The organism is Noviherbaspirillum suwonense, from assembly GCF_900182955.1.
GTDB lineage: Bacteria > Pseudomonadota > Gammaproteobacteria > Burkholderiales > Burkholderiaceae_D > Noviherbaspirillum_A > Noviherbaspirillum_A suwonense.
Window position 1 is genome coordinate 173015 of record NZ_FXUL01000006.1, and the last position, 54651, is coordinate 227665.

A 54651-nucleotide genomic window follows, 5' to 3' on the forward strand; every position below is an offset into this window, starting at 1 on the left:
TCGTCGGTTATTTCACGCCGGTGCGCACGCTGGCGCATGAAGTCGCGACGCTGGGCCTGGGTCCGTGGGAATGGTTCTGGGTGCTGTTCTATGCATTCGCCACCTATGGCAATGCCGGCTGGATGCGCGAGCAGGTATGCAAGTACATGTGCCCGTATGCCCGCTTCCAGAGCTCGATGTTCGACAAGGACACGCTGATCATCACCTACGACCAGGCCCGCGGCGAGCCGCGCGGCGCCATCGCGAAGAGCGCGGCGGCGGCGGCAAAGCCGAAGCAGGGCGACTGCATCGACTGCACGATGTGCGTGCAGGTCTGCCCGACGGGCATCGACATCCGCCGCGGGCTGCAGTACGAGTGCATAGGCTGCGCCGCCTGCGTCGACGCCTGCAACAGCGTGATGGACAAGGTCGGTTATGAACGCGGCCTGATCCGCTACAGCACCGACCATGCGATGCAGCAGGGCCTGTCCAGCGCCGAGATCCGCCGCCGCGCGCTGCGGCCGCGCGTGCTGGTCTACCTGGGCGTGCTGCTGGCCATCGTCACCGCGTTCGGCCTGTCGCTGGCCATGCGCACGCCGCTCAAGATGGACGTGCTGCGCGACCGCGGGGCGATGGGGCGCGAGCTCGATGGCGGCGTGATCGAGAACGTGTACCGGCTGCAGATCATGAACACTTCCGAGACCGCGCATCGCTACCGCATCCTGGTCGATGGCATGCCGTCGGTCAGGCTGGCCAGCGCCGATGAGGTCACGCTGCAGGGCACGGAGACGCGGTCGGTGCCGATAAGGGTGCAGGTGGACGGCGGGCAGGGCGCGAAGGGATCGAACCGCATCCATATTGCGCTCGAGGCGGCCGACGGTTCGGGTCTGAAGGTCAGGGAAGAAGCGGTATTTTTCGTGCCGCGCTGAAAGAGGAATGCAGATGCAAACGACAAAGTTCAACGAACCGGCGCCCGCACCCTGGTACAGGCACCGCTGGCCCTGGCTGATCATGCTGGGTCCCTTCCTGGTCGTGCTGGCCGGCAGCTATACGATGTGGCTTGCCTATTCCGGCCAGGATGCGCTGGTGGTTGGCGACTATTACCGCCAGGGCAAGGCGATCAACCGCGATCTGACCCGGGAGCGCGCCGCCGTCAGCCTCGGGCTGCAGTTCGCGCTGCGCTACGATGCCGCCTCCGGCCGACTGCTCGGCAGCATCTCCGGCGCCGGCAAGCCGGTGCAGGGCGCGATGATGCTGAAGCTGGTGCATTCGACCCGGCCCGAGAAGGACATCGTGCTGCCGATGCTCGCCGATGCGGACGGCAATGTCTCGGCCAGGCTGCCGATGCTGGACATGGCGCGCTGGCAGGTCATCCTGGAAGACCAGGAGCGCAGCTGGCGCGTCAGCGGCGTATGGCCCTGGCCGCAGCAGCCGGCCGTGGCCCTGTCGGCCAGCCAGCCCTGATGGAGACGGGCATGCGACGAATTGCAATGGTGATACTTTGGCCGTCGTTTCTGGTGGCGGCGCTGGCGGAGGGATTCTTCTTTTCGCTGCTGGACCCGAATGACATCCAGCTGGGCGGCATGCACCTGCCGCTGCAGCCGCTGGCAGCGTACACGCTGGGCTTCCTGATGTTCTGGCTGTTCTGCGCGCTGGCCTGCATGCTGAGCTATTACCTGGCCAATGTGCCTGCCGACCGGGAGCCGCCGCTGTAGCGTGGCAGCCGCCTGGCAAGCGCGCGATGGCCAACGCTGCACCACCCGGGAATGCGGCAGGGGCCTGCGGCCTTACCGCTGCCGCGTGGCTAGTCGCATTTCTCGGTGCCGGCCGCGATGGCCTTCAGGCGCGGCGCGTCGAGGATCACGATCTCGCGGTTATTGACCTGCAGCAGTTCCATTTTCTTGAAGCGGGACAGCAGCCGGCTGATGCTTTCGATGGTCAGGCCAAGGTAGTTGCCGATTTCCTCGCGCGACATCCGCAGGTGGAAGGATGTCGACGAATAGCCGCGGGCGGCATAGCGCGAGCCGAGATTGACCAGGAAGGCGGCAAAGCGCTGGCCGGCGCGCATATTGCCCAGCAATAGCATCACGCTTTGCTCGCGCGTGATCTCCTGGCTCATCATCCGATGGAAATGATGCAGCAGGTTGGGGATGTGGCCGAACAGGTCCTGCAGGCGGTTGAACGGGATCTCGCAGACTTCGCTGTCCTCCAGCGCAATGGCCGAGCAATGGTGGCGGTCGGTGCCGATCGCGTCCATGCCCAGCAGTTCGCCGGCCATCTGGAAGCCGGTGATCTGCTGGTCGCCGGCAACATTGATCTGGAAGGTCTTGAAATGCCCGAGCCGGATCGCGTACAGGTTGGTGAAATGCTCGCCCATCCGGTAGAGGTGGGCATCCCGCGGGATCTTGCGCCGCCGCCCTATGATGGCGTCGAGGCGCGACATGTCGTCGTCGTCCAGCCCCATGGGCAGGCAGAGCTGGTGCATGCTGCAGGCCGAGCAACTGGCTTTCAATGCATGGACGTTCAGTTCCGGGTCGGGTTGTGGCACGCTGTTGAGCTGGATGGAGTGGATCATGATTGTGTGCTGTCGCAGGCTGAGTGATAGGTGGCAGGCACGCTATGCCAGGCGGATGGATCGTGCGATTGGAGCAGTCACGCGTCCCAGTTTAGCAAAGCTCCGGGAACTTAAATAGGAAGTGCTGGACTAAAATTTGCGAAAACACCAACTATGTACGGCAGCGTACAGTTAGTTTCATTAAAGCGCCGTATTGTTTGCCTCATGACATCGTTATGTCATTTGCTTCTCCCCCTCACAACGATTGGATGCCCAAAATGAAAAAAATGCTTACGCTGTTGGCTATTCCCCTCGCACAGGCCGCAATGGTATCGGCTTTCGCGCAGACCCCTGCTGCAACCGATCCATCCGCCAGCCCGTCCCGCGCCGAAGTCCGGGCAGGCGCCAGCGCCGCCAACGCGGACAAGGTCAACCAGTTCCAGGACAAGCCGGGTGCTGCAACTTCCGGTAGCGGCACCAGCCGTGCAGAAGTGAAGTCCGGCGCCAGCGCCGCCAACGCGGACAAGGTCAACCAGTTCCAGGACAAGCCAAACGCCGGCATGTCGGGCAGCAGCAAGAGCCGCGCCGAAGTCAAGGCAGAGCGCAATGCCAGCGGCAATATGTCGCGCGGCAATATCGAAGTGCCGACCCCAGGCACCTCGTCGCAGCCTAACCTGAAAAACCCGAATCCGATGACCGCAGAGCAGCGCGCGGCCCGTCGCGAGGCTCGCCGTCAACGCGCAGCCGAGCGCAAGGCAGCACGCGCCAACGCATCGACCCAGGGCACCAGCGCTGCAATGCCGGCCAACGGCGGCGCAGGCGCCGGCAGCCCGGCACCAGGCAAGTAATCGTCCCGCTCCGGCGCTTCCCTGAAGCGCCGGGCCGAACGACTCTTACCCGACAACAAGGCGCGTATTGCACGCGCCTTGTTGCATTGGGCCGCCGCTTTCACACCGCTTGCCAGCCATTCCCGACACCATGAAACTTTCCGTCCTGGACCAGTCCACCGCCGTGAGCGGGCATGCGCAGACCGATGCGATTGCCGACTCGCTGGCGCTTGCGCGCCATTGCGATGCGCTGGGCTATCACCGTTACTGGGTATCCGAGCACCATCACAGCGGCAGCATCGTCGGCAGCGCGCCCGAGGTGCTGATGGCCGCCATCGCGGCCACCACCTCGCGCATCCGCGTCGGCAGCGCCGGCGTGATGCTGCCGCACTATTCCGCGCTGAAGGTGGCCGAACAGTTCCGTGTGCTCGAAGGCATCGCGCCCGGGCGCATCGACCTCGGCGTCGGCCGCGCCCCCGGTTCCGACCGGCTGACCGCGTATGCGCTCAACCCGGATGCCGGCCAGGCCGCGGAGCGCTTCCCGCAGCAGGTGCAGGACCTCGAAGCCTGGGTCAGCGGCATGCCGCTGGCGCCGGGACACCCGTTCGCCGCCATCCGTGCACATCCGCAGGGGCCGACGCGGCCGGACATCTGGATCCTGGGCAGCTCCAACTACGGCGCGCAGCTGGCCGCGCATTTCGGGCTGCCTTATGCGTATGCCTATTTTTTCAGCGACGGTCAGGGCGTCGAGGAGGCGCTCGAGCTGTACCGCTCGCTTTACCGTCCCAGCGAGCGGCATCCGCTTCCGCAGGCGACCATCTGCGTCTGGGCGCTGGCCGCCGACACGACGGAAGAAGCGCGCCGCCTGCTGACGACGCGCGAGCACTGGCGCATCGGCTTCGAGCGCGGCCTGCGGCTGCCGCTGGTGTCTCCCGAGGAAGCGGCCGCGGCCGTGTACGACGAGGCTGACCGGGCCCGCATCGCCGCACTGCGGCGCAGCGCGATGGTGGGCACCGCCGACGAGGTCGCGAGCCGGCTGCGGCAACTGGGCGCACAGCTCGGCCTGGACGAAATCGTTGTCAATACATGGACTTACGATCCTGCGGCGCGCCGCCATTCGTATGCGCTGCTGGCGAAGGCATTCCAGCTTTCCTGAAACTTGCCATCAAGCATCACTCCGGTTAAAGTTCCCTTGTTTCCTGCCGTAAATTAATTCGAAGGCCTGACCAGAAAACAGGCCTTCGGTACCGCGCTTTCGCCCGCTGGCAGGGGCGCATCCGTGGAAATGAGCCAACAACAATGACCGATCATGTTTTCGATGCCAAATGATGTCTTGATTCAAAACCTGCGCAGCCAGCTGACCCGGCTGACGGAGTCGGCTGGCGACCTGGTCTTCAGGCTCGGAGACAAGGGAGAGATCCGCCACAGCAGCCAGCGCGCGATCGGCATCATCGGTTCCGGCGCCAGCCTGGTCGGCATGCCGGTCTACGACCTGGTCGACGATTCAGACCGCAGCGGCCTTGCGGCGACGGTCGCGCAGGTCATCAGCACCGGGCTCTACCACCGGTTCAACGTGCGCATCCATACCAGCACCGGGCTGCACTGGTTCGAGCTGGAAATCTCGGCGCATGCCGGCGCGGACGGCCAGCTGGAGCTGCTGGCGGTGGGCCGCAACATCTCCGGCCAGCAGGAAACCAAGGAACGGCTGTTGCACCTGGCCACCCATGACGCGCTGACCGGCCTGCCCAATCGCACCCTGCTGTCGGACCGCCTGCGCATGGCGATCGCCAATGCGCGCCGGACCAATGCCGGCTTCACCGTGCTGGCGCTGGACCTGGACGGGTTCAAGAAGGTCAACGACGCGCTCGGCTATGGCGCCGGCGACATGCTGCTGCGCGAGGCGGCCGCGCGCCTGCAGAAGGCGCTGCGCGACCATGACACGCTGGCCCGCGTCAGCGGCGACGAATTCAAGGCGGTGCTGCCCGGCGTCGCCACCCATGCGGAGATCAACCCGATCGCGCGGCGGATGATCAATGCGATCCAGCTTCCGTTCGAGGTGGAAGGGCAGACGCTGTACCTGAGCGCCTCGGTCGGCGCGGCGATCTACCCGGACCATGGCGACAATGAAGTGCGCCTGCTGGCGCATGCCGACACCGCGATGTCGCGCGCCAAGGAAACCGGCCGCGCCCGCTGCGTCGTCTACAGCCGCGTCACCTTCAACGCTCCCGACCATGACGTGTCGATGGAAGCGGCGATGTTCGAGGCGGTGCGCAATGGCGAGTTCTTCCTCCATTACCAGCCCATCGTCCATTCGGGCACCCGCGAGATCGTCGGCTTCGAGGCGCTGATGCGCTGGATGCATCCTGAGCTCGGGCTGGTCGCGCCGAGCCAGTTCATCCAGATGGCGGAAAGCAACGGGCTGATCAACCTGCTCGGCGCCTGGGTGCTCAAGGCCGCCTGCGTGCAGTTGAAGCGCCTGCAGGAAGTGGCGGGCCGCGAGCTGTACGTGTCGGTCAACGTCAGCCCGCGCCAGTTCCGCAATGACCAATTCCTGGCGCTGATGGACGATGCGCTGAAGCTGTCCGGCATGGAAGGCCGCCAGCTCCTGCTCGAGATCACCGAAGGCATCCTGATGTCCGACCCGGTGCATGCGGAAGCCTTGCTGCTGCAGATCGCCGCGCGCGGCGTGCGCATCGCCATCGACGACTTCGGCACCGGCTATTCATCGCTCGCCTATCTGAAGCGCTTCCCCATCAACACGCTGAAGATAGACCGCGCGTTCATCAAGGACCTGCCGGGTTCCGTGAAGGACGCGGCCATCTGCAACGTGGTGCTGAGCCTGGCGCAGCACCTGAACCTGGCGACGGTGGCGGAGGGCGTCGAGAACGAGGAGCAGCTCCAGTTCCTCGTCAGGCAGGGCTGCACCCTGGTCCAGGGCTACCACACCGGACGCCCGATGATGTTCGCCGATGCGATGGACGTGCTCAGGGCCGGCGCCGCCGAACTGGCGCTGCCATGATGATGAAGAAAGGCAGACCATGACCGCCATGCCGCCAGAACTGGGCGATTCCCGCAAGACCCAGGAAATGCTGTGGAAGCAGATCAAGGAACAGGGGCACCTGCCCGGCTTCTCCAACGTGGTCGACCAGATCGTCGGCGCGATGCAGAGCGAGGACGAGCGCGAGTTCAGCATGACCCGCACCGTGCTGTCGGACCCGGCGCTGACGCATCGGGTGCTGCGCCTGGCCAACAGCGCGATGTATGCGATGTTTGGCGAGATCAATACCGTTTCACGCGCGGTCATGGTGCTGGGCACCGAGTCCATCGGCCATCTTGCGCTGGGCCTGAAGCTGGTGGACAGCCTGGCCACGGTGTCGTCCACGTCCTCCGGCGTGCGCACCGAGATGGAGAAGGCGGTGCTGGCCGGCCACATCGCGCGCCAGGTCACGGCGCAGGCCAGCACCCGCGACGCCGAGGAGGCCGTGGTCTGCTCGCTGCTGCATGGACTGGGCCGCATGGTCGTGGTGTTCTACCTGCCGCAGTATTTCGATGCGATCACGAAGATGGTCGAGGAGGGCGTCGACGAGGCGGTGGCGGCGGTGAAGGTGCTCGGCATGACCATGGTCGATGTCGGCCGCCTGATCGCGCGCCGCTGGGGCCTGCCGCGCGACCTGATCGAAAGCCTGCATGACGTGATGCCGCAGGCTGGCGAGCCGCTCGACCACGCCGGCTGGCTGGCGGCGCTGTCGACCATGTCGTCCTCCTGCGCCCGCGCCATCTGCGAGGACGGCGCCGGCGACGAGGCGCTGGCCGTCATCGTCGAAGGCTATTCGGACATGCTGGGGATGGAGTGCGCCACCGTGCTCGAGGCGGTGGGCGCGGCCCGCGAGGCGGCCCGCGACGACCCGGCGCTGACGCGCACGGCCGCCGCCGCGGCAAGCGTCGTGCCGGAAGACATCGGGCGGGTCGACGCGACCCCGGCGCTGGTGCGCGGCGTCGCCGACATGCGCAAGGTCGCCGCCAGCATCACGACCAGCCAGCTGATGACGATGGCGCTGGAAACCATCTTCCAGAATCTCAAGCTGACCCGCGCGGTGGCCTTCCTGCGCAATCGCAAGGAAGGCAAGTACGTGGCCGGCATGTGCTTCGGCGCCGATGTCCAGGTGCTGGCGCCGCGGCTGATGTTCAGCGACGCCTACCAGCCGGACGTGTTCCATGCCGCGCTGGCCAATGACAAGATGGTCTGCGTCAAGGATGCGTCCGACCCGGCGTTCCGCGCCAAGCTGCCGCGCTGGTGGAAGGATGCGTTCCCCGCGGTGCGCAGCTTCATCGTGCTGCCGCTGACCGTGAACCGCCACCCGGTCGGTTTCATCTACGGCGACTGGGATGACACGGTGCCGGCGGCGCTGGAGCAGAGCGAGATCGTCGCGCTCAACGAGCTGCGCGCGCTGACGATGGCCAGGCAATCGAACTGAGGCGGCGGGGAGACGGTTTATGTTGCAGCGCATTTTGTCTGTTTGAAAAGACATCATAGGAAGATCTGAATAAAATCTTCGAAAAATGCATTTTCCTATTGCACCGCACCATGCGCTGTACTATAGTTAAACCGTCTCCTCCACCCTCCCAAGGATGGATTAACCCGCTACCGCAAGGTCAGCGGGTTTTTTTTGGTCGTCATTTTGGTGCCGACCCGCGACGATGCCGGCGCTTTCCCCGAAACGGTGCGGGAAATGGCCCGGATGCCTGGCACGGCGATTGCATGCAAGAACTGTCTCCAGTGGTTGCCCAAAGCGACGACCTTACCCGGCCCCGCGCCGGGTTTTTTTTCGCCGTTACAATGTGCTTCCCTCAGCCATCCGTACATGCCATGCAAGTTGTGCACTGCACCCGCGAACGCCACGGCGACGCCATCCTGGACATCTTCAACGACGCCATTCTCCATTCCACGGCGCTATACGAATACCAGCCCCGCACGTCCCAGCGTATCGATGAATGGTTCGCGGCCAAGGCGCAGGGAGGCTTCCCGGTCATCGGCATCGAAAATGACGACGGCACGCTGGCCGGCTTCGGCAGCTATGGCCCGTTCCGCGCCTTCCCGGCCTACAAGTACACGGTCGAGCATTCGGTCTATGTGCACCAGGCGCATCGCGGCCGCGGCATCGGCAGGGCGCTGATGTCGGCCTTGCTGGCCGCCGCGCGCGCGCAGGACTATCACGTGCTGGTCGGCGCCATCGACATGGATAACCAGGCCAGCATCGCGCTGCATGCCGCCCTGGGCTTCACCCATGCCGGCACGGTGCGGCAGGCGGGCTTCAAGTTCGGCCGCTGGCTGGACGTCGGTTTCTACCAGATCACGCTCGCGACGCCGCTGCAACCGGTCGACGGCTGAGCAGGGGCGACCCGCGGCAACCCGGCCCGGCCGTCGGCCGGCTACGGCGCCGGCCTCCTGCATGCCGGCTGCGGCTGCGACCCGGTCGGCGTCAGCAGCACTGCCCGCGTTTCCGCATTGCCGTTCAGGGCGAATCCGGCGATCTGGCCGCGCTCGTTGACGGCGTTGGCCTGCACCAGCGTCAGGCCGGTGCCGCCGAGGTCGGTAATGTCGTTGAGGTCGTGGATGCAACCGTTGGCCCACATGGTTGCGCGGGAAACCCGCGCAGACTGCGCCAGGTTGTAGCCGACGACCACGCCGGCATTGTTGATGCCGTAAGCGCCGCTGCTGTCCTGCGGCCGCAGCGCCCCGAGGCTGCTGGCCGACCGGCCGCGCCACAGCGTCGCCCGGCTTTGCCGGTCATCCTTCAGCTCGCTGGTCCCGGCAATCAGCCCGGCGTCGTTGATCGCCTGCGCGCTGCTGCCAGTGCCGCCCAGCGTGCCGAGATCGATCGCGCCGCGCCCGTTCCACAGCGTCGCGTGGGCGGCGGTATCGCCGCCGACATAGCTGTAGCCCACCGCCCAGCCCCGGCTGTTGATCGCCAGCGCATTGCTTGCGCTGCCGCCCAGAGTGCCGAGGTCGGTCTTGCGGCCGCCGCTCCAGTAGGCCGCATGCATGCGGCCGTCGGCAAGATGGCTCATCCCGGCAACCTGGCCGCCATCGTTGATCGCATTGGCCGAACTGAAGGCGCCGCCCAGCGTGCCGAGGTCGACGATGGCGCCGCCGCGCCACAGCACCGCATGGCTTGCCGCGTCGCCGCTCGCATAGGCATAGCCTGCCATCACGCCTTGCGTATTGACGCCGGCCACGCCGCTATGGCTGCCGCCCAGCGTGCCGAGGTCGCGCGCCGCGCCGCCGCGCCATGCGACCGCATGCGTGCGTCCGCCGCCGGTCTGGCTGTAGCCGCCCACCGTGCCGCCATCGTTCAGCGCGGTGGCCGCGCTCAGCGGGCCGCCGGCCGTGCCGAGGTCGGTGACGGCATAGGCATAGGCTGCGGCGCCGGCCGCTTGCGCGGCCAGCCCGAGCAGGGCGGCGATGATGCAGGTGCAGAGCGGGTGTTGCGAGGTTTGACGCATGACTCCTCCATGAGCGGCTGATCGTCCGGGCGCTGCTTGCGCGGCGCATGGATGACTATTTCAGGCTTGGGACGAGCGCGTATGACCTGCGTCAGAAGTTCGGGCAAGGCGGCGTTTTTTTGCCGAGGGCAGCAACAGCATCGCCGTCTACACGGCGACGCTGCCGCCGCGGCGGCGCGGTGCGGGATGGAGGTATGAAGGCGCACGCGCGAGCGGGGAGAAGGCGCGCAGGCTGCAGGATGGCAGCGGAAAAAGAAAAAGGACTTCCGGAGAAGTCCTTTGAAAAACACCGAGGTGTTTGGTAGGCCGTGCGGGATTCGAACCTGCGACCAACGGATTAAAAGTCCGCTGCTCTACCAGCTGAGCTAACGACCCAAAAAGCGTAAAAACTTATAAAACAAAAGCTCGCAGCCGGTGCATTAAAAAAGGACTTCCTCTCGGAAGTCCTTTGAATACAACATGCTGCGGTATTCGTGGTAGGCCGTGCGGGATTCGAACCTGCGACCAACGGATTAAAAGTCCGCTGCTCTACCAGCTGAGCTAACGACCCGAAAGACGGCCATTATAGGGAGCCGACCATGGGCTGTCAAATCGTTGGGCTGAATTGACAGCAGGCCGGTCCATACGATGCGCCGGCTATTTCAAAGCGACCAAACGCTGCCTTGCCGTCTGCGCCGCATTCGAGTCCGGATACTGCGCAATCAGCGCTTCCAGCGCCTTCTTGGCCGCGGCCTTGTCCTTCAGCTCGGTATAGCAGCTGGCGATGTTGAGCATCGCGTCGGGGGCCTTCGGATTGTCCGCATAACGGGTCACGACGACCTGCTGCGCCGCGATCGCGCCGCGGTAATCGCGGTCCGCATACAGCGCATTGCCCAGCCAGTACTGCGCCGACGCCGCATAGCCCGACTGCGGGTAGGTGCGCAGGAAGGTGGAGAAGGACTGGGCGGCGCCCTTGTAGTCGCCGCCCTTGAACTGCGCGAGCGCCGCGTCATACGACTGCTGCTCGGACTGCTGCACGTCGACCTCGCGGCCATCGACCGTCATGCGCTGCGGCTCCACCTTGCGCAGGCGGCCGTCGAGGTCGGCGTAGAAGTCCTTCTGCCGCCGCTGCTCGTTGGCCAGCTCATTGGTCAGCACCTCGATCTGCCCGCGCAGCCGCGCGATCTCGCCGCGCAGCTGCTCGTTCTGGCTGGCCAGATCCAGGCTGGTGGTCTTGTCGGCCTTGCCGTCGACGCGGGCATTGACCGCGTCGATGCGGGCGCGGATGTCGAGTATCGCGCGGCGCGCTTCATCATCGTCAAACAAGCCGGCCTGCGCCTGCAGCGGCGCGGCTAGCGCCACTGCCGCAAGCGCTGCGGCCAGCGCGGATCTGGTCAAGGTGCGCATGGCGATCAGTAAGCGATGTCTGCGCGGCGGTTTTCAGCCCATGCCGATTCGTCGCTGCCCAGCGCCTTCGGCTTTTCCTTGCCGAACGAGACCGCCTCCATCTGGCTTTCCTGCACGCCCAGCAGCGCCATTGCGCGGCGCACGGCTTCGGCGCGCTTCTGGCCCAGCGCCAGGTTGTATTCGCGGCCACCGCGCTCGTCGGTGTTGCCCTGGATGACGATCTGGCGGGACTTGTTGGCGTTGAGGTAGCGGGCATGGGCTTCCAGCACCGGCTTGAATTCGTCCTTGACGGTGTAGCTGTCGAGGTCGAAATAGATGCTGCGCTTGGCCAGCACGCCTTGCGGGTCATTCAGCGGGTCCATGCCGGAACGGGTGGCGTTGACGGTGCCGACGCTGCGCGGGTCGGCAGCCTGGCCGGTGGTGCCGCTGCCGGAGCGGTCTTCGACGCCGGCCTTGTCGTCGAGCTTGACTGGCGACGAGCAGGCGGTGACCAGCAGCGCGCCGGTCAGCATGATTGCAAGGGTTTGTGGAATACGCATGGGTAATTCTCCTGTTTGGGTGATCGGATTATTTCATGAAGGGACCCCAGTTGGGCTCCCGGATGTCGCCTGCCTGGGTTGTAACGCGTTGCTTGATACGGCCATCGACCGAGACCACTGCCAGTGTGCCGCGGCGTCCGCCCGACTCGGTCGCGTACATGATGTACTTGCCGTTCGGCGAGAAGCTGGGCGATTCGTCCTTTGTGGTGTCCGACAGACGAAGTTCCTGATTATTGGTAAGGTCCAGCACATAAAGCTGGAAGCGGCCGTCGCGGCGCGAGATGTACGCAAGCGACTTGCCGTCCGGCGAGATGCGCGGGCTGATGTTGTAGGTGCCGTTGAAAGTGACGCGCTGGGCATTGCCGCCGCTGGCGGGCATCCGGTAGATCTGCGGGCCGCCGCTGCGGTCGCTCGTGAAATAGATCGACTGGCCGTCGGCGGAGAACTGCGGCTCGGTGTCGATGCCGTCGGTATTGGTCAGGCGCTGCAGGTTGCTGCCGTCGGCATTGACGGTGTAGACCTGGGTCAGACCGTTGCGGGCCAGCGCAATGGCGATCTTGCTGCCGTCGGGCGACCAGGAAGGCGCCGAGTTGCTGCCCTTGAAGTTGGCGACCACGGTGCGCTGGCGGGTCACCAGGTTCTGCACATAGACCACCGGCTTCTTGTTCTCGAACGATACGTAGGCGACGCGGGTGCCGTCCGGCGACCAGGCCGGCGAGATGATGGGCTCGTTGGAGCGCAGCGCGACGTTCACGCCTTCGCCGTCGGCATCGGCCACTTCCAGCCGGTACTCGCTGCCCACCTTGGTCACGTAGGCGACGCGGGTGGCGAACGCGCCGCGCGCGCCGACCAGCTTTTCATAGATGTCGTCGGCGATCTTGTGGCCGGTCACGCGGGTAAACTGCGGCGCCGCGGCCAGCGCCAGCGCGGAGAGCTGGCTGGCCTTGACCGTGTCGAGCAGGCGGTAGCGCACGTCGAAGCGGCCGTCGGCCAGGCGCTGCACGCTGCCCACCACCAGCGCCTCGGCGCCGCGCGACTTCCATTCGCCGTAGTTGACCTGCGCGGCGTCCGAGATCACGCCGGCGTCCATCACCTTGAACATGCCGCTGCGTTCGAGGTCGGCGCGGATGATGCTGCTGACCTGCTGCGGCGCAATCGACTCATCGGCGAAACCGGCCACGGCGATCGGGATCTGCTGCGCGCCGACGCCGGCGATCTCGACCCGCAGCTGCGCATGCGAGACGGGCGCGGTCAGCAGGGTCGATACGGTGAGGGTGGCCACGGCGACCGCGCGTGCGAGTAATCTTTTTGTCATGGCTTACTGGTCCTTCGGTTTGTGGGATACGGTGAAGCCGGACGGCGCGCGTCCGGAATTATCGGGCGGGAAGGGCTGCGACTTCTCGATCGCGCGCTTCACCGCTTCGTCGAAGCCGGGAACGCCGGAACCCTTGAGCTTGCGGATGCCGCGCACCGAGCCGTCGGGCAGCAGGTCGACCGCATATTCCACCGCCGGGTTGTTGGCCAGCTCATCCGGCACGTTGAACACGGTGTTGGAGCGGATCTTGCCGCCGACCTTGGCCGCGTAGCCCGCATCGGCCCGCGACGGCCCCTGCGAGCGGGCCGCCTGGCCGTTGCCGCCGGAGCCAGTGGCCTGCGCGGTCATGCGCGACAGGTCCTCGAGTCGGCGCTGCTCCGCCGCCTCGGCTTCCGCCTTGGCCTGGGCCTGGGCGCGTTTCTTGTCGGCTTCGGCCTTGGCCAGTTCCTTCTTGCGGGCCTCGGCCTGCTCGCGTTTCTTCTCTTCCTCGGCTTCGCGTTTCTGCGCCGCCTGCTGTTCCAGCTTGCGCTCGCGCTCGGCTTCCTGCCGGCGTTCCTTGTCAGCCTCGGCCTTGGCCAGTTCCTTCTTGCGCGCCTCGGCCTGTTCCTGCTTCTGCTGCGCCAGCTTCTTCTGCTGCTGGCGCTCCTCGCGTTCCTCGCGTTCTTCTTCCTCGCGCTCGCGCCGCTCCTTCTCTTCCTTCAGGCGGCGCTTCTTTTCCTGCTCCAGCGCGATGTCGGGATTGGGCACCGGCTTATCGACCGGGCGCTCCACCGGCGGCGGCGCCGGCTGCGGCTTCGGCGCTTCGACCACGCGCTGCGGCGGAGGCTGCTGCGGCGGCGGCTGCACGGCTTCCGGCTCCGGTTGCGGCTTGGGCGCGGCCTGCTGCGCCTGCGGGCTCCAGATCTCGGCTTCCACCGCTACCGGCGTCTCGTTCTGCCAGCGCACGCCTATCCACAGCAGCGCCACGAGCGCCAGGTGCACCAGCACGGCCAGCGTGAACGAACGCCAGCCGCCGGGCTCCTTGGGTATGGTGTACGGTGTCGCGTCTTTCATGGATTGTTTAACGGGTAGCCAGGCCGACGCGCGCGAAGCCTATCTTCTTGGCCTCGGACACCATCTGTATCACTTCGTCGTATTTGATGTTCTTGTCGGCCGCGATCATGATCGCCAGCTCGCCATCCTGCGCATGCAGGTCGCGCAGCCGGCGCACCAGTTCGGCGCGGCTCGACACGGTCTGCTGCTTCGCCGCGTTCTTGCCGCCGGTGATGCCGATGGTGGCGGCTTCGTCCGGCTTCAGCGAGATCTGGATATAGGACGGCGGCGGCAGCGCCGACTTGCCGGCGGTGGGCAGGTTGATCACGCTCGGGTTGACCATCGGGGCGGCGGCCATGAAGATCACCAGCAGCACCAGCATCACGTCGATATACGGCACGACGTTGATCTCGGCCTTGAACTTGCGCGACCGTCCGCCGCGCATCGTGGAATTGGCCATCAGCGCGCCTGCCTCTGCAGAATGTTGGAAAACTCTTCGATGAAGGTCTCGAAGCGGATTGCCAGCCGGTCGATGTCATGCGAGTAGCGGTTGTAGGCCACCACTGCCGGGATCGCCGCGAACAGGCCGATGGCGGTGGCGATCAGCGCCTCGGCAATGCCGGGCGCAACCGTCGCCAGCGTCGCCTGTTGCACATTGCCCAGGCCGCGGAATGCATTCATGATGCCCCAGACCGTGCCGAACAAGCCGACATAGGGCGACACCGAACCGACCGAGGCCAGGAAGGCCAGGTGCGACTCCAGCGCATCCATTTCGCGCTGGTAGGCTGCGCGCATCGCGCGGCGGGCGCCTTCCAGCGGGCCGGCGCCCTGGGCGTCGCCGCGCGGCGTGCTGGCGCGGGCCTTCATGAATTCGCTCATGCCGGACTCGAAGATGCGTTCCAGCGCGCCGCTGTCGTTCTTGTGCTGCCGGCGCGACGACGTGGCGTCCTGGTACAGCGTGTCCAGGCTGCCGCCCGACCAGAACAGCCGTTCGAATTCCTCGGTCTGGGCGCGCGCGCTGCGGATCGCGAACATCTTGCGGAAAATATACGTCCAGCTCATGGCCGAGACGGCCAGCAACAGCGCCATGACCAGTTGCACCAGTATCGACGCATTGGTTATCAGGGATAGGAATGAAAGATCTGCAGTGGGGGTCATGGAGTAAGCTGGTTGGTCAGTACTTGTTCGGTTGATGTGAGCAGTGACGCATGCATCCGTGCAAAAAGGGATGCGACGCGGTTGTCAGGGCGGGATGCATGCGGCGCTGGTCTTGATCCGGTCGAGGACCCGGGACGGGATGGCGCCCGGCCGCAGGGTGTTGGTATCCACGCAAGCAACCTTGATCCGGCCGCTGCACAGCCGCTGCCGGCCAGTCGGCGTTATGCGCCATGCTTCCTGGGAAAATTGCACCGAGGCAGCGCCAAGGCGTTCGACTACGACGCTGATCTCGAGTTCATCGTCCAGCCGCGCCGGCGCATGGTAGTCCAGCGCGGTGCTTCGCACAACAAACATCATGCCCGACTCCTGCGCCAGCGCTTGCTGGCCCACCCCCGCCGCCCGCAGCCATTCGGTGCGGGCGCGCTCGAAGAACTTCAGGTAATTGGCATAGAAGACGATGCCACCGGTGTCGGTATCTTCGTAATAGACGCGGATCGTCCATGTGAACTCTGCTGCTGCGGGCATCGAGCGATCTTTCGAACTTTCCTCTACGAAACAAGCTTATGTTGCGGCGCACACATTTTACTACTGTGCGCGTTTCACGGTAAATGCGGAGAAACCCTGGCAGGTCGGCATCATCTCGATGACGTTGATGTTCACGTGCGGCGGCAGCGTGGCGATCCAGTAGGCGGCTTCGGCGATGTCGGCGGCGGTCAGCGGCGTCGTTCCCTCGTAGACCTTGGCGGCGGCGGCGTCGTCGCCGCGGAAACGGACATTGGAAAACTCGGTGCCGCCGCACAGGCCCGGCGCGATATTGGTCGCGCGCACGCCGGTTCCGACCAGGTCGGCGCGCAGGTTCAGCGTGAACTGGTCGACGAACGCCTTGGTCGCGCCGTACACGTTGCCGCCCGGGTAAGGGTAGGCGCCGGCGACCGAGCCGAGGTTGATCACCAGGCCGCTGCCGCGGGCCACCATCTGCGGCAGCACCTGCCGGGTCATGGTCACCAGGCCCTTGCAATTGGTGTCTATCATGGTCTCCCACTCGTCCAGCGACGCGTTGTGCGCGGGTTCCACGCCCAGCGCCAGGCCGGCGTTGTTGACCAGCACGTCGATGTCCTTCCACTCCGCCGGCAGCGCGGCCAGCGCCGCATTGATCGAGTCCTTGCTGGTGACGTCGAGTTCGACCGGCAGCAGCCCCGCGCCGAGCTCCGCGGCAAGCGCGTCGAGGCGTTCGCGGCGGCGTCCGGCGGCAATCACCTTGTGGCCATGCTGGACAAACTTGCGCGCCATTTCAGCGCCGAAGCCTGCGGTTGCGCCGGTAATCAGGACGATCATTGAATTCCTCGAATCAGTTTGTAAGTCGGACAGGCGCGCGGGAAAGGGCGCGTAAAAGTCCGAGATTGTAGCCCAAAGGACATTCGCCCGCAGGTGCGCCGCCGCACCAATCTTGCCCAAATCGGCTCCCGTAATCTACAATGCGCAAACCATTTCGTCTCACGTGACTGGCGAAACGCCGGGTTCCTCGCCCGGCAGAAGGTGGGCATCCACCGGGAAGCGTGAGATTTCAATAGCCGTGCGCCTGGGCAGCCAAGATGGTAAGCAGGTTGAGGCTGCCCGTCATTCCCCGCGTCTTTCGGCCGGCTCTCATCCAATTGCACCGTTGCTGTCCGTTATCCTCGATTGGAGTACTCCATGTTTGCCAAAGACCATACCATCGCCAAAGTCGACCCCGAACTCTGGTCCGCCATCCAGCTTGAGAACACCCGCCAGCAGGAACACATCGAACTGATCGCGTCGGAAAACTACACGTCGCCGGCCGTGATGGAAGCGCAGGGCAGCCAGCTGACCAACAAGTACGCGGAAGGCTATCCGGGCAAGCGCTACTACGGCGGCTGCGAATACGTGGACGTGGCCGAAACCCTGGCGATCAACCGGCTGAAGGAACTGTTCGGCGCCGAGGCGGCGAACGTGCAGCCGAATTCCGGCTCGCAGGCCAACCAGGGCGTGTTCTTCGCGATGCTCAAGCCGGGCGACACCATCATGGGCATGTCGCTGGCCGAAGGCGGCCACCTGACGCACGGCATGGCGCTCAACATGTCGGGCAAGTGGTTCAACGTCGTTTCCTACGGCCTCGACCAGAATGAAGAGATCGACTACGAGGCGATGGAGCGCCTGGCGCGCGAGCACAAGCCGAAGCTGATCATCGCCGGCGCCTCGGCCTACTCGCTGCGCATCGACTTCGAGCGCTTCGCCAGGGTCGCGAAGGAAATCGGCGCCTATTTCATGGTCGACATGGCGCATTATGCGGGCCTGATCGCCGCCGGCGTCTACCCGAACCCGGTGCCGCATGCCGACTTCGTCACGTCGACCACGCACAAGTCGCTGCGCGGCCCGCGCGGCGGCATCATCCTGATGAAGGCCGAGTTCGAGAAAGCGATCAATTCCGCGATCTTCCCCGGCATCCAGGGCGGCCCGCTGATGCACGTGATCGCCGGCAAGGCGGTGGCATTCAAGGAAGCGCAGGCGCCGGAGTTCAAGGCCTACCAGCAGCAGGTGGTAAAGAACGCGGCAGCGCTGGCCAACACGCTGATCGAGCGCGGCCTGCGCATCGTGTCCGGCCGCACCGAATCGCACGTGATGCTGGTCGACCTGCGCGCCAAGAAGATCACCGGCAAGGAAGCCGAAGCCATCCTCGGTTCGGCCCATATCACCTGCAACAAGAACGCGATCCCGAACGACCCGGAAAAGCCGTTCGTCACGTCCGGCATCCGCCTCGGCAGCCCGGCCATGACCACCCGCGGTTTCGGCGAGGCCGAAGCGGTCAAGGTCGGCCACCTGATCGCCGACGTGCTCGACAATCCGCATGACGCTGCGACCATCGACCGGGTCAAGGCCGAAGTGAAGAAGCTGACCGACGCTTTCCCGGTCTACGCTGCCTAAACAGCCGCATCGGGGGCCGCCCGCGGTTGCAGTTGCCGGCGGGCGGCCCTTATACTCGGTATCAATCCTACAACGCCTGTCGCTTCCGGTGCCCGCGCCATGAAATGTCCTTTCTGCCAGCACGAAGACACGCAAGTCCTCGACACCCGTGTGTCCGAGGAAGGCGACAGCATCCGCCGCCGGCGCCGCTGCAATTTTTGCGAAAAGCGATTCACGACCTATGAACGGGTCGAACTGGCGATGCCGGTCATCGTCAAGAAGAACGGCAGCCGCACCGATTTCGAACCGGCCAAGCTGCGCGCCAGCATGATGCTGGCCTTGCGCAAGCGTCCGGTGCCGGCCGACCAGGTCGACGCCGCGATCCAGCGGATCGAGGAAAAGCTGCTGTCCAGCGGCCAGCGCGAAGTGCCGTCCGGCCAGGTCGGCGAACTGGTAATGAGCGAATTGCAGCGTTTGGACAAAATTGCCTACATACGATTCGCTTCGGTGTACCGCAGCTTCAAGGACGTGGCCGAATTCCACCACGTGATCGCCGAAATCGACCACGAACGCAAGAAGTAGCCGGTAGCAGGGCATCAACGCTGTAAATCTCCAACGCAGCAAGCCATCAAGGCAGCGATCCTCAACGCTGCAAGTCTCAAAGGCAGCAAGTCTTCAACGCCACAAATCTTCAAGGCAGCAAGTCTCCAGGCAACAAGTCTTCAACGCCGCTCCAGAAATCGTCTTCTGTCGTATGCCTCGCTGCGCGTGCCCGCCGGGCCGCAGTCAACATCGTGTCGTTTTGCCTGACCCGTCCAGCGCCCCTGCGCCGGGACGGGATTGCCGGAGTGTCTGGCCATGCTCAACCTCGGACGCCTGTCCCTGCGCGGTTTTACGCTGATCGAAGTCATGCTGGCGCTCTGCCTGCTGTCGATGGCCGCCATCAGCCTCGCCGGCCTGCAATGGCGCTCGCTTCATGCGGCCCACCAGTCGTCGCTGCATCGGGCCGCGATGCAGCTTGCCGCCGACATCGCCGATGAAGTGCGCGCCGGCGCGGTCCCGGACGCGGCGGCGCAGGCGGCCTGGATGGGCCGTGCCGCCGCCATGCTGCCCGGCGGCTGGGCGGTCGTATGCCGGGACCCGTCGCCCTGGAATGACGCCGCCGGCGCGTTTCGCTGGGCCTGCGAAGGCGCCGCCGGGCCGCTGCTGGTGAAAGTGGCATGGCGGCAGGGAGGCGGCGCGCCGGCAGCGCCGCTGCTGGTGGCCCCGGTGGCCCCGGCAATGCCATGACCCGGCGCAGCCCGACCGGGATGGCGCTGCCGGAACTGATGGTCGCACTGGCCGTCGGGGCGATGCTGGTGCTGGCCGCGAGCGCGCTTGTGATGCAGGCCCGGAACAGCTACCTGCTGACCGGCGACCTGGCGCGCATCGAGGAAAACGGTCGCTTCGCGGTCGCCATCCTGGGCCAGGCGGTACGCCAGGCCGGTTACCGGGACTGGGGCGCGGCCGGCGCCGTCGAGGCGGACTGGCCTGCGGTCAGCGGACTGGATGCGCGGTCCCTGCGCGATAGGTCGGATGGCATCGGCGGGCCATACGGCGCGGCGGTCAACGGCAGCGACGTGCTGGCGCTGCGCTTCGACGGCAACCGCGCCGGCTCAGGCGATACGGCGATGAGGAACTGCGCCGGCGCCAGCGTGGCCGCGGACGCGCCGGGGGCGGGCTGGAGCATCTTCTACATCGCCAACGACAGCCTGGGCGAACCCGAACTGCGCTGCAAATACCGGACGGCCAGCGGCTGGAACTCCGATGCGCTGGTGCGCGGCGTCGACGGTTTCCAGGTGCTGTACGGGTTGGCCGACGCTGCAGACGGCGCTGCGCCGCTACGCTATGCCAGCGCCAGCGTCGTCGCGCAGGAAGCTACCGGCTGGCAGCGGGTCGTGTCGCTCAAGGTGGCGTTGCTGCTGCGCGGAAACCAGCCCGGGCCGGCCCGTTCGCGGCGCTACGACCTGTTCGGCGCCGACTATGCCGGCTATGCCGATCGGTTCGACCCGGCGGACAGCGGCGTGCGGGTCGAGGAAGCCCGGTTGCCGCCGGCAAGCCGGGGCCTGCAGCGCCGCATCCATGCCGCCACCATCTTCCTGCGCAACCGGGGCGAGGCCGGCGCATGAGGCGCTGCGGCGGCACGGCCCTGTTCATGTGCCTGCTGATGACTGCGGTGGTCGCGCTGCTGGGCATGTCCGGCGCGCTGGTCGCGCTGCAGGACGAGCGCGCCGGCCGCAACGACCGCGACCGCACGCTGGCGTTCCAGGCGGCGGAAGCCGCGCTGCTGGATGCGCAGCTCGACATCGAGCAGCCGCCCGACACCGTGCGCGGGGCGCTGTTCGGCATTGCCACGCCGCGTTTTCCGGCCGAATGCGGCAGCGGCGACGTGCTGCTCGGGCTGTGCGACGGCGCGGCGGACGCTGCCTGGCAGCGGACCGACTTCAGCGACGCAACCGCGGCCGGCGCGCGCACCGTCGCCTATGGCCAGTTCACCGGCCAGCGCATGCAGGCGGGCATCGGCGCACTGCAGCAGCGCCTGCCGCGCTACCTGATCGAAGCCCACGCCGACCGGCGCGCGGGCGCGGCGGCGGACCTGTCGGCCGGCCCGCGCCTCTATCGCATCAGCGCGATGGGTTTCGGCGCGCAGGACGGCACCCGGGTGCTGCTGCAGGCCTGGTATCGACGCACGGGGGCAAACTAGCATGCGGCGCCGGCTGCCTGCGATGCCTGCGATGCCTGCGGTGTTGCATACGCTGCGTGCGGCGCTGCCGGCGACACTGTTCGCGGCGCTGCTCGCGGCCGCGCACGGTGCGGCCACGATGCCGTCGCTGAAGCTCGCCGATGCGGCCGAGCTCGCCCGCTTCGGCGCCTGCACGGCGGTGGTCACCGACCCGGGCGGCGGCATGCTGTACCAGGCCACCGCGGCCGCGTCGGGGCTGGACGGCGAACTTGCCGCCTATCCGCTGCTGCGCGATGCGGCGGGCCGGCCGGTGATTGTCGCTCGGCCCGCGTGGAGCGCGGCGGCGCTGCTGGACGCCCGCGACCCGGACACGCGCCAGCTGTACACCGGCCAGCCGGATGGCATCGCGTTGCGCACGGTCGCACTCCAATGGCAGGAACTCGACGCCGCGCAGCGCCTCTTGCTGTCGAATGGCGGCGACGATACGCCGGGGCCGCAACGGCTGGCTTACCTGCGCGGCGATCGCACGCGGGAAACAGGCCGGCCCGGCGGCAGGCTGCGCCAGCGCCGCAGCCTGCTGGGCGCCACGGTGACCGGCGCGCCGCTGTTCGTCGCTCCGGCGGTCGCAGTGGGCGCAGCGGCCACGTCGGCCACGTCGGCCGCATCCGGCGACGCCGGCCGCCGCGCCGCTTTTGCCGATGCGGCGAGCCGGCGGCCGGCGGCGGTCTACCTGCAAGCCAACGACGGCATGCTGCATGCGTTCGACGCAGCCAGCGGCGCCGAATTGTTCGCCTACCTGCCGCAGGCGCTGCAGCCGTACTGGCCGCGGCTGCCCACCGCCGCGCATGCCGCCGGCCCCTATGCCGACGGCGGCATCGCGGCGGGCGATGCGCTGGTCGGCGGCGTCCGGAAGACCGTGCTGGCGGGCGCGCTGGGCAGCGCGGCGCAGGGATTGTTCGTGCTGGACATCAGCGACCCGTCGCGGTTCGGGCAGGGCGCGGGCGTCCTGTTCGAGTTCACCGACCGGGACGACCCGGATATCGGCAATGTCTTCAACGCCCCGGCCATTGCCCGCTTTCGCACCGGTACGGACACCTATGGTGACTTCGTGGTCGTGGCCTCGGGCTACAACACCAGCCGGGCCGATGGCGAGGGGCGCTTCAATCCGGCGGGCCCCGGCGCGCTGTTCCTGCTGTCGCTGGACCGTGCAGCATCCAGCCCGTGGCAGCTGAACGGCAACTATTTCAAATTCCTGCTGCCGGCGGCAAGCCATGCAAAGGCGAACGGGCTGTCGCAGCCGGCGCTGGTGCCCGGCGCCGACGGCGTCGTGCAATCCGCCTTTGCCGGCGACCTGCAGGGCCAGGTCTGGCCACTCGATTTCGGGTCGGACCCTCCGCGGACCGTGCAGGCCGCGACGCCGCTGTTTGCCGCACGTGACGCCGGCGGCAAACGGCAGCCGATCACCGCGCCGTTGCGGGCCGTGCATGCGGAACAGGGCTTGCTGCTGCTGTTCGGCACCGGACGGCTGCTGGAGGCGGCCGATGCCGCTGACCAATCCGTCCAGTCGTTTTATGCGGTGTCCGATCAGCTGGCGGTTCCGCTGCCGGCCGGCCGCGCAAGGCTCGCCGGCCGGAAACTGCTTGCCGGCGGCGACGGCCTGGTGCGGCTGGAAGGCGGCGCCTTGCCGGCGCAGGGCTGGCTGCTCGATTTCCCGGCCGCCGGCGAGCGCATCGTCGCCAGCCCGACGCTGGCCGACGGCAAGCTTTACTTCGCCACGATGCGCCCCGGCGAAAGCGCATGCGCGGCCCCTGGCGGCCTGTATCAGCTCGACGCGCTGACGGGCCGCCCGCCGGCGTCCGTGCTGGCGCCGTGGCTGGGGCTGGCGGCGCCGGCCGGCCGCACGCTGGCGCTGACGCCGGAGCGCAGGCCCGGCCCGGCCGGCGGCGCGCCTGCGCCAGGTGCGCCGGCTAGCGATTCGGTGCTTGGCGCCGGGGCTGGCAAGCCAGTTCCGTCCATCGCCGGAAAGCGCCGTGCCGGCCGGCTGGGCTGGCGTGAAGTCATCGAATGGGAGGCAAGCCACAATGCGGACCCGCAGCAATAAGGCCCTGGAGGAGGGCGGCCATACGCTTATTGAACTGCTGGCCGTGCTTGGCATCCTGGCGGTGCTGGCCGCGGCGGCCATGCACGGCTGGCAGGCGTTGGTGCGCCGGCAGCAGCGCGCGGAAGGCAAGGCGGCGCTGCTGCAGATGATGCAGCAGCAGGAACGCCATTTCTCCCTGCATGGCCGCTACCAGGCGTTCGATGCGATCGCGCCGGCGCCGTTCAAGTGGCATTCGGGACCGACGCCGGCCGACAGTGCTTACGCCATCAGCGCCGTCGGCTGCGCCGGCATGTCGCTGGCAAGCTGCGTGACGGCGGTTGCGCATCCGGGCGGCGCCGGCGTGCGGCCCGGCGAGGGCGACCCGGCCTGCGGGGTGCTTCGGCTGGACAGCCGCGGCGTGCGGCAGGCCGACGGCGGCGCCGCGTGCTGGTGAAACCTTCGCGCGGCGGCCATACGCTGGTCGAAATGCTGTCGGTGCTGGCCATCGCCGCCATCCTTGCCGGCCTGGCCATGCCGTCCCTGCAACGTATGCTGCAGCAGCATCGGCTCAACGCGACGGTAAACGAGTTCCTCGCCGCCGTGACGCTGGCCCGCTCCGAAGCCGTGCGCCGCGGCGCGCAGGTGATGCTGCTGCCGGCCGGCGACGGCTGGGGCAGCGGCTGGGTCGTCGCGGTCGACCGCAATGCCAACAGGCGCTACGACGCCGGCGACGAACTGCTGTACAGCCACGGGCCGGCGGCCGCCGGCGTCGCCATCGACGGCAGCTTCACCGACGACAGCCAGCCCTACATGGCCTATGGCGCGGGCGGGCTGGGCCGCAGCAGGACGGGCGCCGCGCAGGCGGGGTCCTGGCAGTTCAGCTGCGGCGGCCAGCGGCGCAGCATCATCGTCAACCTGCTTGGCCGCCCGCGCAGCTGCAACCCGGATACCGGCAGGCCGCCTTGCTAGAATGGCTTTTTTTCTGGGCATTCGAATCCGTGGATATTCAAGACGATCTGCAAGCCATGCAGCTGGCGCTGGACTGGGCAGCGAAAGGCATGTTCATCACCGCACCGAACCCGCGGGTCGGCTGCGTGATCGTGCGCGACGGCCGCGTGATCGGCGCCGGCCACACGCTGGCGGCCGGCCAGGCGCATGCGGAAGTCCAGGCGCTGCGCGACGCCGCCGCCCGCGGCAACCCGGTGCGCGGCGCCACCGCTTATGTGACGCTGGAGCCATGCAGTCACCACGGGCGCACGCCGCCCTGCGCCGACGCGCTGGTCGAGGCCGGGCTGGCGCGGGTGGTGGCGGCGATGGAAGACCCGAATCCGCTGGTGGCCGGGCAGGGCATGGCCAGGCTGCGCGCCGCCGGCATCGTCGCGGAAAGCGGCCTGATGGCAGCCGAGGCACGGGAAATGAACATCGGGTTTTTCAGCCGGATGGAACGCGGTCTCCCGTGGGTGCGGATGAAGGCCGCGGCCAGCCTCGACGGCCATACCGCGCTCCACAACGGCCGCAGCCAGTGGATCACCTCGCAGCCGGCGCGGGACGACGGCCACTGGTGGCGGGCGCGGGCCTGCGCGATCCTGACCGGCATCGGCACGGTGCTGGAGGACGATCCGCAGATGACGGTGCGGGCGGTCGACACGCCGCGCCAGCCGCAGCGCATCGTGATCGACAGCCGGCTGCAGATCAGCCCCGACGCCCGCATCCTGCAGGGCGGCGGCACGCTGGTCGTGGCGGCGCAGGCGGATGCGGCCAGGGAAGCGCTGCTGCGCGAGCGGGGCGCCGAGGTGCTGATGCTGCCGAATGCCAGCGGCAAGGTCGACCTGCCGGCGCTGCTGCGCGAACTGGGGCGGCGCCAGGTCAACGAACTGCACGTGGAAGCCGGCTTCAAGCTCAACGGCTCGCTGCTGCGCGAAGGCTGCGTCGATGAACTGTTGCTGTATCTCGCGCCGACGCTGCTGGGCGACGCGCAGGGCCTGTTCGATTTGCCCAGGCTGGACGACCTGGCGGGTCAGCGCAGGCTGGCCTTCCACCAGGTCAAGCAGATCGGCCCGGATTTGCGTATCCTTGCCCGCTTCCCCGGGGCGCCTGCCTCTCTTTCCTAATTCAATCCCTTACCCTACTTATTCGCATGTTTACTGGAATCGTCGCTGCGGTCGGCAGCATACAAACCCTGACGCCGCTGGGCGGCAACGCGGACGCTGGCGTGCGCCTGGCGATCGACGCCGGCGGCCTGCCGCTGGCCGATGTCGCGCTCGGCGACTCGATCGCCATCAACGGCGCCTGCATGACCGTGGTCGCCAAGTCCGGCACCCGCTTCGAAGTCGACGTGTCCCGCGAAAGCCTGAACCGCACCGCCGGCCTCGACGCACCCGGCGAAGTCAACCTGGAAAAGGCATTGACGCTGGCCGACCGCCTCGGCGGCCACCTGGTGTCGGGCCATGTCGACGGCCTGGGCACGGTGCGCCGCTTCGAGCCGGTCGGCGAGTCATGGGAACTGGTGGTGGAAGCGCCGCGCGAACTCGGCAAGTACCTGGCGTACAAGGGTTCGATCGTCGTCAACGGCGTTTCGCTGACGGTGAACCGGGTCGAGGACACAGCCGAGGGCTGCGAATTTTCGATCAACCTGATCCCCCACACGATACAGGTCACCACGCTGAAGCATTTGAAGGCCGGCAGCCGGGTGAACCTGGAGATCGACCTGATTGCGCGTTATGTCGAGCGGATGCTGAGCGCAGGCAAGCTGGCGGGCCCGGGCCACGCCGGCATCGGATGACGGCCCAGCCATCGCGCCTTAAATCGACTGCAGCAGCAGGTTCACCTGCGCCAGGTCTTCCTCGCGCAGCACACCGGCGGCCGCCTTCAGCCGCAAGCCATTGACCAGCGTGTCGTAGCGGGCGCGCGCCAGGTCGCGCCGGGTCACGTAGAGCTGCTGCTGCGCATTGAGCACGTCGATGTTGATGCGCACGCCGACCTGGTAGCCGAGGCGGTTCGATTCCAGCGCCGACTGGCTGGAGATCTCGGCTGCCTGCAGCGCCCGCACCTGGGCCAGGCCGCTGTTGATGCCCATGAAGGCCTGGCGCGCGCCCTGCGCCGCGGTGCGGCGGGCGTTTTCGAGGTCGGCGCGGGAACGCTGTTCCAGCGCGATTGCTTCCCGCACCCGGCTGGTCACCGCGAAGCCGGAAAACAGCGGGATGTTCCATTGCACGCCGATGCTGTTATTGGTGCCGACGTTGCTGGGGGTCTGCGACGCGGCGAGCGTGCCGTTCTGGTCGCTGTGGCTGCGGCTGGCCACCAGGTCCAGCGTCGGATAATGGCCGGCGCGGTTGCGGCTGATCTCGCGGCGCGCCACTTCCAGCGACAGTTGCTGGGCCAGCACGCCGAAATTGCGGGTTTCCGCGCTGTCTATCCACGGTTCCATGCGCTCCGGTTCCGGCTTGGGCAGCAGCAGGCCGGGCTTCAGCGTGGCCAGGTCGCCGGCCGGGCGGCCGATGATCTGCTGGAGCGCGCTGCGGCGGATTTCCAGGTCGTTCTGCGCGGCGAATTCCTGGGCCTCGGCCAGGTCGTAGCGCGCCTGCGCTTCCTGGCTGTCGGTGATAGTGGCGGTGCCGACTTCGAAATTGCGCTTGGCCGACGCCAGTTGTTCGGTAATCGCGACCTTCTGCGCCTGCACCGAGGCCAGCGCGTCCTGCGCGGTCAGCACGTCGAAATAAGCCTGCGCGACCCGGACGATCAGGTCCTGCTGGGCCTGGCCGAACTGCGCCTCGCTGACCGCGGTCAGCAGCTTGCCCTGCTGGTAGGTTTCCCAGTTGGCCCAGCGCACCAGCGGCTGCGCCAGCGACACCGTGTAGCTGTTGACCGTGGCGGCGCTGCTGCGGTTTACGCCCGCGCTGGGCACATCGATGCTCGAATCGGTGCGGACATAGCTGCCGTTGACGCCCAGGTTGGGCAGCAGGCCGGCCAGCCCCTGCGGCGCCCGTTCGGCGCCGGCTGACAGCGCGGCCCGCGCGCTGGCGAACACCGCATCATTCGCCAGCGCCTCCTTGTAGACCTGGAGCAGGTCGGCTGCCTGCGCATGGCAGGCGAAGAGGGTCGCGGCGAACAGCGAGGCAAGGCGGGTCAGGCGCATAAGGTCTCCGGGCATTTCGGTGTCAGTAAGTCGGCATCTTGTTGTCGACCTGCAGCGCCCATGCATGGACGCCGCCGGTCAGGTTCGTTACGTCGGCAAAGCCGTTCTGCTCCAGGAAATGGGCGACCTGCATGCTGCGCGCGCCATGATGGCATATGCAGACCACCGCCTGTTCCGGGTCCAGCTCGGCCAGCCGCGCCGGCACGGTGCGCATCGGCATCGGGCTGGCGCCGTCGATATGGCAGGTTTCATACTCCCACGGCTCGCGCACATCGAGCAGCACGGGCTGCGGCCGTGCATCGTCGGCCAGCCATTGCGCCAGTTCGGGCGCGCTCAGGTGTTGCATGGCTGTCCTCAGAAGGTGAAGTGGGACGGATGCACGGCCTGCCGCAGCGGCGTGACGCTGGTCTCGAACAGGGTGCGGGTGTTGTAGCCGGTCTCGGACGTGCGGGTAACCAGCTGCGCTTCCATTACCGGCCGCTCGCCGATCACGCACAGCAGCCGTCCGCCCACCTTCAACTGGCGCAGGAAGGCTTCCGGCAGCACCGGCAGCGAGCCCGAAATGATGATCACGTCGTAGGGCGCGGCGAACTGGCCGCCGCCTTCCCAGCCCGAGGCGCCGTTGCCCAGCGCCACGTCGACATTGTCGACGCCGTAGCTGGCCAGGTTGCGCTCGGCCATCGCCTTGAGTTCGGGGCTGATCTCGACCGTCGTCACGTGCAGCGCCCGGTGCGCGAGCAGCGCGGCCATGTAGCCGGAGCCGGCGCCGATTTCAAGCACCGTCTCGTGCTTGCGGGGCGCGGCTTCCTGCAGGATGCGCGCCTCGAACTTCGGCGGCAGCATGTTCTCGCCGCCGGGCAGCGGGATCTCAGTGTCGACGAAGGCCAGGCTGCGGTAGGCCTCGGGCACGAAGGCTTCGCGGCGGACGACCTGCAGCAGGTCGAGTATTTCAGTGTCCAGCACATCCCAGGTACGGATCTGCTGTTCGATCATGTTGAAACGGGCTTGCTCGATGTTCATGGGTGGCTGGTTTCAGGTAAGGAAGATTGACGCAATTTTATCAAAGGACATCGTCATGACCGGCCTGCGGTGCGGCTAGCGGCGCAGCGCCATGCCCGCCTTCGGCCGCCGGACGCCGCCGGCGGCGTACCCAGGCGGCAAAATCGTCGAGATAGGTATAGATGACAGGCACCACCACCAGCGTCAGGATCGACGAGGTGATGATGCCGCCGATGACGGCCTGGCCCATCGGCGCGCGCTGCTCGGAGCCTTCGGACATGCCGAACGCCAGCGGCACCATGCCGAACACCATTGCCAGCGTGGTCATCAGGATGGGGCGCAGCCGCACGTGCGCCGCTTCGAGCAGCGCCGCCGCGCGTTCGGCGCCCGCCGCCCGCGCCTGGTTGGCGAAGTCCACCAGCAGGATCGCGTTCTTGGTCACCAGGCCCATCAGCATGATGAAGCCGATGATGGAGAACATGTTGAGCGTCGAGCGGAAGGTCATCAGCGCCAGGAACACGCCGATCAGCGTCAGCGGCAGCGCCGACATGATGGCGACCGGCTGCAGGAAGCTCGCGAACTGCGACGCCAGGATCATGTAGATGAAGACGATGGCCAGCGCCAGCGCCGACAGCGCGTAGCCGAACGATTCCTTCATGTTCTTGGCCGCGCCGCTGATTTCGTAGCGGTAGCCGGGCGGGAAGCGCATTTCTTCCAGCACCTTCACGACCTCGGCATTGACCTGGCCGGACGAGCGGCCGACCGCGTTGCCGGTGATCTCGACCTCGCGGTTCAGGTTGCGCCGGTTGATCTGGTTGGCGCCGACCGACGGCGTGATGCTGGCGACCTGGCGCAGCGGCACCATGCGCGGCGAGCCGTCGGCATTGGTCTGGCTGCTGGTGAGCATCAGCCGCGACAGGTCGTCGATATTGCCGCGGTCGCCGGGCGCCAGGCGCACGGTGACATCGTAGTTTTCATCGTCGGGGCCGCGCCAGGTGCTGGCGGCTTCGCCGGCCAGCAGCGGCCGCAGCGCATTGCCGATCTGCGCCACGCCGACGCCGAGGTCGGCGCCGATGTCGCGCCGCGGCTGCACCGAGATGGTCGGCTTCTGCGCCTTCAGGCTGGTGTCGAGGTCGACCACGCCGGGAATGTTCCGCAGCCGCTGCTGCACGTCGTTCGACAGCTGCGCCAGCTCGTTGAGGTCGCTGCCCAGCAGGCTGAAGCGGATCTGCTTGTTGTCGCCGCCGACGTCGTCGAGGCCGCCGACCAGCGTGACCGTGATGCCGGCGATGCTGGCCAGCCGGTCGCGCAGCGCCGGCGTCAGCTGCGCCGCGCTGCGGCTGCGCTCGGCCCGCGGCGTCAGGCGCACGAAGGTCGTCGCGAAATTCTTGCCGGCCGAGGTACCGGTATTGATGGTGGTGTACAGGTCCTGCACCTCCGGGAATTCGCGCAGCACCGCCTCGACCTGGCGCGCCTTGGCCTCGGTCAGTTCCAGCGACGAGCCGACCGGCGTGTAGAAGGCCACGCCGGTTTCCGAATAGTCGGCCTGCGGCACGAATTCGCTGCCGATCAGGCCGGCCGCCGGCAGCGCCAGGCCGGCGCCGAACGAGGCGAGGGCAAGCACCAGCGTGGCGATGCGGTGCCGCAGCGACCACTTCAGCAGCACCTGGTAGCCGCGCGACAGCCATTGCACGAAATCCTCGAAGCGGCCGGTGACCCGGCCTATGGTGCGGTCGTACAGGTTCCGCTTGCCGGCGCGGCCGTGGGCGTCGGGGTCGGGCCAGACCGAGGACAGCATCGGGTCCAGCGTGAACGAGACGAACATCGAGATCAGCACCGCCGCCACCACGGTGATGCCGAACTGGTGGAAGAATCGGCCGATGATGCCGCCCATGAAGCCGACCGGCAGGAACACCGCGACGATGGAGAAGGTCGTCGCCAGCACCGCCAGGCCGATCTCGGCCGTGCCTTCGAGCGCCGCGTCGCGGTGGCTCTTGAAGCGGCCGTTCACCCGCATGCCTGCATGGCGCACGATGTTTTCCCGGACCACGATCGCGTCGTCGATCAGCAGGCCCACGCACAGCGACAGGGCCATCAGCGTGATCATGTTGATGGTGAAGCCGAACAGGTACATGAACAGGAAGGTGCCGATCAGCGCCACCGGCAGCGTGAGGCCGGTGATGACGGTGGAGCGCCACGAATTCAGGAACAGGAACACGATCAGGATGGTCAGCACCGCGCCCTCGATCAGCGTGCGCCGGACGTTCTGGACGCCGACCCGGATCTGGCGCGAGCCGTCCTTGATCACCTCGATCCGGATGCCCGGGTAGAGCGCGCGCATGGTCGGCTCGAGGTCGGCGATCGCCTGGCGCAGGCCGTCGGCTACCTCGATGGTGTTCTGTCCCTGCGCTTTCAGGATGTCGAGCGCCAGCGTGCGGCGGCCGTTGTAGAGCGCCAGCGTCTCCTGCTCCTGCTGGCTGTCGACCACGTTGGCCACCTGCGACAGCAGCACCGTCTGGCCGCCGCGGCGGGCGACGACGATGCGGCGGAAGTCGGCCGGGTCGAGCACGCGGCCCTGCACCTGGACGATCTTTTCATTGTCGATCGCACGGATCGCGCCGGTCGGCAGTTCCTGGTTTTCATTGCGCACGGCGGCGATCACCTGGTCCACGCCGACGCCCAGCGCTTCCATGTCATTCGGCCGCACGTAGATCTGGATCTCGCGCTTGACGCCGCCTACCAGCGTCACCGAGCCGACGCCGCGCACGTTCTCCAGCCGCTTGCGCACGACCTGGTCGGCCACCGTGGTTAGTTCCCGCAGGCTGCGCTGGCTACCGTTTTCGCCCGACACCGAGATCGAGAAAATAGGGCGGTCGGCCGGGTCGAAGCGGGTGATGCGCGGCTCCTTGACTTCCTTGCGGAACACCGCCTTCACCAGCGACACCTTCTCGCGCACGTCCTGCGCCGCCTGCGACGGGTCCACCGTCAGCAGGAAGCGGATGATGACGACCGAATTGCCCTCATACGAACGCGAGGTCAGGCTGTCGATGCCGTTGATGGTGTTGACCACTTCCTCGATCTTGCGCGTGACGTCGGATTCGACCGACTCCGGCGACGCGCCCGGGTACTCGGTCTGCACCACGACCACCGGGAAGGTGATGTCGGGAAACTGGTCGACCTGCAGCCGCTGGTAGGAAAACAGGCCGAGCACGACGAAGGCCACCATCATCATGGTGGCCAGGACCGGGTTGCCGATGCTGATGCGGGTAAACCACATGGCCGGCTCCTGTCAGCGCGCCGAAGCGTCGAGGGCGCTGGCGCCGGACGGCTGCAGCACCTTGACGGCGGCGCCGACCGGCAGGTTGCCGAGATTGCTGCGCACGATGCGCGCGCCGGGTTCGAGGCCGGCCGTGATCTCGACGAGGGTGGCGTCGCCGTCGCTGCCGGTGATGCCGGTTTGCACCTGGCGCCGGACCAGCTTGTCCTGCTCGATCGCATAGACATAGGCGCTGTCGCCGTTCCGCTGCAGCGACGACGGCGGCACGGCCAGCACGCCGGGCTTCTTCGCCAGCGTCAGCCGGGCTTCGCCGAACATGCCGGCGCGCAGCCGGTTCTGCGGATTATCCAGCTGCAGGTAGGTCATGATGGAACGCGAGCCGGCCTGGGTCGCCGGGTTGATCCGCACCACGGTGGCCGGCATCTGCTGCGGCAGGCCCTCGACCTTCACCGAGACTTCCTGGCCCGGCGAGATGCCGATGATCTCGCTGGTGGGCACCGCCACTTCCATTTCCATCCGCGCCAGGTCGACCACGTCGAGCAGCTTGTTGTCGGCGGAAACCTTCTCGCCCGGCTGCACGCTGCGGCTGGCCACGATGCCGGAAATCGGCGCGCGGATCACGGTGTCGCCGAGCGCCTTGCGGCTGACGTCCAGGCCGCCCTGGGCCGCGTTCACATTGGCCTGCGCAATGTCGTACTGGCTCGACGCGGTGTCATAGGCATTTTTCGAAATGAAGCCGCGGTCCAGCAGCGCCCGGTTGTTCTCACGCGCCTTGGCGGCAATGTCGAGCTGGCCGCGGGCCGCGACCAGCGCGCCTTCGGCCTGCGCGGCCCGCGCCCGGTAATCCGCCTCGTCCATCCGCACCAGCACCTGGCCGGCCTTCACGGCCTCGCCCTCGCGCACCAGCACCTCGCGCACCTCGCCGGCGACCCGGGCCTTCACCGCGGCCTGGTTGTAGGCGCGCAGCGAGCCGGACGCCGCCAGCGTCTGGCGCAGGTCGCGGGGCGTCACCGTCACCAGGTCGGATGGCAGGAATTCGAGCACGGGGACAGCGTTTGCGGCCTTGACCGACGCGGCGCTGGCGGCGCTGGCAGCCTGGCGAGACTTGACGACGGCGCGCGCGCCGACGGCGGCAAGCGCCAGCAGCAGGACTGCGATGATCCAGAACGAGCGGCGCTTCAGCATGGCTTTTCCGTAGGAATGGGTGGCGTGTCGGGAGCGACCAGGCCGTGCAGCATCATGTCGACGACGGTAGCCAGGTATTCTGTCACCGGAATCGGTTCAGCGCGGCATTGATCGAATGAATGCTTCCAGAGCGTCAGCATCAGCACCGGCGCAACGATCACCATGTGGGCGCGGGCGGCGTCGACCTGGCGGAATTCGCCGCGGGCCATGCCGCGTTCCAGCATCCGGATGGTCAGCGCATTGCTGCGGGAAATGATTTCGTCATGATAGAACTTCGCCACTTCCGGGAAATTGCCGGACTCGGCCATCATCAACTTGGTCAGCCCGGACAGCGGCGTATTGCCGATGCGCTGCCACCAGCCGAGGACGAAGTCGCGCATCAGGTCGGCGCTATGGCCTTCGTAGTTGTCGATGATCTGCTCGGCCTCGTCCAGCACCGGCAGCAGGTTGTCCCGCACCACCGCGCGGAACAGGTCTTCCTTGCTGGGGAAATACAGGTAGAGCGTGCCTTTGGACACGCCGGCCAGCGTTGCCACGTCGTCCAGCCGGGTCGCCGCATAGCCGCGTTCGACGAACACCGTCAGCGCTGCCGCCAGAAGTTCCTGTGGACGCGCGTCCTTGCGCCGCGTCCAGCGCGGCTTGGTCTGAAACGGACAATGCATTTTGGCAATTTAAATAACTTACTGGCGAGTCAGTAATGTAATTGCCGCGACTCAAGGGCGTCAAGATAATCCTTGGGCGATTATCGATTGTTTCCTTTGTGCATTCGATTATGGCTGCAGACTGCCGGATTTACGGTGTTTTGCACAGGTGGAAATTCTGCCCGGCGACCCGGATCGCACCGGCTTCGAACTCCTCGTTCTCGTAAAAATGCATCTCGCCATGGAATTCGAGGCTGGCCGGAAATAACGGGTGCGCTTCGAATTGCAGTTCGTCCCGCCCGGGTTCGACCAGCATCACCGTGCCGACCGCCGGATCGGTGCAGGAAAACCCGACCGTGATCTTTCCGTCGTTGTCTTCATCGCGGCGCAGCACGAATTCCGCCCGCAGCGAGGGCACCGGGTCCACCCGGCGTCCCTGCGCATCGATAAAAATCGGCTTCCTCCGCCCGTAAAGATAGGTCTCGCAAAGGAAATTCGCGATGCGTACGCCTGCGACATGCAGCACGACTTCCGGCAGCGTCCCTTTCGCGCCGGCGCCGACGAATGCCTTGAACGCATCGTAGGAAGCGCACCGGGTCTGGACGCCGTCGCCGTCGACCAGGAAATAATTTCCCTGCTTCACTATTTCAGCGTAATCATCGTTCCTGTGCGGCCAGGTTGCTGTCAGATGGATGTCAATATTGGTTTCGCGCAGGCTGTTCAGCGCATGGTCGTGCTGATCGTCCTGCAGGGTGGCTGTCCTCAGCGCGGCAACGCGGTCGACTTCCCGTGTCAATGCCGCCTGGAACCGTGTGCACCTTGCCAGCTGCCTTCCCTGCACCAGCGACGCCACGCCGGTGCTGATGCCGCCCTGGCTCTGGGCCTGCATGCCCCAGGCAGCCTTCAGATAGGCGCCAAAGCCATGGGCGATGCGCTGGTGGCTGGCATCGACCGACCGCGTCAGGGCATTGACGATGCCGTTCCAGATCAGCAGGTTGAACAGCGCATCCGCCACGATCTTGTCGCGCGCAGGCTGTTCCAGTTCGCGGAAGGCAGGCAGCCGGGCCAGCTCCGCATGAAATTCAGCAAGCAGTCCGACCGTCCGCGTCGGCAGTTTTTTCAGGGACAGGACGTTTGCGGAAAGGGCCTGCCAGAGAGCGCCGCAGAGATCGCCGAAAGGTTTCCAGTCGTGCCTGCCGTCCTCGCCCGCTCCCGGGTAAAGTGCGTCGACCGCCTCTTTCGACATTGGGGCCAGGTGCGCGTACATGGCCTGGCGCAGTTTTTCGACGGGCGCCCGCACCGATTCCTGAATCTCGGCGACCCAGGTGGTCGGAAATGCCGCCGTGTTTGCGACGGTCTGGTCCCGGAAGATGCTTCTGGCGAGATTGTCGGGCTTGAGGCCCTCGAGGTAGGCGCGCGGCGAGGGCGGTGCTTCGGGCCTGGTGGACAGGGGCTTGTAGGGGCTGAGGGGCTCAGCCTGCCTGGTCCTGGGCGATGCGGGCGAAATGCTGCCAATTTGCTTGGACGATGGCGAAAACAGCGCAATTTTCGTGCTGCCCGCTTGTTGCCGCATCTTGGGCGTGCTCCCGGTTTTCGCGTTTTTCGATGCGCCGGCGAATTTTTCCGCCGATCCCGGGGAGGTGAATGCCGTTTTGTCGGCGATGCGGGCGGCCGTGTTTGCCGAACGGCGCGTCTTGTTTTGTATGTCGGACATGATGTGCATTCACTAAGCGGTCACCCGAAGGCCGGATGGGTACCGCCGGGGCACACCCGGTTCCCGCCGATATTTGTCCGGTTTGCGTAAAATTCAGCCATGACCAATTTCCCATCCTGCCGCCCGGGCTGCGGCGCCTGCTGCATCGCGCCGTCGATCTCTTCCGCCATCCCCGGCATGGAAGGCGGCAAGCCCGCCGGCGTGCGCTGCAGCCAGCTGGACGACGACAATGCCTGCCGCATCTTCGGCAGCCCGGAGCGGCCGGCGGTATGCGCCAACCTGCAGCCGGCCGTCGACATGTGCGGCGCCAGCCGCAGCCATGCGCTCACCTGGCTGACCCGGCTTGAACGGGAGACCGCGTGAAGCAGCTCTGGGCGGTCCTGCCGGCGGCCCTGCTGCTGGCGTCCTGCGCCGCGCTGATCGGCCCGCGCGACGTCGAGGTGCCGCAGGCGCGGCTGCAGGAAAGCCTGGAGCACCGCTTTCCCTTCAACCAGCGCTATCTCGGGCTGCTCGACGTCAGCGCCGTCAACCCGCGGGTGGCGCTGCTGCCGGAACAGAACCGCATCAGCGCGGCGATGGACCTGTCGGTGCGGCCCGCGTTCGGCGCGGGAAGCGGCATGCGCGGCAGCCTGACGGTGTCGGGCGTGCCGCGGGTCGATGCGGCGCGCGGCGTGCTGCTGCTGGGCGAGCCGCGGGTGGACGACCTGAATATCGACGGGCTGGAGCGCGGCGTGGGTTCGCAGCTTGCCGGCGTCGCCAGCTTTCTCGCGCAAACCCTGATCGGCGAACTGCCGGTCTACCACTTCGCGCCCGAGACCCTGCGCTACGCCGGCGTCAGCTTTTCGCCGGTCAAAATCGTCACTCGGCCAGACAGGGTCGTGGTAACCTTTGCGCCGGTTAAATGAACCCGGCTGACTTTTAGGCTCCTAAGCAACCCGCCTGTATCATCACCGGCGGGTTTTTCATTAAGCCGCCAGCAGCGCGGCCCGCTTTCCACTCCAGATAAAAACACGCATGGATCTCGTACTACTTCTCAAGGCATTCATCATGGGCATCGTCGAAGGACTGACGGAGTTCCTGCCCATTTCCTCGACCGGCCACCTTATTCTCGCCGGCAGCCTGCTCGACTTCACCGGCGACAAGGTGAAGGTCTTCGAAATCGTGATCCAGGCCGGCGCGATGCTGGCGGTGATCTGGGAATACCGGGTGCGCATCGCGTCGGTGCTGACCGGACTGTTCACCGACCGGCGCGCGCAGCGCTTCGTGCTGAACCTGGTGGTGGGTTTCCTGCCGGCGGCGGCGCTCGGCTTCCTGTTCAACACGCGCATCAAGGCCGTGCTGTTCGCGCCGGTGCCGGTGGCGCTGGCCTTCATCGTCGGCGGCCTGGTCATCCTGTGGGTGGAACGTCGACAGCGCGCCGCGCCGGCGCGGGCGCGCATCGAGTCGGTGGACGACATGACCGTGATGGACGCGTTCAAGGTCGGCTGCGCGCAGGCGTTCGCGCTGGTGCCGGGCACCAGCCGTTCGGGCGCCACCATCATCGGCGGCATGCTGTTCGGCCTGTCGCGCAAGGCCGCCACCGAATTTTCCTTCTTCCTCGCCATTCCAACGCTGCTGGCGGCGACCGTGTACTCGCTCTACAAGGAACGGGCGCTGCTGTCGGCGGCCGACGTGCCGATGTTCACCGTCGGCACCGTCGCCGCCTTCGTCTCCGCCTTCCTGTGCGTGCGCTGGCTGCTGCGCTATATCAGCACCCATGACTTCACCGTGTTTGCCTGGTACCGGATCGTTTTCGGCCTGCTGGTGCTGGCCAGCGCCTGGGGCGGCTGGGTGGTCTGGGCCGACTGAGGCGACTGAGACAAGAAAGAGCTGGCCATGTCCGACCTACGCGAACGCGCGCTCCACCTGCTGCAGACGATCTTCGGCTATCCGGCCTTCCGCGGCCAGCAGGCCGAGATCGTCGACACGCTGGCCTCGGGTGGCGATGCGCTGGTGCTGATGCCCACCGGCGGCGGCAAGTCGCTGTGCTACCAGATTCCCTCGCTGCTGCGCGACGGCGTCGGCGTGGTGGTTTCGCCGCTGATCGCCTTGATGCAGGACCAGGTCGACGCGCTGGCCGAAGTCGGCGTGCGCGCGGCCTTCCTCAACTCGACCCAGAACTACGAACAGTCGTCGCGCATCGAGAAGCAGGTGCGCGACGGCGATCTCGACCTGCTGTACGTGGCGCCGGAACGCCTGCTCACGCCGCGCTGCATGGCGCTGCTGGAAGCGTCGAAGATCGCGCTGTTCGCAATCGACGAGGCGCACTGCGTGTCGCAGTGGGGGCATGACTTCCGGCCCGAGTACATCCGGCTGTCGGTCCTGCACGAGCGCTTTCCCGACGTGCCGCGCATCGCGCTGACCGCCACCGCCGACCAGCAGACCCGGGAAGAGATCGCGCGCCGCCTGCAGCTGGAAGGCGGACGGCAGTTCGTCTCCTCGTTCGACCGCCCCAACATCCGCTACCAGATCGTCGAGAAGGGCAACGGCCGCAAGCAGCTGCTCGACTTCATCGAGACCGAGCATCCGGGCGACGCCGGCGTGGTCTACTGCCTGTCGCGCAAGAAGGTGGAGGAGGTCGCCGATTTCCTGAACCAGAACGGCATCACCGCGCTGGCCTACCATGCCGGCATGCCGCAGGACACCCGCAGCGCCAACCAGTCGCGCTTCCTGCGGGAAGAGGGCATCGTGATGGTGGCGACGATCGCGTTCGGCATGGGCATCGACAAGCCGGACGTGCGCTTCGTCGGCCACCTCGACCTGCCCAAGAGCATCGAGGGCTATTACCAGGAAACCGGCCGCGCCGGCCGCGACGGCGCGCCGGCGAACGCGTGGATGGCATACGGTCTGCAGGACGTGGTGCAGCAGCGCCGGATGATCGACGAGTCCGAAGCCGACGAAGCCTACAAGCGCATCCAGGGCCAGAAGCTGGACGCGATGCTGGGCCTGTGCGAAACCATAGGCTGCCGCCGGGTGCGGCTGCTGAGCTATTTCGGCCAGGATTCCGGCCCCTGCGGCAACTGCGACACCTGCCTGCATCCGCCGGTGTCGTATGACGCGACCGTGCCGGTGCAGAAGCTGCTGTCGGCCATCTACCGTGTCGACCAGCGCTTCGGCGCCGGCCACGTGATGGACGTGCTGCGCGGGATCGATTCCGAGAAGGTCAAGCAGTGGAAGCATGACCAGCTGTCGACGTTCGGCATCGGCTCCGATATCGGCGAGCAGGAGTGGCGCGCCATCCTGCGCCAGGTGATTGCGCTGGGGCTGGTGGATGTCGACCATGATGCCTATAACGCGCTGAAGCTCACCGACGAGGCGCGTCCCGTGCTGAAGGGCGCGCGGCAGGTGCAGCTGCGGCGCTACGAGAAGCCGGCCCGGCCGAGCCGGCAGAAGCGCGCGGGCTCCGCGAAGCCGCGCGGGTACGTGGAAGCGGATCTGTCGCGTACCGAGCAGGAGATCTTCGAGAAGCTGCGCTGGTGGCGGGTGGAGACGGCGCGGGTGCATAACGTGCCGGCCTATATCATCTTCCATGATGCGACGATGCGGGAGATTGCCAAGGCGAAGCCGGATACGCTGGATGCGTTGCGGGGCGTGTCTGGGGTAGGGGAGAAGAAGTTGCAGACGTACGGGGAAGAGATTGTGGCGCTGGTGAGAGAGTTGTTGTAGGGGTGCCGGGCGCGGCGAGCGAGGCGGATTGCGATGGCAATGGTCATAGGTTGCTGTTGCCCGCGCAGCGACCGTTGCGGTTGCAGTTAGCGCCGCGCAGCGACAGTTGCAGTTGACGTTCCGCGCAGCGACAGTTGCAGTTGACGTTCCGCGCAGCGACAGTTGCAGTTGACGTTCCGTGCAGCGACAGTTGCAGTTGACGTTCCGCGCAGCGACAGTTGCAGTTGACGTTCCGCGCAGCGACAGTTGCAGTTGTTTGTGAACTGGCTGTTGCAGTAGCCGTTGCAGTAGCTGTTGCAGTAGCTGTTGCAGTAGCCGTTGCCGTTGTCGTTGCCGTTGTCGTTGCAGTGAATCCCCGTTAGATGGCGACGCGTCGCCAGTGCCTGAAACGGATAAAGAAGCGTCCGCTGTCTGAGCGAAGCGAGTTTCGGACGCTTCCCGTTTCAGGTGCTGGCGGCGCGTGCAGTCCGCGCAGCGGACCGCCATCGTAGGGGTCGCCTTTTTTGCCCCACTTTTTTGGCGAAGCAAAAAAGCGGGTCGGCTGCCGGGCCGAACACCCGGCTACTCCCCACGGCAGTGAAGCCTCAACGTTTCACCCGTCAGCAGACGCGGCATCGGCGCCTTGCGTATTGGCGCCGTGCGAACGTGCAGCCGTCGCAAACTGCAGAAGCGGCTTCGCGACGGTGCGCCGGCGGGCGGGTGAAGCGATACGTGTGTCCTGCCGGACGACCTAGCCGGGAGTCCGTCCCGGCGGCCGGGTCACTTCTTTTGCTTCGCCAAAAGAAGTAACCAAGAAAAGGCGACCCCGGAGATGCCGCCCCGCTGCGCGGGGTGCCCACGCCGCTGGCACCGAAATCGGGAAGCGTCCGAAACTCGCTTCGCTCAGACAGCGGACGCTTCTTTATCCGATTTCGGCACCAGCGACGTGGCGTCATCAACGGGGATTCACTGCAACAGCCACTGCCAGGGCAACGGCAACGGCCACTTCAAAGGCAACGGCCAGTTCACAAGCAACGGCAACGGTCGCTGCGCGGGGCTCATGCCCATCCCGCGTCATGGCGTACCGAACGAGATCGATGGTTCCTATTCGTCCGCGTGGCTCGCAGGTTCGTAGGTGTAATGCGCTTGCGCTTATTAAAACCTACGAAGTTTCATCGCACCTCGGGAACCGGCACCGGTATAGCCGCAACCGCAACGGTCGCTACGCGCAACGTTCGCTACGCGCAACGTCAACCGCAACGGATACTGCCCGGGCAGATGCAATCGCGCTGCGCAGAGGCGACGCGCTCAGCGCAGGACCAGCCGCAGCGGCGGCGTTGCGCCTTGCTCCGTATGACGGAGGTTCACTTCATCGACCGTGTCTTCCAGCGCCGCCAGCACCGCCGGCGCCTCGTGGCTAACAATGGAAGCATCATGCAATTCGATGTCGAGCACCTCGTCGGGGGACAGGGCGAAGCGGCTCATGCCGTCGTTGTCGCGGACGCCGGATAGACAGTCAATCAGCGCGCTGATGTTGCGGCCGTAGAAGTCGGGAAGACCGAAGGCCAGCGCGCATTCGCGGTGGAATGCCTGCATGTCGGTCAGCTTGCGGCCGTCGAGGATCACGTTGGCCATGGGTCAGCGGCCGGCGGGCGTGGAGGTTGGCTCGGTCACGAAGCCGAGCTTGGTCAGGCCGTTGGACTGGGCGGCGGCCATGACCTGGGCGATGACTTCGTAGCGGGTTGCCTTGTCGGCGCGCAGCTGCAGTTCGGGTTGCGGCTGCTTTTGCGCGGCGGCGGCCATGCGTGCCGGCAGGTCGGCCTGGCTTACCGGGGCGTCGTTCCAGAATATGGCGCCGGCCGGGTCGATGGACAGCGTCACGGTTTCCGGTTTCTCCGGGGCCGGCGCGGACTGCGCGGCGGGAAGGTCCAGCTTGACTGCGTGTGTGAACAGGGGTGCGGTGATGATGAAGATCACCAGCAGCACCAGCATCACGTCGACCATGGGCGTGACGTTGATGTCCGCCATGGGTGCGCCCTGCCGGTTATTGTCGAATCCGCCAAATGCCATGTTTAGCTCCTTGTTTGACTTATTTGCCGACGCGGCTGCCGGTGGTCAGGTAGGCATGCAGGTCGTGCGCGAAGGCATCGAGCTCGGCCAGCGTGACCCGGTTGACGCGGGTGAAGGCGTTGTAGGCGAGCACGGCGGGGATTGCCACCACCAGGCCCAGCGCGGTCATGATCAGCGCTTCGCCGACCGGGCCGGCGACCTTGTCGATCTGCACCGTGCCGGTCGACGATACCGCGATCAGCGCATGGTAGATGCCCCAGACCGTGCCGAACAGGCCGACGAAGGGCGCGGTCGAGCCGACCGAGGCCAGCAGCGTCAGGCCGTTCTCCAGCCGGGACGACACCCGGTTGATTTCCTGGCGCAGCGTGCGGGTGATCAGTTCGCTCGGGTCGACCGACGCATTCAGCGAGTTTTCCTGGGACTGCAGGTTGGCCGCGCCCAGGCTCTGCGCGGCCAGCGGCGTATAGACCCGCTCGCTGTCGGCCGCCTGCATCACCGCGATCGCGTCGGTCAGCGTCGGCGCCTTCCAGAAGCCTTCCAGCGCGCCTGCGCTGCGCCGTATCCGCCATGAGCTCCAGGCCTTGGCCAGGATGTAGTACCAGCTCATGACGGACATCAGCAGCAGCACATAGGCCACCGCGTGCGACACGGCGTCCCCTTGCGCCCAGTAATGGGCCAGTCCCATGCTTTGATTCGCGATTGTCGGATTCATGTTGTGCTTTGTCGGTCTAGTTGGAAAGTTTGAAAATGATGGGCACCAGGTACCACTCGGCGACCGGCTTGCCGTCGCTGGTGGCGGGGTTGAAGCGCCAGGTCTGCACCGCGCTGCGGGCCGCCTCGTCCAGCAGCGGAAAGCCGCTGGAGCTGCGGATCTGCACTTCGCCGGCCGTGCCGTCGGCCTGCACCATCACCCGCAACACCACCTTGCCTTCCTCGTTGTTGCGCAGCGAGCGCGCCGGCTGCACCGGCGGCCGGTTGCTGGCGGCATAGCTGGCGGAAATGGTGACGCCGGTGCGCACCGGCGCCGGTGGTGCCGGTGGTGCAGCCGGTGCTGCTGGTGCAGGTGGTGCAACTGGTGCAGGTGGTGCAACCGGCGCTGACGGCGCTTCCACGGGCGGCGGCGCCGATGCGACTGTCGTTTCCCTCGGCTGCACCGGCGCTGGCCGGGGAGCCGGCGCGACGGGCTTCGGCCTGGGCGCGGGCCGGGGTTTGGGCGGCGGCCGCGGCGCAGGCGGCGGCTCGGGGGCTGCGGCCGGCGCCGGTGCGGGCGTCGGCGCTGGCGTGATTTCAGCCACAGGCGCTGGCGCCGGCGGCGTCGGCGGCAGCAGCGCCACCGTGATCGGCACGGGCTCCGGGCGCTGGTGCACGTGCGTCGCCACCGCCGACAGCACCAGCATCAGGCCGCCGGCATGGATCAGCAGGGAAACGGCAACCGCTGGCAGCCAGGGTCGGACGGGCACGCGCATCGCGGGATCGGGACTATGCGCTTAACGCAAGCCGAGCACGTCCTGCATGTCGTACAGGCCGACGTCGCGGCCGGCCAGGAAGCGCGCGGCGCGCAGGCTGCCGTTCGCATAGGTGACCCGGCTCGACGACTTGTGGCTGATCTCGATGCGCTCGCCGATGCCGGCGAACAGCACCGTGTGGTCGCCGACGATGTCGCCGCCGCGGATGGTCGCGAAGCCGATCGACGACGGGTCGCGCTCGCCGGTCACGCCTTCGCGGGCGAAGACGCCGACTTCCTTCAGGTCGCGGCCGAGCGCGCGGGCCACGACTTCGCCCATCTGCAGCGCGGTGCCGGACGGCGCGTCGACCTTGTGCCGGTGATGCGCCTCGATGATCTCGATGTCATAGCCTTCCGCGAAACTCTTCGCGGCCAGCTCCAGCAGCTTCATCGTCACGTTGACGCCCACGCTCATGTTGGGCGCGAAGACGACCGCGGTGTGGCGGGCAGCGGCCGCAATGGCGGCCTTGCCGGCGTCGTCGAAGCCGGTGGTGCCGATGATGGCCTTGATGCCGTGTTCGGCGCAGTATTCCAGGTGCTTGAGCGTGCCCTCGGGGCGGGTGAAGTCGATCAGGAAATCGGCTTCACCGAGCGCTTCGTCGAGGCTGTCGGTGATCGGGACGCCGGCGTCCTCGCCGAGGAAAGCGGCGGCGTCGGCGCCGAGGCCGGGCGCGCCGGCAATGTCGAGCGCGCCGGCCAGCGAAGCGTCAGGCGCATTGCGGATGGCTTCAATCAGCATGCGGCCCATGCGGCCCGATGCGCCGGCAACGGCTATCTTCATTTGAGTCATGGCGTGGTGGTGGCGGGAGATTGCGGGTCGGCGGCGGAAGACGGGATCGGCTGCGGGCCGGGCGATTCGGTTTTCGACTTGCGCGGCGGCTGGCCGGAAATGCGCGACAGGTAATCGGCCTCGGTCGGCAGGTCGCCGCCCTCGATGCGGGCCAGCTTGTCGTCGACAAAGGTCAGGGTCACGCGGCTGGTGGTCATTTCGCCGTTGCCCTTGGCCATGCGGAACGGGTAGTCCCAGCGCGCGTTGTGGAACACGTCGGTCAGCAGCGGCGTGCCGAGGACGAAGCGCACCTGGTCCCGCGTCATCCCTTCCTTCAGCTGGGCGACCATCTCGCGCGAGATGAAGTTGCCCTGCTGGATATCCGGCCGGTATGGCCGCAGGAAACCGAGGAAAGGCCTGGCCTTGGTGACCTCCAGGTCGCCGTCGGCGTCCGCGCCCTGGGCCGTCTTCGCCGGGGCCGCCTTCGCTGGGGCCGCAGGCTCGCTGCGCCGCACGCTGGCCGGTTCGTCGATCAGGGGATTCTTCGATGCGCAGCCTGCGAGGCAGGCGGCGAACAGCACGCACAGCGCACCGGAGTGGAGCGCCGGCCTGGGGCCGGAGCGGGGGAACAGCATACGCATAGGCGGGATCTCAGTCGATTGAGCTAGTAGGTCAAACGCTATATGATAAAGCAGTTCATCTCCCTCCGACCGAATCCATGCCCAACAACCCCACCGACCTGAAGGCCAGCGGCCTCAAGGCCACCCTGCCTCGGCTCAAGATCCTCGAAATATTCCAGGGCAGCGCGGTGCGCCACCTGAGCGCCGAAGACGTCTACAAGATCCTGCTTGCGGAAAATATGGATGTCGGCCTGGCAACCGTCTACCGGGTGCTGACCCAGTTCGAGCAGGCCGGCCTGTTGAGCCGCAATCATTTCGAATCCGGCAAGGCCGTGTTCGAACTCAACGAGGGCTCGCACCACGACCACCTGGTCTGCCTCGACTGCAGCCGCGTCGAGGAATTCTACGATGAGGAAATCGAGCGCCGCCAGCAGGAGGTCGCGCAGGCCCGCGGCTTCGCCATTGCCGAGCATGCGCTGGCGCTGTATGCGCATTGCACGAAGAAGGATTGCCCGCACCGCGGGCGCTGAGCAGCGCGCCTCGCCCGCCGCCGGGGTTGCCGGCGCCGGCGGGCGCTAGACCGCCAGCTCCCGTATTGCCGCCGTCGCCCGCCCGTCCACGATCTCCAGCAAGCCTACCGTCACCGGCAACTTGAAGCGGCGCGGCCCGGCGCTGCCGGGGTTGACGCGCAGCACGCCGTCCTTTTCCAGCGCCAGCGGCCTGTGGCTGTGGCCGGCGACGACGACCTGCACCGGCGGCATCCTGCCTTTCAGCTCGTTGATGTCATGCAGCAGGTGGATGCGCACGCCGCCATACTCCAGCGTCTGGCTGTGGGGGATGGCCGCGGCCCAGCCGGCCATGTCATTGTTGCCACGCACCACATCCAGCGGCGCGATCGCCGCCAGCGCCTCCAGCACCGCCGCATTGCCGATGTCGCCGGCATGGATGATGCGGTCCATCCCGGCCAGCGCTTTCAGCGCCTGCGGGCGCAGCAGCCCGTGGGTGTCGGAAATGAGCCCGATGCGCATCGGCGCCGCCGCCATCAGTTGTGGCTCAGCGCGTTCGACAGCAGCTTGGCGGTGATGTCGACGATCGGTATCACCCGCTCGTAGGCCATGCGGGTCGGGCCGATCACGCCCAGCGTGCCGACCACCTTGCCGTTGACCTCGTAGGGCGCGGTGACGACGCTCATCTCGTCGACCGGCATCAGCTGCGAGTCGCCGCCGATGAAGATCTGCACGCCGGTGGCCTTGCTGGAGACGTCCAGCAGCTGCATCAGGCTGGTCTTCTGCTCGAACATGTCGAACAGCTTCCTCAGCGACGACATGTTGGACGACAGGTCGCTGACGGACAGCAGGTTGCGCTCGCCGGAGATGACGACCTCGTCATTGTTTTCCGTCATCGCGTCGCTGCCGGCTTCCACCGCCGCCTGCATCAGCCGCGTCATGTCGTCGCGCAACTGGCGCAGTTCGGCCTGCAGCCGGGTGCGCACGTCGTCGAAGCTCAGGCCGCCGTAATGCCGGTTGATGTAATTGGCCGCCTCCACCAGCTGCGAGCGGGTGTAGTCGACATCGGTCAGCAGCAGCCGGTTCTGGACGTCGCCACCGGGGCCGACGATCACCAGCAGGATGCGCTTTTCCGACAGGCGCAGGAATTCGACCTGCTGGAACACCGATTCGCGGCGCGGCGTCAGCACCACGCCGGCGAACTGCGACAGCGAGGAAAGGACCTGGGCGGCGCTGGAAATGATGCGCTGGGGCGAGCCGCTCTGGTGGCGCGGCTGCAGACGGAACTCGACCGCGTTCTCGTCGAGCGTCTGCACGGTCAGCAGGGTGTCGACGAACATCCGGTAGCCGCGCGGCGTCGGGACGCGGCCGGCCGAGGTGTGCGGGCTGGCAACCAGTCCCATTTCCTCCAGGTCGGCCATGATGTTGCGGATGGTGGCCGGCGACAGGTCGAGTCCGGAGATTTTGGAGAGCGCGCGTGAACCGACCGGCTGGCCGTCGGCGATATACCGTTCCACCAGGGCTTTAAGCAGCGTTTGTGCGCGATGATCGAGTTGCATGGCCGTAGTCTAATGTCGTCAAGCGTCAGGCGCTACCATTATGTGTCCGCCAAGCCATTCATCAAGGTCATGCAGCGAGCCGCAGACCGCATCCGGCTGCAAATGGCCCGGCATGCTGCGCAGCGGCAGGTCCGCGCGCCGCAGCCAGACGCCGCGCAGGCCCGCCTTTTGCGCGCCCTCGACGTCGAGCAGCGGGTCGTCGCCGACATAGACCGCTTCGGCCGGATCGACCCGCAGCGCGTCGCAGGCGGCGCGGAAGATGGCCGGGTCCGGCTTGGCGCTGCCGAACTGGTGGGCGGCGATCGATGCGCTGAAGTAATGCGACATGCCGATCGCGCCGAGGTCGGCGACGCCGTTGGAGACCGAGCCCAGCGCGACGCGCCGGCACAGCGAGGACAGCACCGGGTGGACGTCGGGGTAGGGCTTGACCTGGTTGCGGGCGGTGTTGAAGATGTCCATCGCCGTGTCCACCGACGCCGCGTTCTCGCCGCAGGCGACGAAGACTTCCGACAGCACCGCGTGCCGCAGCGCGGCCAGGTTGATCGCATAGCGCGGCTCGGCCTTCATCAGCGCCACCCGGCGCGCGCGCATTTCCTCGATGCTGTAGCTGGCCGCGACCGCCGGCGCATGTTCGCGCAGCCAGTCGAACAGCAGCCGCTCGGCGCGCATGATGACAGGCACGATGGGCCACAGCGTATCGTCGAGGTCGAACAGCACGGCTTTGATCGGGGGCATGTTTACAGGGTTCCAGTTGTTTTGACGATTTGCCGGCGCGCGAAACCGGCCGGACGGCAAATTATGGTCTAATCTGCCGCATGCCGCCGCCCACGTCCCCGACCACACAGATGACCTTCCAGAAAATCGCCATTATCGGCAAGCCCGGCGCCATCGGCATCGGCGAGTCGCTGAACCAGCTCGCCGCCTTCCTGCACGACGCCGGCATCGATGTGCTGTTCGAGGCCGAGACGGCGCGCAATATCGGCCACCGGGGCCTGCCCGGCCTTACCGTCGAGCAGATAGGCCGGCAGGCCGACGCCGCCATCGTGGTCGGTGGCGACGGCACGATGTTGGGCATCGCCCGGCAGCTTGCGCCGCATAACGTGCCGCTGATCGGCATCAACCAGGGCCGGCTGGGCTTCATGACCGACATCCCGGCCGAAGGCATGTTGCCGCTGCTGGCGGAAATGCTGGCCGGCCAGGTCGACTCGGAACAGCGCAGCCTGCTCGAAGGCGCGGTGCTGCGCAACGGCGAAATCATCTTCCGCGGGCTGGCCTTCAACGACGTGGTGGTGGCGCGCGGCTCCGGTTCCGGCATGGTCGAGCTGCGGGTCACGGTGGACAGCCATTTCATGTACAACCAGCGCTCGGACGGGCTGATCGTGTCGACGCCGACCGGCTCCACCGCCTATGCGCTGTCGGCCGGCGGGCCGCTGCTGCATCCGAGCCTGGGCGGCATCGTGCTGGTGCCGATCGCGCCGCATGCGCTGTCGAACCGGCCCATCGTGCTGCCGGAATCGAGCGAGATCCGGATCGAGGTGATGGCCGGGCGCGACTGCAGCGTCAACTTCGACATGCAGTCGCTGGCCAGCCTGGAGCATCACGACTGCATCCTGATCCGGCGCTCGGCGCATTCGGCCACCTTCCTGCATCCGCGCGGCTGGAGCTACTACGATACCTTGCGCGAGAAGTTGCACTGGAATGAATATCCTTCGGTCGAAGGTCAGTTAAAATAATTTCCCGCCGCAATGCGTTTGCGCGGCGGTCGTTTCCAACCTTTCGCCTGCCTCCGGGCAACACCCGAACTTTCCCTCTCCAGATGCTGCGCACACTTTCCATACACGACTTTGTCATTGTTGATGCGATCGAACTAGAGCTGGGCTCCGGCTTCACCGTCTTTACCGGCGAGACCGGCGCCGGCAAGTCCATCCTGATCGACGCGCTGGCGCTGGCGCTCGGCGGCCGCGGCGACGCCAGCGTGGTGCGCGAAGGCGCCAGCAAGGCCGACATCAGCGCCGAGTTCGCGACCAGCAGCGAGGCCGACGCCTGGCTGGAAGTCAATGAATTCGGCGCGGAAGACCACAGCGTGCTGCTGCGCCGGGTCATCGACAATGCCGGCCGCTCCAAGGCCTACATCAACGGGGTGGCCGCCACCGCGACCCAGCTGCGCGACCTCGGCGAACTGCTGGTCGACATCCATGGCCAGCATGCGCACCAGTCACTGCTGAAGGCCGACGCGCAGCGTGCGCTGCTCGACAGCCAGGCCGGCCTGGCGGACGACACCAAGGCGGTCGGCGCTGCGTTTCGCGCCTGGCGCACGCTGGCGCGCCAGCGCGAGGAATTCGAGACCAACGCCCGCAACGTGCTGCTGGAACGCGAGCGGCTCGAATGGCAGGTGGCCGAGCTGGAAAAGCTGGCGGTCAAGCCCGGCGAATGGGACGAGATCACCAACGAACACAGCCGGCTGTCGAACGCGGCCAGCCTGATCGAGGGCGCGCAGGATGCGCTGAGCGCGATATCCGAGTCGGACGAGCATCCGATCCTGTCGCAGTTGTCGTCGCTGAACCAGAAGATCGGCAAGCTGGTCGGCGTCGACGACGGCCTGAAGCCGGTGATGGAAGCGCTGGAGCCGGCCCAGATCCAGCTGCAGGAAGCGGTCTATGCGCTGAACGACTACCTGAGCCGGGTCGAGCTCGACCCTGGCCGCCTGCGCAAGATCGAGGAGCGGATGGAAGCCATCCACAACACGGCCCGCAAGTTCCGGGTCACGCCCGACGAGCTGCCGCGCGAGCTGGAAACGCTGTCGGCCCAGTTGCAGCAGCTGGCCGACGCGTCCGACCTCGACGCGCTGCGGGCGCAGGAGGAAAAGCTGGAAGCGGCCTACATGGCGCTGGCCCAGAAACTGTCGCAGCGCCGCGCCGCGGCGGCCGAGCAGCTGGGCCGCTCGGTCACCGGCGCGATGCAGGAACTGAGCATGGCCGGCGGGCGTTTCGCCGTCGCCCTCAACCCGTGCGACCCGGCCGCCTACGGCCTGGAACAGGTCGATTTCCTGGTCGCCGGCCATGCCGGCACCGCGCCGCGGCCGCTGGCCAAGGTGGCGTCGGGCGGCGAGCTGGCGCGCATCTCGCTGGCGATATCGGTGATCACCTCCAGCGCCACCGCCACGCCGACGCTGATCTTCGACGAAGTCGACAGCGGCATCGGCGGCGGCGTCGCCGAAGTGGTCGGCCGGCTGCTCAAGCGGCTGGGCAGCGACCACCAGGTGCTGTGCGTGACCCACCTGCCGCAGGTCGCCAGCCAGGCCAACCAGCATTTCCAGGTCAGCAAGGCCGGCGCGCCGGATGGCAAGACCGTCTCGCGGATCGACCCGCTGGACGCCAAGGCGCGGGTGGAAGAGGTTGCCCGGATGCTGGGCGGCCTGGAAATCACTGCCACCACCCGCAAGCACGCGCGCGAACTGCTGGCGCTGTAGCCGTTTCCCTTTTTTCGCCATTTTTCCATCGCCCATCCGCCCGCATTTTCTCCTCCAGCATCTCCTTGACAGGCAAGCCGTCTCCCTATGCGCTTTGAGCAAGAACCCGCCCACCATCACGGCAAGCCCGGCCGCACCGCCATCGTGCTGGTCAACCTCGGCACCCCCGACGCCCCGACCGCGGCCGCGGTCCGGCCCTACCTGAAGGAGTTCCTGTCCGACCCGCGCGTGGTGGAAATCCCGAAGGCGGTCTGGTGGTTCATCCTGAACGGCGCGATCCTGCCGTTCCGCTCCAAGAAGTCGGCGCACAAGTACGCGTCGATCTGGACCCCGGAAGGCTCGCCGCTGCTGGTGCACACGATGCGCCAGGCCACGCTGCTGCGCGGCGCGCTGGGCGAGCGCGGCCACCAGGTCGAGGTGGTGGCGGCAATGCGCTACGGGAATCCGTCGCTGCCGTCCGTGCTCGACAAGCTGCGCGCCGACGGCTGCCAGCGGCTGCTGGTGCTGCCTGCCTACCCGCAGTACTCGGGCACCACCACGGCGTCCACCTTCGACGCGGTGTTCAGCCATTACGCCCGGGTGCGCAACGTGCCGGAGCTGCGGCTGGTGCGCAATTACCATGACGATGCGGGCTATATCGAGGCGCTGCGGCAGTCGGTGAAGAAGCATTGGGACAAGCACGGGCGGCCCGAGCGGCTGGTGATGAGTTTCCACGGCGTGCCCAAGCGCACGCTGATGCTGGGCGACCCGTATCACTGCGAGTGCCACAAGACGGCCCGCCTGCTGGCGACCGCGCTCGGCCTGTCGCAGCAGGAATACCTGGTGACGTTCCAGTCGCGCTTCGGCAAGGCCGAGTGGCTGCAGCCCTATACCGCGCCGACGCTGCAGAAGCTGGCGAAGGAAGGGCTGAAGCGGGTCGACGTGATGTGCCCCGGCTTCACCAGCGACTGCCTGGAGACGCTGGAGGAAATCGACATGGAAGTGCGCAGCGACTTCCTGACCGCCGGCGGCGCCGAGTACCGTTACATTCCCTGCCTGAACGAAAACCCGGCCTGGATCGCGGCGCTGGCGTCCATCAGCGAACGCCACATGCAGGGCTGGCCGACCGACGCCGATCCGGTCCAGCGCGCCGCGCGCGTGCAGGACGCCGCGATCGGCCGCGAACGGGCGCTGGCGCTGGGCGCGCGGGATTAAGGCCCGAGCCGGCCCGCGCCGCGGATCGCCGGATTTTCCGGTATTTCGGCGTAATAGCGGGCCGGCGGGCCGTTTAAACCGCCCATTTGCCCGCTCAGCCTGAAACGCCCTTGAAATGCAAACCACTATCCCCACTTGCGGCGAGTGGTTAATCGATAACGCTGGAGTCCGACGATGCAAGACGAAGAAAACAAGAATTTCCAGGATGTGACGCAGGAAACGCCGGCCGCCGAGAGCGGCGCGCCCGATGGCGGCGCCGCGACCGGGGCCGAGCAGAAGCTGGCCGAGGCCGAAGCGCGGCTGGCCGAATTGCAGGATTCCTTCCTGCGCGCCAAGGCGGAAAGCGAAAACATGCGGCGCCGGGCGCAGGAAGACATCGCGAAGGCGCATAAATTCGCCATCGAGAGCTTCGCCGAGGCGATGGTGCCGGTAAAGGACAGCCTGGAAATGGCGCTGAAGGTGGAGACGCCTTCGATCGAATCCCTGAAGGAAGGCGTGGAAATGACCCTGAAGCAGCTGGTCTCCGCCTTCGACAAGAACCGCCTGCTGGAGGTCAATCCGCAGCCAGGCGACAAGCTCGACCCGATGAAGCACCAGGCCATTTCCATGGTGCCGTCGGAGCAGGAAGCCAATACCATCGTGAGCGTGCTGCAGAAGGGCTACACCATAGCCGACCGCCTGCTGCGCCCGGCCCTGGTTACCGTGTCGCAACAAAAATAGCGTCCGGCACACATCAGGGTTCTTGAAAGGTCCGCCTTTCTCCGCATATAAGCAGCAAGCGACATTCTGTCTCACCGTCTTTTTAAGGGATAAATCATCATGGGTAAAATAATCGGCATCGATCTGGGCACCACCAACTCCTGCGTCTCCGTCATGGAGGGCGGGCAGCCCAAGGTCATCGAAAACTCCGAAGGCGCACGCACCACGCCTTCCATCGTCGCCTATCAGGAAGATGGCGAGATCCTGGTTGGCGCGCCGGCCAAGCGCCAGGCGGTCACCAACCCGAAGAACACGCTGTACGCGGTCAAGCGCCTGATCGGCCGCCGCTTCGACGAGAAGGAAGTGCAGAAGGACATCAGCCTGATGCCTTACCAGATCGTCAAGGCCGACAACGGCGACGCCTGGGTGCAGGTGCGCGACAAGAAGCTGGCTGCCCAGCAGGTGTCGGCCGAAGTGCTGCGCAAGATGAAGAAAACCGCCGAGGACTACCTCGGCGAGGAAGTCACCGAGGCCGTGATCACCGTGCCGGCCTACTTCAACGACTCGCAGCGCCAGGCCACCAAGGACGCCGGCCGCATTGCCGGCCTGGACGTCAAGCGCATCATCAACGAGCCGACCGCGGCCGCGCTGGCATTCGGCCTGGACAAGCAGGGCAAGGGCGACCGCAAGATCGCCGTCTATGACCTGGGCGGCGGCACGTTCGACATTTCCATCATCGAGATCGCCGACGTGGATGGCGAGATGCAGTTCGAAGTGCTGTCGACCAACGGCGACACCTTCCTCGGCGGCGAGGACTTCGACCAGCGCATCATCGACTACATCATCGACGAATTCCGCAAGATCAACGGCCTGGACCTGTCCAAGGACGCCATCGCGCTGCAGCGTATCAAGGCATCGGCCGAGCGCGCGAAGATCGAGCTGTCGTCGTCGCAGCAGACCGAGATCAACGAGCCGTACATCGCAATGGCCAACGGCGCGCCGGTCCACCTGAACCTGAAGATGACCCGCGCCAAGCTGGAGTCGCTGGTCGAGGAACTGATCGCCCGGACCATCGAGCCGTGCCGCATCGCGATCAAGGACGCCGGCGTCAAGGTCAGCGACATCAATGACGTGATCCTGGTCGGCGGCATGACCCGCATGCCCAAGGTGCAGGAAAAGGTCAAGGAGTTCTTCGGCAAGGACCCGCGCAAGGACGTGAACCCGGACGAGGCCGTCGCTGTCGGCGCCGCGATCCAGGGCTCGGTGCTGTCGGGCGACCGCAAGGACCTGCTGCTGCTGGACGTGACCCCGCTGTCGCTGGGCATCGAGACGCTGGGCGGCGTGATGACCAAGATGATCCAGAAGAACACGACCATCCCGACCAAGTTCAGCCAGGTGTTCTCGACCGCGGAAGACAACCAGCCGGCCGTGACCATCAAGGTCTACCAGGGCGAGCGTGAAATGGCGGTGGGCAACAAGGCGCTGGGCGAATTCAACCTGGAAGGCATCCCGCCGGCATCGCGCGGCACGCCGCAGATCGAAGTCACCTTCGACATCGACGCCAACGGCATCCTGCATGTCGGCGCGAAGGACAAGGCCAGCGGCAAGGAAAACAAGATCACCATCAAGGCGAACTCCGGCCTGACCGAGGAAGAGATCCAGAAGATGGTGCGCGACGCCGAGGCGAATGCCGAGGAAGACAAGCGCCTGAAGGAACTGGCCGAAGCCCACAACCAGGGCGACGCGCTGGTGCACTCGACCCGCAAGTCGCTGACCGAGTATGGCGACAAGCTCGACGCCGGCGAGAAGGAACAGATCGAGTCCGCGATCCGCGACCTCGAAACCGCGCTGAAGGGCAACGACAAGGCGGACATCGACGCCAAGGCGGCGGCGCTGTCGACCGCGTCGCAGAAGCTGGGTGAGAAGATGTATGCCGACATGCAGGCGCAGCAGGCTGCCGGCGGCGCTGAAGCAGGCGCTGGCGCGGCAGGCGCCGGGGCAGGCGCGGGCGCCAATGAATCGCGCGCCAAGGAAGACGACGTGGTGGACGCCGACTTCAAGGAAGTCAAGGACAAATAATCTCCACCTCGCGGCGCAAGCCGCGACGTTCGCCGAGCCGATGGTCGCCAGACTGCGGCTCGGCGTTTTGCTTAACAGAGAGGTGCCCAGAACATGGCAAAGCGCGATTTTTACGAAATACTCGGGTTGGCGAAAAACGCGTCCGACGACGATATCAAGAAGGCGTATCGCAAGCTCGCAATGAAGTACCACCCGGACCGTAATCCGGACAGCAAGGGTGCGGAAGAAAAATTCAAGGAGGCCAAGGAAGCCTACGAGATGCTTTCCGATCCGCAGAAACGCGACGCCTACGACCGCTACGGCCATGCCGGCGTCGACCCGAACATGGGTGCGGGCGGATTCGGCGGCGGCGGTGGCGGCGGCTTTGCCGATGCATTCGGCGACATCTTCGGCGACATTTTCGGCGGCGCGGCCGGCGGAGCGCGCGGCGGACGCGGCGGCCCGCAGGTCTATCGCGGCGCCGACCTGCGCTACAACCTCGAGATCACGCTGGAACAGGCGGCCAACGGCTTCGACACGACGATACGGGTGCCGTCCTGGGACAGCTGCGAGACCTGCCACGGCAGCGGCGCCAAGCCCGGCACTTCGCCGACCAGCTGCCCGACCTGCGCCGGCCACGGCCAGGTGCGGATGCAGCAGGGCTTCTTCAGCATCCAGCAGACGTGCCCGAAGTGCCACGGCACCGGCAAGATCATTCCCGAGCCGTGCGCGACCTGCGCCGGCGCCGGACGCATCAAGCGCAACAAGACGCTGGAAGTGAAGATACCGGCCGGCATCGACGACGGCATGCGCATCCGCTCGTCCGGCAACGGCGAGCCGGGCATGAACGGCGGTCCGCCGGGCGACCTGTACGTGGAAATCCACATCAAGGCGCACCAGGTGTTCCAGCGCGACGGCGACGACCTGCATTGCGAGATGCCGATTTCCTACGCCACCGCGGCGCTGGGCGGCGAGATCGAAGTGCCGACGCTGGGCGGCAAGGTGTCGTTCACCGTGCCGGAAGGCACGCAGAGCGGCAAGGTGTTCCGGCTGCGCGGCAAGGGCGTCAAGGGCGTGCGCTCCGGCATGGCCGGCGACCTGTTCTGCCACGTGGTAGTCGAGACCCCGGTGCGCCTGACCGAGCGCCAGAAGGAAATGCTGCGCGAGTTCGAAAGCTCGATGACCGAAGGCGGGTCCAAGCACAGTCCGCAGAGCAAGTCCTGGAAAGACAAGGTCAAGGAGTTTTTCGAGTAAGCTTCGGGCTGTCACGGCCGCTGGGTTGGCATCGACCCGGCGGCTTTTTTTTCGCCCAACGATTTCATGGAGCACACGATGCGCCCAGTCCTTCCATTGCTTGCCGCGCTGCTGCTGCCGGCGCTGCCCGCGCTGCCTGCCATGGCGGAGACGGTGCCGGTGGGCATGTTCTCGGCCGGCGACCTGGCCGGCTGGGAAGACAAGTCCTTCAAGGGCCAGACGCAGTACGAGCTGGCGCCCGGTCCGGCCGGCACGGTGCTGCAGGCCAGCACCGACGGCATGGCGTCGGGCCGCTTCAA

56 protein-coding genes, 2 tRNA genes and 1 riboswitch (2 of these 59 only partly in view) are annotated in these 54651 nt (G+C 66.6%); of the genes, 30 read left to right on the forward strand and 28 right to left on the reverse strand.

From position 1 onward, the window contains the following. The 3 genes in view from ccoG to QOL82_RS10735 are tightly spaced (at most 13 nt apart) and all read left to right on the forward strand, a layout consistent with a single transcriptional unit that may run on beyond the window. Window positions 1–908 carry the 3' portion of a cytochrome c oxidase accessory protein CcoG gene (gene ccoG, locus QOL82_RS10725; RefSeq protein WP_283442252.1) on the forward strand. Its footprint begins 499 nt before the window's first position, so only the last 908 of its 1407 coding nucleotides appear in the window; its start codon lies beyond the left edge, outside the window; its stop codon occupies window positions 906–908. Window positions 909–921: 13 nt separating this feature from the next. Next, on the forward strand, window positions 922–1443 hold the full coding sequence (locus tag QOL82_RS10730; RefSeq protein ID WP_283442253.1) for a FixH family protein: 522 nt from the start codon (window positions 922–924) through the stop codon (window positions 1441–1443). A gap of 11 nt (window positions 1444–1454) precedes the next feature. Beyond that, window positions 1455–1694 (forward strand): hypothetical protein, encoded by a 240-nt coding sequence (locus QOL82_RS10735; protein WP_283442254.1) that lies wholly within the window; start codon window positions 1455–1457, stop codon window positions 1692–1694. An 89-nt stretch (window positions 1695–1783) separates the two neighbouring features. Here QOL82_RS10735 and fnr read toward each other — a convergent pair whose 3' ends face one another. Next, on the reverse strand, window positions 1784–2554 hold the full coding sequence (fnr, locus tag QOL82_RS10740; RefSeq protein ID WP_283442255.1) for a fumarate/nitrate reduction transcriptional regulator Fnr: 771 nt from the start codon (window positions 2552–2554) through the stop codon (window positions 1784–1786). Between the two features lie 257 nt (window positions 2555–2811). Between fnr and QOL82_RS10745 the strand changes: the two genes are divergently transcribed. The 5 genes from QOL82_RS10745 to QOL82_RS10765 all read left to right on the forward strand — a co-directional run bounded on the left by QOL82_RS10745 (window position 2812) and on the right by QOL82_RS10765 (window position 8749). Next, the gene (locus tag QOL82_RS10745) at window positions 2812–3381 is read left to right on the forward strand and encodes a hypothetical protein (protein ID WP_283442256.1); all 570 of its coding nucleotides are present in this window, start codon (window positions 2812–2814) and stop codon (window positions 3379–3381) included. Window positions 3382–3511: 130 nt separating this feature from the next. Continuing rightward, on the forward strand, window positions 3512–4516 hold the full coding sequence (locus tag QOL82_RS10750) for an LLM class flavin-dependent oxidoreductase (protein WP_283442257.1): 1005 nt from the start codon (window positions 3512–3514) through the stop codon (window positions 4514–4516). A gap of 153 nt (window positions 4517–4669) precedes the next feature. Next, window positions 4670–6379: a putative bifunctional diguanylate cyclase/phosphodiesterase gene (locus QOL82_RS10755; RefSeq protein ID WP_430438465.1), complete on the forward strand. Its 1710-nt coding sequence runs from the start codon at window positions 4670–4672 to the stop codon at window positions 6377–6379. A gap of 19 nt (window positions 6380–6398) precedes the next feature. Continuing rightward, complete coding sequence (locus tag QOL82_RS10760; RefSeq protein ID WP_283442258.1) at window positions 6399–7835, forward strand: HDOD domain-containing protein; 1437 nt, start codon at window positions 6399–6401, stop codon at window positions 7833–7835. A 392-nt stretch (window positions 7836–8227) separates the two neighbouring features. Next, the gene (locus tag QOL82_RS10765) at window positions 8228–8749 is read left to right on the forward strand and encodes a GNAT family N-acetyltransferase (RefSeq protein ID WP_283442259.1); all 522 of its coding nucleotides are present in this window, start codon (window positions 8228–8230) and stop codon (window positions 8747–8749) included. A gap of 41 nt (window positions 8750–8790) precedes the next feature. Here QOL82_RS10765 and QOL82_RS10770 read toward each other — a convergent pair whose 3' ends face one another. The 11 genes from QOL82_RS10770 to QOL82_RS10820 form a co-directional block, all read right to left on the reverse strand. Beyond that, window positions 8791–9864 (reverse strand): hypothetical protein, encoded by a 1074-nt coding sequence (locus tag QOL82_RS10770; RefSeq protein ID WP_283442260.1) that lies wholly within the window; start codon window positions 9862–9864, stop codon window positions 8791–8793. 299 nt (window positions 9865–10163) lie between these two features. Continuing rightward, window positions 10164–10239 (reverse strand) — tRNA-Lys (locus tag QOL82_RS10775). Window positions 10240–10338: 99 nt separating this feature from the next. Beyond that, a tRNA-Lys gene (locus QOL82_RS10780) sits at window positions 10339–10414 on the reverse strand. Window positions 10415–10500: 86 nt separating this feature from the next. Then, window positions 10501–11250 (reverse strand): tol-pal system protein YbgF, encoded by a 750-nt coding sequence (gene ybgF, locus QOL82_RS10785; protein WP_283442261.1) that lies wholly within the window; start codon window positions 11248–11250, stop codon window positions 10501–10503. A 5-nt stretch (window positions 11251–11255) separates the two neighbouring features. Continuing rightward, window positions 11256–11789 (reverse strand): peptidoglycan-associated lipoprotein Pal, encoded by a 534-nt coding sequence (gene pal / locus QOL82_RS10790; RefSeq protein ID WP_283442262.1) that lies wholly within the window; start codon window positions 11787–11789, stop codon window positions 11256–11258. Between the two features lie 28 nt (window positions 11790–11817). Continuing rightward, the gene (tolB, locus tag QOL82_RS10795; RefSeq protein ID WP_283442263.1) at window positions 11818–13104 is read right to left on the reverse strand and encodes a Tol-Pal system beta propeller repeat protein TolB; all 1287 of its coding nucleotides are present in this window, start codon (window positions 13102–13104) and stop codon (window positions 11818–11820) included. Between the two features lie 3 nt (window positions 13105–13107). Continuing rightward, window positions 13108–14157, reverse strand: coding sequence for a cell envelope integrity protein TolA (gene tolA, locus QOL82_RS10800; RefSeq protein ID WP_283442264.1), 1050 nt, complete (start codon window positions 14155–14157; stop codon window positions 13108–13110). Window positions 14158–14164: 7 nt separating this feature from the next. Then, window positions 14165–14596: an ExbD/TolR family protein gene (locus QOL82_RS10805; protein ID WP_283442265.1), complete on the reverse strand. Its 432-nt coding sequence runs from the start codon at window positions 14594–14596 to the stop codon at window positions 14165–14167. Further along, entirely contained in the window at window positions 14596–15294 is a 699-nt protein-coding gene (gene tolQ, locus QOL82_RS10810; protein WP_283442266.1) for a protein TolQ, read from the reverse strand. Before tolQ ends, QOL82_RS10805 begins: the two co-directional genes overlap by 1 nt. An 84-nt stretch (window positions 15295–15378) precedes the next feature. Beyond that, a complete protein-coding gene (ybgC, locus tag QOL82_RS10815) occupies window positions 15379–15819 on the reverse strand; it encodes a tol-pal system-associated acyl-CoA thioesterase (protein ID WP_283442267.1) in 441 nt (146 codons plus the stop codon). Between the two features lie 60 nt (window positions 15820–15879). Next, on the reverse strand, window positions 15880–16629 hold the full coding sequence (locus QOL82_RS10820) for an SDR family NAD(P)-dependent oxidoreductase (RefSeq protein WP_283442268.1): 750 nt from the start codon (window positions 16627–16629) through the stop codon (window positions 15880–15882). A gap of 153 nt (window positions 16630–16782) precedes the next feature. After that, window positions 16783–16886, forward strand: a riboswitch (ZMP/ZTP riboswitch). A 100-nt stretch (window positions 16887–16986) separates the two neighbouring features. On the opposite strand from QOL82_RS10820, the gene glyA reads away from it, so the two are divergent. From glyA to QOL82_RS10870, 10 genes are all read left to right on the forward strand, one after another. After that, window positions 16987–18234: a serine hydroxymethyltransferase gene (gene glyA / locus QOL82_RS10825; protein ID WP_283442269.1), complete on the forward strand. Its 1248-nt coding sequence runs from the start codon at window positions 16987–16989 to the stop codon at window positions 18232–18234. Window positions 18235–18333: 99 nt separating this feature from the next. Further along, window positions 18334–18795: a transcriptional regulator NrdR gene (gene nrdR, locus QOL82_RS10830; RefSeq protein ID WP_283442270.1), complete on the forward strand. Its 462-nt coding sequence runs from the start codon at window positions 18334–18336 to the stop codon at window positions 18793–18795. Window positions 18796–19071: 276 nt separating this feature from the next. Further along, entirely contained in the window at window positions 19072–19503 is a 432-nt protein-coding gene (locus tag QOL82_RS10835) for a type IV pilus modification PilV family protein (RefSeq protein WP_283442271.1), read from the forward strand. Next, window positions 19500–20381, forward strand: coding sequence for a PilW family protein (locus QOL82_RS10840; RefSeq protein WP_283442272.1), 882 nt, complete (start codon window positions 19500–19502; stop codon window positions 20379–20381). Before QOL82_RS10835 ends, QOL82_RS10840 begins: the two co-directional genes overlap by 4 nt. Next, window positions 20378–20956: a pilus assembly PilX family protein gene (locus tag QOL82_RS10845; RefSeq protein WP_283442273.1), complete on the forward strand. Its 579-nt coding sequence runs from the start codon at window positions 20378–20380 to the stop codon at window positions 20954–20956. Before QOL82_RS10840 ends, QOL82_RS10845 begins: the two co-directional genes overlap by 4 nt. Window positions 20957–20978: 22 nt before the next feature. After that, window positions 20979–23036 carry a pilus assembly protein gene (locus QOL82_RS10850; protein ID WP_283442274.1) on the forward strand — a complete coding sequence of 686 codons (2058 nt, stop codon included), beginning with the start codon at window positions 20979–20981 and terminating at the stop codon, window positions 23034–23036. Next, a complete protein-coding gene (locus QOL82_RS10855; protein WP_283442275.1) occupies window positions 23017–23469 on the forward strand; it encodes a type IV pilin protein in 453 nt (150 codons plus the stop codon). The genes QOL82_RS10850 and QOL82_RS10855 overlap by 20 nt, the downstream gene beginning before the upstream one ends. Then, window positions 23460–23984, forward strand: coding sequence for a GspH/FimT family pseudopilin (locus tag QOL82_RS10860; protein ID WP_283442276.1), 525 nt, complete (start codon window positions 23460–23462; stop codon window positions 23982–23984). The genes QOL82_RS10855 and QOL82_RS10860 overlap by 10 nt, the downstream gene beginning before the upstream one ends. Before the next feature lie 29 nt (window positions 23985–24013). Then, window positions 24014–25126, forward strand: coding sequence for a bifunctional diaminohydroxyphosphoribosylaminopyrimidine deaminase/5-amino-6-(5-phosphoribosylamino)uracil reductase RibD (gene ribD, locus QOL82_RS10865; RefSeq protein ID WP_283442277.1), 1113 nt, complete (start codon window positions 24014–24016; stop codon window positions 25124–25126). A gap of 26 nt (window positions 25127–25152) precedes the next feature. Beyond that, window positions 25153–25797, forward strand: a complete 645-nt coding sequence (locus QOL82_RS10870) for a riboflavin synthase (RefSeq protein ID WP_283442278.1) — start codon at window positions 25153–25155, stop codon at window positions 25795–25797. Window positions 25798–25815: 18 nt separating this feature from the next. Here QOL82_RS10870 and QOL82_RS10875 read toward each other — a convergent pair whose 3' ends face one another. The 7 genes from QOL82_RS10875 to QOL82_RS10905 all read right to left on the reverse strand — a co-directional run bounded on the left by QOL82_RS10875 (window position 25816) and on the right by QOL82_RS10905 (window position 34966). Then, on the reverse strand, window positions 25816–27150 hold the full coding sequence (locus QOL82_RS10875; protein WP_283442279.1) for a TolC family outer membrane protein: 1335 nt from the start codon (window positions 27148–27150) through the stop codon (window positions 25816–25818). A 22-nt stretch (window positions 27151–27172) separates the two neighbouring features. Further along, the gene (locus QOL82_RS10880) at window positions 27173–27496 is read right to left on the reverse strand and encodes a rhodanese-like domain-containing protein (RefSeq protein WP_283442280.1); all 324 of its coding nucleotides are present in this window, start codon (window positions 27494–27496) and stop codon (window positions 27173–27175) included. A gap of 8 nt (window positions 27497–27504) precedes the next feature. Further along, window positions 27505–28170: a protein-L-isoaspartate O-methyltransferase family protein gene (locus QOL82_RS10885; protein WP_283442281.1), complete on the reverse strand. Its 666-nt coding sequence runs from the start codon at window positions 28168–28170 to the stop codon at window positions 27505–27507. 40 nt (window positions 28171–28210) lie between these two features. Then, window positions 28211–31426, reverse strand: a complete 3216-nt coding sequence (locus tag QOL82_RS10890; RefSeq protein ID WP_283442282.1) for an efflux RND transporter permease subunit — start codon at window positions 31424–31426, stop codon at window positions 28211–28213. Window positions 31427–31438: 12 nt separating this feature from the next. Next, complete coding sequence (locus tag QOL82_RS10895) at window positions 31439–32611, reverse strand: efflux RND transporter periplasmic adaptor subunit (RefSeq protein WP_283442283.1); 1173 nt, start codon at window positions 32609–32611, stop codon at window positions 31439–31441. Further along, window positions 32605–33273, reverse strand: a complete 669-nt coding sequence (locus QOL82_RS10900; protein ID WP_283442284.1) for a TetR/AcrR family transcriptional regulator — start codon at window positions 33271–33273, stop codon at window positions 32605–32607. Before QOL82_RS10900 ends, QOL82_RS10895 begins: the two co-directional genes overlap by 7 nt. 130 nt (window positions 33274–33403) lie before the next feature. Then, window positions 33404–34966 carry a hypothetical protein gene (locus QOL82_RS10905; protein ID WP_283442285.1) on the reverse strand — a complete coding sequence of 521 codons (1563 nt, stop codon included), beginning with the start codon at window positions 34964–34966 and terminating at the stop codon, window positions 33404–33406. Window positions 34967–35065: 99 nt separating this feature from the next. On the opposite strand from QOL82_RS10905, the gene QOL82_RS10910 reads away from it, so the two are divergent. From QOL82_RS10910 to recQ, 4 genes are all read left to right on the forward strand, one after another. Continuing rightward, entirely contained in the window at window positions 35066–35329 is a 264-nt protein-coding gene (locus QOL82_RS10910; protein ID WP_283442286.1) for a YkgJ family cysteine cluster protein, read from the forward strand. Next, the gene (locus tag QOL82_RS10915; RefSeq protein WP_283442287.1) at window positions 35326–35871 is read left to right on the forward strand and encodes a YceB family lipoprotein; all 546 of its coding nucleotides are present in this window, start codon (window positions 35326–35328) and stop codon (window positions 35869–35871) included. Before QOL82_RS10910 ends, QOL82_RS10915 begins: the two co-directional genes overlap by 4 nt. 109 nt (window positions 35872–35980) lie before the next feature. After that, window positions 35981–36814, forward strand: coding sequence for an undecaprenyl-diphosphate phosphatase (locus tag QOL82_RS10920; RefSeq protein ID WP_283442288.1), 834 nt, complete (start codon window positions 35981–35983; stop codon window positions 36812–36814). Between the two features lie 27 nt (window positions 36815–36841). After that, complete coding sequence (gene recQ, locus QOL82_RS10925) at window positions 36842–38671, forward strand: DNA helicase RecQ (RefSeq protein WP_283442289.1); 1830 nt, start codon at window positions 36842–36844, stop codon at window positions 38669–38671. Window positions 38672–39958: 1287 nt separating this feature from the next. Here the strand turns inward: recQ and QOL82_RS10930 are convergent. From QOL82_RS10930 to QOL82_RS10955, 6 genes are read right to left on the reverse strand one after another with little or no spacing between them, the layout of a single operon-like run. Further along, entirely contained in the window at window positions 39959–40285 is a 327-nt protein-coding gene (locus QOL82_RS10930) for a barstar family protein (protein WP_283442290.1), read from the reverse strand. Window positions 40286–40288: 3 nt separating this feature from the next. Then, complete coding sequence (locus QOL82_RS10935) at window positions 40289–40720, reverse strand: ExbD/TolR family protein (protein WP_283442291.1); 432 nt, start codon at window positions 40718–40720, stop codon at window positions 40289–40291. A 19-nt stretch (window positions 40721–40739) separates the two neighbouring features. Continuing rightward, window positions 40740–41432: a MotA/TolQ/ExbB proton channel family protein gene (locus QOL82_RS10940; protein ID WP_283442292.1), complete on the reverse strand. Its 693-nt coding sequence runs from the start codon at window positions 41430–41432 to the stop codon at window positions 40740–40742. A 16-nt stretch (window positions 41433–41448) separates the two neighbouring features. Then, entirely contained in the window at window positions 41449–42180 is a 732-nt protein-coding gene (locus tag QOL82_RS10945; protein ID WP_283442293.1) for an energy transducer TonB, read from the reverse strand. A 27-nt stretch (window positions 42181–42207) separates the two neighbouring features. Next, complete coding sequence (gene dapB / locus QOL82_RS10950) at window positions 42208–43014, reverse strand: 4-hydroxy-tetrahydrodipicolinate reductase (RefSeq protein WP_283442294.1); 807 nt, start codon at window positions 43012–43014, stop codon at window positions 42208–42210. Next, window positions 43011–43628: an outer membrane protein assembly factor BamE gene (locus QOL82_RS10955; protein WP_283442330.1), complete on the reverse strand. Its 618-nt coding sequence runs from the start codon at window positions 43626–43628 to the stop codon at window positions 43011–43013. Before QOL82_RS10955 ends, dapB begins: the two co-directional genes overlap by 4 nt. 83 nt (window positions 43629–43711) lie before the next feature. Here QOL82_RS10955 and fur point away from each other — a divergent pair, with 83 nt between their 5' ends. Beyond that, complete coding sequence (gene fur, locus QOL82_RS10960; protein WP_283442295.1) at window positions 43712–44143, forward strand: ferric iron uptake transcriptional regulator; 432 nt, start codon at window positions 43712–43714, stop codon at window positions 44141–44143. A 45-nt stretch (window positions 44144–44188) separates the two neighbouring features. On the opposite strand, the gene QOL82_RS10965 is transcribed toward fur, so the two are convergent. The 3 genes from QOL82_RS10965 to QOL82_RS10975 are packed head-to-tail and all read right to left on the reverse strand — an operon-like array spanning window position 44189 to window position 46413. Continuing rightward, window positions 44189–44656, reverse strand: coding sequence for a metallophosphoesterase family protein (locus QOL82_RS10965; protein WP_283442296.1), 468 nt, complete (start codon window positions 44654–44656; stop codon window positions 44189–44191). Beyond that, entirely contained in the window at window positions 44656–45678 is a 1023-nt protein-coding gene (gene hrcA / locus QOL82_RS10970; RefSeq protein WP_283442297.1) for a heat-inducible transcriptional repressor HrcA, read from the reverse strand. The genes QOL82_RS10965 and hrcA overlap by 1 nt, the downstream gene beginning before the upstream one ends. An 18-nt stretch (window positions 45679–45696) precedes the next feature. Then, on the reverse strand, window positions 45697–46413 hold the full coding sequence (locus QOL82_RS10975; RefSeq protein WP_283442298.1) for an HAD family hydrolase: 717 nt from the start codon (window positions 46411–46413) through the stop codon (window positions 45697–45699). 80 nt (window positions 46414–46493) lie between these two features. On the opposite strand from QOL82_RS10975, the gene QOL82_RS10980 reads away from it, so the two are divergent. The 7 genes from QOL82_RS10980 to QOL82_RS11010 all read left to right on the forward strand — a co-directional run. After that, window positions 46494–47411: an NAD kinase gene (locus tag QOL82_RS10980; RefSeq protein WP_430438466.1), complete on the forward strand. Its 918-nt coding sequence runs from the start codon at window positions 46494–46496 to the stop codon at window positions 47409–47411. Window positions 47412–47494: 83 nt separating this feature from the next. Then, window positions 47495–49147: a DNA repair protein RecN gene (recN, locus tag QOL82_RS10985; RefSeq protein WP_283442300.1), complete on the forward strand. Its 1653-nt coding sequence runs from the start codon at window positions 47495–47497 to the stop codon at window positions 49145–49147. A gap of 87 nt (window positions 49148–49234) precedes the next feature. Continuing rightward, window positions 49235–50341: a ferrochelatase gene (hemH, locus tag QOL82_RS10990; RefSeq protein WP_283442301.1), complete on the forward strand. Its 1107-nt coding sequence runs from the start codon at window positions 49235–49237 to the stop codon at window positions 50339–50341. Window positions 50342–50515: 174 nt separating this feature from the next. Next, window positions 50516–51061 (forward strand): nucleotide exchange factor GrpE, encoded by a 546-nt coding sequence (grpE, locus tag QOL82_RS10995; protein ID WP_283442302.1) that lies wholly within the window; start codon window positions 50516–50518, stop codon window positions 51059–51061. A gap of 99 nt (window positions 51062–51160) precedes the next feature. Continuing rightward, window positions 51161–53119 carry a molecular chaperone DnaK gene (gene dnaK, locus QOL82_RS11000; RefSeq protein ID WP_283442303.1) on the forward strand — a complete coding sequence of 653 codons (1959 nt, stop codon included), beginning with the start codon at window positions 51161–51163 and terminating at the stop codon, window positions 53117–53119. A gap of 93 nt (window positions 53120–53212) precedes the next feature. Continuing rightward, window positions 53213–54352, forward strand: coding sequence for a molecular chaperone DnaJ (gene dnaJ / locus QOL82_RS11005; protein WP_283442304.1), 1140 nt, complete (start codon window positions 53213–53215; stop codon window positions 54350–54352). Between the two features lie 78 nt (window positions 54353–54430). Continuing rightward, window positions 54431–54651, forward strand: partial view of a DUF3047 domain-containing protein gene (locus tag QOL82_RS11010; protein ID WP_283442305.1) — the beginning only. 430 nt of this gene lie beyond the right edge of the window; the window shows 221 of its 651 coding nt (coding positions 1–221); its start codon is at window positions 54431–54433; the stop codon falls past the right edge of the window.

What these genes read in the sequence shown, in the direction of transcription:
- hemH (WP_283442301.1), top strand. Translation starts at nt 49,235, where the DNA reads ATGCGCTTTGAGCAAGAACCCGCCCACCATCACGGCAAGCCCGGCCGC.
- glyA (WP_283442269.1), top strand. Translation starts at nt 16,987, where the DNA reads ATGTTTGCCAAAGACCATACCATCGCCAAAGTCGACCCCGAACTCTGG.
- dnaJ (WP_283442304.1), top strand. Translation starts at nt 53,213, where the DNA reads ATGGCAAAGCGCGATTTTTACGAAATACTCGGGTTGGCGAAAAACGCG.
- pal (WP_283442262.1), bottom strand. Translation starts at nt 11,789, where the DNA reads ATGCGTATTCCACAAACCCTTGCAATCATGCTGACCGGCGCGCTGCTG.
- QOL82_RS10905 (WP_283442285.1), bottom strand. Translation starts at nt 34,966, where the DNA reads ATGTCCGACATACAAAACAAGACGCGCCGTTCGGCAAACACGGCCGCC.
- ybgF (WP_283442261.1), bottom strand. Translation starts at nt 11,250, where the DNA reads ATGCGCACCTTGACCAGATCCGCGCTGGCCGCAGCGCTTGCGGCAGTG.
- QOL82_RS10870 (WP_283442278.1), top strand. Translation starts at nt 25,153, where the DNA reads ATGTTTACTGGAATCGTCGCTGCGGTCGGCAGCATACAAACCCTGACG.
- QOL82_RS10895 (WP_283442283.1), bottom strand. Translation starts at nt 32,611, where the DNA reads ATGCTGAAGCGCCGCTCGTTCTGGATCATCGCAGTCCTGCTGCTGGCG.
- QOL82_RS10735 (WP_283442254.1), top strand. Translation starts at nt 1,455, where the DNA reads ATGCGACGAATTGCAATGGTGATACTTTGGCCGTCGTTTCTGGTGGCG.
- QOL82_RS10880 (WP_283442280.1), bottom strand. Translation starts at nt 27,496, where the DNA reads ATGCAACACCTGAGCGCGCCCGAACTGGCGCAATGGCTGGCCGACGAT.
- QOL82_RS10940 (WP_283442292.1), bottom strand. Translation starts at nt 41,432, where the DNA reads ATGAATCCGACAATCGCGAATCAAAGCATGGGACTGGCCCATTACTGG.
- QOL82_RS10730 (WP_283442253.1), top strand. Translation starts at nt 922, where the DNA reads ATGCAAACGACAAAGTTCAACGAACCGGCGCCCGCACCCTGGTACAGG.
- QOL82_RS10935 (WP_283442291.1), bottom strand. Translation starts at nt 40,720, where the DNA reads ATGGCATTTGGCGGATTCGACAATAACCGGCAGGGCGCACCCATGGCG.
- QOL82_RS10965 (WP_283442296.1), bottom strand. Translation starts at nt 44,656, where the DNA reads ATGGCGGCGGCGCCGATGCGCATCGGGCTCATTTCCGACACCCACGGG.
- QOL82_RS10975 (WP_283442298.1), bottom strand. Translation starts at nt 46,413, where the DNA reads ATGCCCCCGATCAAAGCCGTGCTGTTCGACCTCGACGATACGCTGTGG.
- ybgC (WP_283442267.1), bottom strand. Translation starts at nt 15,819, where the DNA reads ATGCCCGCAGCAGCAGAGTTCACATGGACGATCCGCGTCTATTACGAA.
- QOL82_RS10820 (WP_283442268.1), bottom strand. Translation starts at nt 16,629, where the DNA reads ATGATCGTCCTGATTACCGGCGCAACCGCAGGCTTCGGCGCTGAAATG.
- nrdR (WP_283442270.1), top strand. Translation starts at nt 18,334, where the DNA reads ATGAAATGTCCTTTCTGCCAGCACGAAGACACGCAAGTCCTCGACACC.
- QOL82_RS10850 (WP_283442274.1), top strand. Translation starts at nt 20,979, where the DNA reads ATGCCTGCGATGCCTGCGGTGTTGCATACGCTGCGTGCGGCGCTGCCG.
- QOL82_RS10920 (WP_283442288.1), top strand. Translation starts at nt 35,981, where the DNA reads ATGGATCTCGTACTACTTCTCAAGGCATTCATCATGGGCATCGTCGAA.
- fnr (WP_283442255.1), bottom strand. Translation starts at nt 2,554, where the DNA reads ATGATCCACTCCATCCAGCTCAACAGCGTGCCACAACCCGACCCGGAA.
- tolA (WP_283442264.1), bottom strand. Translation starts at nt 14,157, where the DNA reads ATGAAAGACGCGACACCGTACACCATACCCAAGGAGCCCGGCGGCTGG.
- QOL82_RS10910 (WP_283442286.1), top strand. Translation starts at nt 35,066, where the DNA reads ATGACCAATTTCCCATCCTGCCGCCCGGGCTGCGGCGCCTGCTGCATC.
- tolQ (WP_283442266.1), bottom strand. Translation starts at nt 15,294, where the DNA reads ATGACCCCCACTGCAGATCTTTCATTCCTATCCCTGATAACCAATGCG.
- QOL82_RS10855 (WP_283442275.1), top strand. Translation starts at nt 23,017, where the DNA reads ATGCGGACCCGCAGCAATAAGGCCCTGGAGGAGGGCGGCCATACGCTT.
- QOL82_RS10980 (WP_430438466.1), top strand. Translation starts at nt 46,494, where the DNA reads ATGCCGCCGCCCACGTCCCCGACCACACAGATGACCTTCCAGAAAATC.
- recN (WP_283442300.1), top strand. Translation starts at nt 47,495, where the DNA reads ATGCTGCGCACACTTTCCATACACGACTTTGTCATTGTTGATGCGATC.
- hrcA (WP_283442297.1), bottom strand. Translation starts at nt 45,678, where the DNA reads ATGCAACTCGATCATCGCGCACAAACGCTGCTTAAAGCCCTGGTGGAA.
- QOL82_RS10755 (WP_430438465.1), top strand. Translation starts at nt 4,670, where the DNA reads ATGTTTTCGATGCCAAATGATGTCTTGATTCAAAACCTGCGCAGCCAG.
- QOL82_RS10745 (WP_283442256.1), top strand. Translation starts at nt 2,812, where the DNA reads ATGAAAAAAATGCTTACGCTGTTGGCTATTCCCCTCGCACAGGCCGCA.
- QOL82_RS10835 (WP_283442271.1), top strand. Translation starts at nt 19,072, where the DNA reads ATGCTCAACCTCGGACGCCTGTCCCTGCGCGGTTTTACGCTGATCGAA.
- QOL82_RS10955 (WP_283442330.1), bottom strand. Translation starts at nt 43,628, where the DNA reads ATGCTGTTCCCCCGCTCCGGCCCCAGGCCGGCGCTCCACTCCGGTGCG.
- QOL82_RS10900 (WP_283442284.1), bottom strand. Translation starts at nt 33,273, where the DNA reads ATGCATTGTCCGTTTCAGACCAAGCCGCGCTGGACGCGGCGCAAGGAC.
- QOL82_RS10805 (WP_283442265.1), bottom strand. Translation starts at nt 14,596, where the DNA reads ATGGCCAATTCCACGATGCGCGGCGGACGGTCGCGCAAGTTCAAGGCC.
- QOL82_RS10760 (WP_283442258.1), top strand. Translation starts at nt 6,399, where the DNA reads ATGACCGCCATGCCGCCAGAACTGGGCGATTCCCGCAAGACCCAGGAA.
- QOL82_RS10770 (WP_283442260.1), bottom strand. Translation starts at nt 9,864, where the DNA reads ATGCGTCAAACCTCGCAACACCCGCTCTGCACCTGCATCATCGCCGCC.
- grpE (WP_283442302.1), top strand. Translation starts at nt 50,516, where the DNA reads ATGCAAGACGAAGAAAACAAGAATTTCCAGGATGTGACGCAGGAAACG.
- dapB (WP_283442294.1), bottom strand. Translation starts at nt 43,014, where the DNA reads ATGACTCAAATGAAGATAGCCGTTGCCGGCGCATCGGGCCGCATGGGC.
- QOL82_RS10765 (WP_283442259.1), top strand. Translation starts at nt 8,228, where the DNA reads ATGCAAGTTGTGCACTGCACCCGCGAACGCCACGGCGACGCCATCCTG.
- QOL82_RS10885 (WP_283442281.1), bottom strand. Translation starts at nt 28,170, where the DNA reads ATGAACATCGAGCAAGCCCGTTTCAACATGATCGAACAGCAGATCCGT.
- QOL82_RS10845 (WP_283442273.1), top strand. Translation starts at nt 20,378, where the DNA reads ATGAGGCGCTGCGGCGGCACGGCCCTGTTCATGTGCCTGCTGATGACT.
- QOL82_RS10840 (WP_283442272.1), top strand. Translation starts at nt 19,500, where the DNA reads ATGACCCGGCGCAGCCCGACCGGGATGGCGCTGCCGGAACTGATGGTC.
- QOL82_RS10750 (WP_283442257.1), top strand. Translation starts at nt 3,512, where the DNA reads ATGAAACTTTCCGTCCTGGACCAGTCCACCGCCGTGAGCGGGCATGCG.
- fur (WP_283442295.1), top strand. Translation starts at nt 43,712, where the DNA reads ATGCCCAACAACCCCACCGACCTGAAGGCCAGCGGCCTCAAGGCCACC.
- QOL82_RS10890 (WP_283442282.1), bottom strand. Translation starts at nt 31,426, where the DNA reads ATGTGGTTTACCCGCATCAGCATCGGCAACCCGGTCCTGGCCACCATG.
- QOL82_RS10930 (WP_283442290.1), bottom strand. Translation starts at nt 40,285, where the DNA reads ATGGCCAACGTGATCCTCGACGGCCGCAAGCTGACCGACATGCAGGCA.
- dnaK (WP_283442303.1), top strand. Translation starts at nt 51,161, where the DNA reads ATGGGTAAAATAATCGGCATCGATCTGGGCACCACCAACTCCTGCGTC.
- recQ (WP_283442289.1), top strand. Translation starts at nt 36,842, where the DNA reads ATGTCCGACCTACGCGAACGCGCGCTCCACCTGCTGCAGACGATCTTC.
- tolB (WP_283442263.1), bottom strand. Translation starts at nt 13,104, where the DNA reads ATGACAAAAAGATTACTCGCACGCGCGGTCGCCGTGGCCACCCTCACC.
- QOL82_RS10875 (WP_283442279.1), bottom strand. Translation starts at nt 27,150, where the DNA reads ATGCGCCTGACCCGCCTTGCCTCGCTGTTCGCCGCGACCCTCTTCGCC.